This is a genomic window from Pseudochryseolinea flava (genome assembly GCF_003286915.1).
In the GTDB taxonomy this organism is placed as follows: domain Bacteria; phylum Bacteroidota; class Bacteroidia; order Cytophagales; family Cyclobacteriaceae; genus Ohtaekwangia; species Ohtaekwangia flava.
On sequence record NZ_QMFY01000002.1, the window covers coordinates 57672 to 115342 of the forward strand.

The 57671-nt window shown below is 42.7% G+C and carries 48 protein-coding genes and 1 pseudogene (1 of these 49 only partly in view); 26 read left to right on the top strand and 23 right to left on the bottom strand.

Annotation, left to right across the window (positions count from 1 at the left end):
* From DQQ10_RS05540 to DQQ10_RS05565, 5 genes are all read left to right on the top strand, one after another.
* A protein-coding gene (locus DQQ10_RS05540; protein WP_133259540.1) for a hypothetical protein crosses the window boundary here: on the top strand, window positions 1–507 show its 3' end. Its footprint begins 1299 nt before the window's first position; 507 of the gene's 1806 nt are visible here — the last part of the coding sequence; the start codon falls outside the window, past its left edge; it ends in the stop codon at window positions 505–507.
* A 151-nt stretch (window positions 508–658) separates the two neighbouring features.
* Entirely contained in the window at window positions 659–844 is a 186-nt protein-coding gene (locus DQQ10_RS05545; protein WP_112745846.1) for a general stress protein CsbD, read from the top strand.
* A gap of 108 nt (window positions 845–952) precedes the next feature.
* Window positions 953–1327, top strand: a complete 375-nt coding sequence (locus DQQ10_RS05550; protein ID WP_112745847.1) for a hypothetical protein — start codon at window positions 953–955, stop codon at window positions 1325–1327.
* Window positions 1328–2270: 943 nt separating this feature from the next.
* Entirely contained in the window at window positions 2271–2468 is a 198-nt protein-coding gene (locus DQQ10_RS05560; protein ID WP_112745849.1) for a hypothetical protein, read from the top strand.
* A gap of 240 nt (window positions 2469–2708) precedes the next feature.
* Window positions 2709–4928, top strand: a complete 2220-nt coding sequence (locus tag DQQ10_RS05565) for a glycosyltransferase family 4 protein (protein WP_112745850.1) — start codon at window positions 2709–2711, stop codon at window positions 4926–4928.
* 2 nt (window positions 4929–4930) lie between these two features.
* Here DQQ10_RS05565 and DQQ10_RS05570 read toward each other — a convergent pair whose 3' ends face one another.
* From DQQ10_RS05570 to DQQ10_RS05595, 5 genes are all read right to left on the bottom strand, one after another.
* The gene (locus tag DQQ10_RS05570) at window positions 4931–6391 is read right to left on the bottom strand and encodes a glycoside hydrolase family 130 protein (RefSeq protein WP_112745851.1); all 1461 of its coding nucleotides are present in this window, start codon (window positions 6389–6391) and stop codon (window positions 4931–4933) included.
* A gap of 4 nt (window positions 6392–6395) precedes the next feature.
* Entirely contained in the window at window positions 6396–7469 is a 1074-nt protein-coding gene (locus DQQ10_RS05575) for a glycoside hydrolase family 130 protein (RefSeq protein ID WP_112745852.1), read from the bottom strand.
* Between the two features lie 631 nt (window positions 7470–8100).
* The gene (locus tag DQQ10_RS05580; RefSeq protein WP_112745853.1) at window positions 8101–9729 is read right to left on the bottom strand and encodes a Na+/H+ antiporter; all 1629 of its coding nucleotides are present in this window, start codon (window positions 9727–9729) and stop codon (window positions 8101–8103) included.
* Window positions 9730–10126: 397 nt separating this feature from the next.
* Window positions 10127–11044 carry a sterol desaturase family protein gene (locus DQQ10_RS05590; RefSeq protein WP_112745855.1) on the bottom strand — a complete coding sequence of 306 codons (918 nt, stop codon included), beginning with the start codon at window positions 11042–11044 and terminating at the stop codon, window positions 10127–10129.
* 66 nt (window positions 11045–11110) lie between these two features.
* On the bottom strand, window positions 11111–11461 hold the full coding sequence (locus tag DQQ10_RS05595; protein WP_112745856.1) for a cupin domain-containing protein: 351 nt from the start codon (window positions 11459–11461) through the stop codon (window positions 11111–11113).
* Between the two features lie 796 nt (window positions 11462–12257).
* On the opposite strand from DQQ10_RS05595, the gene DQQ10_RS05600 reads away from it, so the two are divergent.
* Together DQQ10_RS05600 and DQQ10_RS05605 are read left to right on the top strand one after the other, a co-directional pair.
* Window positions 12258–12776: a helix-turn-helix domain-containing protein gene (locus DQQ10_RS05600; RefSeq protein WP_394341959.1), complete on the top strand. Its 519-nt coding sequence runs from the start codon at window positions 12258–12260 to the stop codon at window positions 12774–12776.
* Window positions 12777–13199: 423 nt separating this feature from the next.
* Window positions 13200–15368: a bifunctional SulP family inorganic anion transporter/carbonic anhydrase gene (locus DQQ10_RS05605; protein ID WP_221409673.1), complete on the top strand. Its 2169-nt coding sequence runs from the start codon at window positions 13200–13202 to the stop codon at window positions 15366–15368.
* Window positions 15369–16227: 859 nt separating this feature from the next.
* Here DQQ10_RS05605 and DQQ10_RS05610 read toward each other — a convergent pair.
* Both DQQ10_RS05610 and DQQ10_RS05615 read right to left on the bottom strand, forming a co-directional pair.
* Complete coding sequence (locus DQQ10_RS05610) at window positions 16228–19449, bottom strand: PAS domain-containing protein (RefSeq protein WP_112745857.1); 3222 nt, start codon at window positions 19447–19449, stop codon at window positions 16228–16230.
* Window positions 19450–19453: 4 nt separating this feature from the next.
* On the bottom strand, window positions 19454–19837 hold the full coding sequence (locus DQQ10_RS05615; RefSeq protein ID WP_112745858.1) for a response regulator: 384 nt from the start codon (window positions 19835–19837) through the stop codon (window positions 19454–19456).
* A 308-nt stretch (window positions 19838–20145) separates the two neighbouring features.
* Between DQQ10_RS05615 and chrA the strand changes: the two genes are divergently transcribed.
* Window positions 20146–21267, top strand: coding sequence for a chromate efflux transporter (gene chrA / locus DQQ10_RS05620; RefSeq protein ID WP_112745859.1), 1122 nt, complete (start codon window positions 20146–20148; stop codon window positions 21265–21267).
* A 56-nt stretch (window positions 21268–21323) separates the two neighbouring features.
* Here chrA and DQQ10_RS05625 read toward each other — a convergent pair whose 3' ends face one another.
* From DQQ10_RS05625 to DQQ10_RS05635, 3 genes are all read right to left on the bottom strand, one after another.
* Window positions 21324–21719 (bottom strand): DUF6223 family protein, encoded by a 396-nt coding sequence (locus DQQ10_RS05625; protein ID WP_133259541.1) that lies wholly within the window; start codon window positions 21717–21719, stop codon window positions 21324–21326.
* A 33-nt stretch (window positions 21720–21752) separates the two neighbouring features.
* On the bottom strand, window positions 21753–22115 hold the full coding sequence (locus tag DQQ10_RS05630) for a VOC family protein (protein ID WP_221409674.1): 363 nt from the start codon (window positions 22113–22115) through the stop codon (window positions 21753–21755).
* A 175-nt stretch (window positions 22116–22290) separates the two neighbouring features.
* The gene (locus DQQ10_RS05635) at window positions 22291–23115 is read right to left on the bottom strand and encodes a helix-turn-helix transcriptional regulator (protein ID WP_165823807.1); all 825 of its coding nucleotides are present in this window, start codon (window positions 23113–23115) and stop codon (window positions 22291–22293) included.
* Between the two features lie 422 nt (window positions 23116–23537).
* Between DQQ10_RS05635 and DQQ10_RS05645 the strand changes: the two genes are divergently transcribed.
* Window positions 23538–25478 (top strand): glycoside hydrolase family 97 protein, encoded by a 1941-nt coding sequence (locus tag DQQ10_RS05645; RefSeq protein WP_112745863.1) that lies wholly within the window; start codon window positions 23538–23540, stop codon window positions 25476–25478.
* Window positions 25479–25500: 22 nt separating this feature from the next.
* Complete coding sequence (locus DQQ10_RS05650) at window positions 25501–26337, top strand: alpha/beta hydrolase (RefSeq protein ID WP_112745864.1); 837 nt, start codon at window positions 25501–25503, stop codon at window positions 26335–26337.
* Between the two features lie 61 nt (window positions 26338–26398).
* Here the strand turns inward: DQQ10_RS05650 and DQQ10_RS05655 are convergent, their stop codons facing one another.
* The 5 genes from DQQ10_RS05655 to DQQ10_RS05675 all read right to left on the bottom strand — a co-directional run bounded on the left by DQQ10_RS05655 (window position 26399) and on the right by DQQ10_RS05675 (window position 32279).
* Window positions 26399–27958: a carboxylesterase/lipase family protein gene (locus DQQ10_RS05655; RefSeq protein ID WP_112745865.1), complete on the bottom strand. Its 1560-nt coding sequence runs from the start codon at window positions 27956–27958 to the stop codon at window positions 26399–26401.
* A gap of 47 nt (window positions 27959–28005) precedes the next feature.
* Window positions 28006–29151, bottom strand: coding sequence for a glycoside hydrolase family 43 protein (locus tag DQQ10_RS05660; RefSeq protein ID WP_112745866.1), 1146 nt, complete (start codon window positions 29149–29151; stop codon window positions 28006–28008).
* Window positions 29152–29198: 47 nt separating this feature from the next.
* Window positions 29199–30308, bottom strand: a complete 1110-nt coding sequence (locus DQQ10_RS05665; RefSeq protein ID WP_112745867.1) for an alpha/beta hydrolase — start codon at window positions 30306–30308, stop codon at window positions 29199–29201.
* A gap of 32 nt (window positions 30309–30340) precedes the next feature.
* On the bottom strand, window positions 30341–31468 hold the full coding sequence (locus DQQ10_RS05670) for an esterase (RefSeq protein WP_112746224.1): 1128 nt from the start codon (window positions 31466–31468) through the stop codon (window positions 30341–30343).
* Window positions 31469–31760: 292 nt separating this feature from the next.
* Entirely contained in the window at window positions 31761–32279 is a 519-nt protein-coding gene (locus DQQ10_RS05675; RefSeq protein WP_133259542.1) for a hypothetical protein, read from the bottom strand.
* A 434-nt stretch (window positions 32280–32713) separates the two neighbouring features.
* Here DQQ10_RS05675 and DQQ10_RS05685 point away from each other — a divergent pair, with 434 nt between their 5' ends.
* Window positions 32714–33157 (top strand): WYL domain-containing protein, encoded by a 444-nt coding sequence (locus DQQ10_RS05685; RefSeq protein ID WP_165823808.1) that lies wholly within the window; start codon window positions 32714–32716, stop codon window positions 33155–33157.
* 40 nt (window positions 33158–33197) lie between these two features.
* On the opposite strand, the gene DQQ10_RS05690 is transcribed toward DQQ10_RS05685, so the two are convergent.
* Window positions 33198–33695 carry an Lrp/AsnC family transcriptional regulator gene (locus DQQ10_RS05690; protein ID WP_112745871.1) on the bottom strand — a complete coding sequence of 166 codons (498 nt, stop codon included), beginning with the start codon at window positions 33693–33695 and terminating at the stop codon, window positions 33198–33200.
* Between the two features lie 167 nt (window positions 33696–33862).
* On the opposite strand from DQQ10_RS05690, the gene DQQ10_RS05695 reads away from it, so the two are divergent.
* Genes DQQ10_RS05695 through DQQ10_RS05710 form a run of 4 tightly spaced genes read left to right on the top strand, consistent with a single transcriptional unit; the run spans window position 33863 to window position 38128 of the window.
* Entirely contained in the window at window positions 33863–34867 is a 1005-nt protein-coding gene (locus tag DQQ10_RS05695; RefSeq protein ID WP_112745872.1) for a DUF1852 domain-containing protein, read from the top strand.
* A 26-nt stretch (window positions 34868–34893) separates the two neighbouring features.
* Window positions 34894–35985 carry a methionine synthase gene (locus DQQ10_RS05700; RefSeq protein ID WP_112745873.1) on the top strand — a complete coding sequence of 364 codons (1092 nt, stop codon included), beginning with the start codon at window positions 34894–34896 and terminating at the stop codon, window positions 35983–35985.
* Entirely contained in the window at window positions 35982–36974 is a 993-nt protein-coding gene (locus DQQ10_RS05705; protein ID WP_112745874.1) for a bile acid:sodium symporter family protein, read from the top strand. The genes DQQ10_RS05700 and DQQ10_RS05705 overlap by 4 nt, the downstream gene beginning before the upstream one ends.
* A gap of 56 nt (window positions 36975–37030) precedes the next feature.
* Window positions 37031–38128 carry an alkene reductase gene (locus DQQ10_RS05710; RefSeq protein ID WP_112745875.1) on the top strand — a complete coding sequence of 366 codons (1098 nt, stop codon included), beginning with the start codon at window positions 37031–37033 and terminating at the stop codon, window positions 38126–38128.
* 771 nt (window positions 38129–38899) lie between these two features.
* On the opposite strand, the gene DQQ10_RS05715 is transcribed toward DQQ10_RS05710, so the two are convergent.
* The 5 genes and pseudogenes from DQQ10_RS05715 to DQQ10_RS05735 all read right to left on the bottom strand — a co-directional run bounded on the left by DQQ10_RS05715 (window position 38900) and on the right by DQQ10_RS05735 (window position 41395).
* Window positions 38900–39994, bottom strand: coding sequence for a fatty acid desaturase family protein (locus DQQ10_RS05715; protein WP_112745876.1), 1095 nt, complete (start codon window positions 39992–39994; stop codon window positions 38900–38902).
* A gap of 188 nt (window positions 39995–40182) precedes the next feature.
* Window positions 40183–40374, bottom strand: a complete 192-nt coding sequence (locus DQQ10_RS05720; protein ID WP_112745877.1) for a cold-shock protein — start codon at window positions 40372–40374, stop codon at window positions 40183–40185.
* A gap of 121 nt (window positions 40375–40495) precedes the next feature.
* A pseudogene (locus tag DQQ10_RS28210) lies at window positions 40496–40694 on the bottom strand (RNA polymerase subunit sigma); the annotation flags it as partial.
* Window positions 40695–40741: 47 nt separating this feature from the next.
* Window positions 40742–41041, bottom strand: a complete 300-nt coding sequence (locus DQQ10_RS05730; protein WP_112745878.1) for a hypothetical protein — start codon at window positions 41039–41041, stop codon at window positions 40742–40744.
* 156 nt (window positions 41042–41197) lie between these two features.
* Window positions 41198–41395, bottom strand: coding sequence for a hypothetical protein (locus DQQ10_RS05735; RefSeq protein ID WP_112745879.1), 198 nt, complete (start codon window positions 41393–41395; stop codon window positions 41198–41200).
* Between the two features lie 335 nt (window positions 41396–41730).
* Between DQQ10_RS05735 and DQQ10_RS05740 the strand changes: the two genes are divergently transcribed.
* Window positions 41731–42126 (top strand): response regulator, encoded by a 396-nt coding sequence (locus DQQ10_RS05740; RefSeq protein WP_112745880.1) that lies wholly within the window; start codon window positions 41731–41733, stop codon window positions 42124–42126.
* Window positions 42127–42363: 237 nt separating this feature from the next.
* On the opposite strand, the gene DQQ10_RS05745 is transcribed toward DQQ10_RS05740, so the two are convergent.
* Window positions 42364–44616, bottom strand: coding sequence for an ATP-binding cassette domain-containing protein (locus tag DQQ10_RS05745; protein WP_112746225.1), 2253 nt, complete (start codon window positions 44614–44616; stop codon window positions 42364–42366).
* A 193-nt stretch (window positions 44617–44809) separates the two neighbouring features.
* The gene (locus DQQ10_RS05750) at window positions 44810–45583 is read right to left on the bottom strand and encodes a hypothetical protein (protein ID WP_112745881.1); all 774 of its coding nucleotides are present in this window, start codon (window positions 45581–45583) and stop codon (window positions 44810–44812) included.
* Between the two features lie 120 nt (window positions 45584–45703).
* Here DQQ10_RS05750 and DQQ10_RS05755 point away from each other — a divergent pair, with 120 nt between their 5' ends.
* The 10 genes from DQQ10_RS05755 (at window position 45704) to DQQ10_RS05800 (ending at window position 57415) form a co-directional block, all read left to right on the top strand.
* Window positions 45704–46645, top strand: coding sequence for a phosphatase PAP2 family protein (locus DQQ10_RS05755; protein ID WP_112745882.1), 942 nt, complete (start codon window positions 45704–45706; stop codon window positions 46643–46645).
* Window positions 46646–46972: 327 nt separating this feature from the next.
* The gene (locus DQQ10_RS05760) at window positions 46973–47506 is read left to right on the top strand and encodes a helix-turn-helix domain-containing protein (RefSeq protein WP_245970301.1); all 534 of its coding nucleotides are present in this window, start codon (window positions 46973–46975) and stop codon (window positions 47504–47506) included.
* Between the two features lie 307 nt (window positions 47507–47813).
* Window positions 47814–50066, top strand: a complete 2253-nt coding sequence (locus tag DQQ10_RS05765; RefSeq protein WP_112745884.1) for a heavy metal translocating P-type ATPase — start codon at window positions 47814–47816, stop codon at window positions 50064–50066.
* Between the two features lie 163 nt (window positions 50067–50229).
* A complete protein-coding gene (locus DQQ10_RS05770) occupies window positions 50230–50427 on the top strand; it encodes a heavy-metal-associated domain-containing protein (protein ID WP_133259543.1) in 198 nt (65 codons plus the stop codon).
* A gap of 20 nt (window positions 50428–50447) precedes the next feature.
* On the top strand, window positions 50448–50654 hold the full coding sequence (locus tag DQQ10_RS05775) for a heavy-metal-associated domain-containing protein (protein ID WP_112745886.1): 207 nt from the start codon (window positions 50448–50450) through the stop codon (window positions 50652–50654).
* Window positions 50655–50974: 320 nt separating this feature from the next.
* The gene (locus tag DQQ10_RS05780; protein WP_133259544.1) at window positions 50975–51382 is read left to right on the top strand and encodes an HYC_CC_PP family protein; all 408 of its coding nucleotides are present in this window, start codon (window positions 50975–50977) and stop codon (window positions 51380–51382) included.
* A 96-nt stretch (window positions 51383–51478) separates the two neighbouring features.
* A complete protein-coding gene (locus tag DQQ10_RS28290) occupies window positions 51479–52762 on the top strand; it encodes an efflux RND transporter permease subunit (protein WP_112745888.1) in 1284 nt (427 codons plus the stop codon).
* Window positions 52763–52772: 10 nt separating this feature from the next.
* Complete coding sequence (locus DQQ10_RS28295) at window positions 52773–54698, top strand: efflux RND transporter permease subunit (RefSeq protein ID WP_112745889.1); 1926 nt, start codon at window positions 52773–52775, stop codon at window positions 54696–54698.
* Window positions 54682–56064: a TolC family protein gene (locus DQQ10_RS05795; protein WP_221409676.1), complete on the top strand. Its 1383-nt coding sequence runs from the start codon at window positions 54682–54684 to the stop codon at window positions 56062–56064. The genes DQQ10_RS28295 and DQQ10_RS05795 overlap by 17 nt, the downstream gene beginning before the upstream one ends.
* Window positions 56042–57415 carry an efflux RND transporter periplasmic adaptor subunit gene (locus DQQ10_RS05800; protein WP_112745890.1) on the top strand — a complete coding sequence of 458 codons (1374 nt, stop codon included), beginning with the start codon at window positions 56042–56044 and terminating at the stop codon, window positions 57413–57415. Before DQQ10_RS05795 ends, DQQ10_RS05800 begins: the two co-directional genes overlap by 23 nt.
* Window positions 57416–57671: the final 256 nt, after the last annotated feature.

The window sequence follows — 57671 nt, forward strand, 5'->3', positions numbered from 1 at the left end:
GATGGTCTGTTTCAATTTAAACTCAGACGCTATAGTAAAGCAAGACAGAAGGGACGGATCGTTTTTAGGAATCAATTTGAAGCGGGGTACTCTATTCTCTTCAACCAAAATTTAAAGCGGGGAGTAAGCATTCGTGATGTCGATGGCATCATCGGATTCAGGCCCGATAGCCTTGTTGGTCGACAGCGCATTACATTAAGCCAAGAGACAACGGGCTACCTGCCGTGGAAAGTCATCGGATTCAGGGTCGCTCCTATTGCGAGGGTCGACATTGCTATAATCAGAATCAGTAAGGGGTTATTTCGATCCAGAAATTTCTTCTCAGGCCTGTCGGTGGGTCTGCGGGCAAGGAATGAGAATTTGATTTTTAATACAATCGAAGCACGTATGTTTTACTATCCGGTGGTTGTTGAACGGGTCAATCATTTTCATTTTACGTTGACTTCTAATTTCAGAATCAAGTATCCGAGTAGTTTTGTTAGCAAGCCGGCTACAATATTTCCCTGAAGCGGAACTCATTCAGCATGTCGCGACGTTCTACCACGGTATGGCTATTGACCATTAAAATATACTATAATCTCAACCCGACGAACGTGGAGTCAATAATCCCTAATTAGGAAAATGTAAAGTAAAACTAATAACAATTAAAATCACTTAAATGAACATCAAGAATCCTGAACAGCTTTGGAGTATGCAAAAAGCGAAACTCAAACTTATTTTTCCTCACCTTGTAGATTCGGACTTTCAATACGATTATGGTAAGAAGGATGTTATGCTTGAACTACTCCAGGCGAAGCTTGGAAAATCTCGCGAGGATATTAATCTTTTATTGTTTGGTCTTTGACCTGGCAGATGTGTATATATTATCAGATAAATTGAATGTAGGTGTAATGATATTCATTCTTATTTTGTTGTATAGTTGGTGATTGCTCTTATGTAGCACTAAAACACAATGAAGAAACAAAATTTGATTTTTGCCCTGCTGTTGTCCGTGTCTTGCCTGGTCTCAGCCCAAGTTGTTGCCCAGAGACCTTTAACCAAGAAAGAGAACAGTAGGATCGATAGTCTTAACGCATCGTACAATGTTGAAACTAACCGATTGAAAACTGTTGAAAACAGAGAAAATCTCTCGGATCTGAAGTCACAGAAAGCCGACACTAAAAAACAGGCTAAGGAAGCCCGACGAATTGAGCGAGATGCCAATGAAGCCGCGCGGGAATCCCGCATAGCTTACAGAAACGAAAAGCAGGCGCAGAAGGCCCGCAAACAAGCCGATAAACAAGCAAGGAAAGCTGCAAGGGCTAGAGACATTTCGAACGAAAATTGATCACGCATAGAGTTAATGTATCGGCAAGTAGTTCAATGAACACTCATGTAATTTTTCGTTAAATCTCATTGAGCATTTGCTTAGACTAGTTATTCAATTGAACGAACGCTTTTATAAGAGCTCCCATCAACCCGGATTGTTAACGTTATTAACAACGATTAACAGGAATTACCTTTAAACGTAGGATTATATGCGCTATCAGCAACATATACAAAGAAACTGGTTGGATGTTAAAGATCGACTTAGACATAGATACCCGACATTAACAGAGGCCGACCTCGATATCGATTCGAAGGATCGCGATTCGATCACCACGCTGGCCAGCAAAATCCAACTAACTAGTCAACAGCTGATTCGTGTGTTAAATGCGTTATAATAAATGACAGCGTTGATCTCCACTCATAGTGTGTAAAGACTAGTCTGGAAAAGGACTTCAAACAAGGCCGGGCGTTGAACCCGGCTTCTTTTGCTATTTCTTCGATTGCTTTGAGATTTTTGCTTTGACCTCCGTGTAGGCATCTGCTAACTGATTTGAATTTTATCATAACCAAACAAGCTAGAATAAAACCTCTAAAAATCGTGGTTACGCAGACTCCCACGGTTTACTCATCAGCATTACATTGAGAATTTAAAATGTTGCAAATATCTCACGTGGTATAATTATTCCCATTTGAACAGAGTATGGAAAAATTTTATCATGACATTTCCTCGTCAGATCTGGAGGTAATATCAGGTCCTTAAAGCTATATAGTTGATTGTGAATCATAACGTGGCTTGATGTTGCCTTTTCACCGTTCGATCGAAAAAATCCCACCCCAAAAGCCAAGTGAATTAATGTCAGTTTGTTGTCGTCAACTTTGAAAAAGAGTGGTATTAAAATCGTATCAAACTATACAAGCGAACTTATCAGTTCATCATTATCAACTTAAAAAAGCCAATCATTATGAAGCGTCTAGAGGTCGCTGAAACAATTCCTCCGCTTTATAGGCCGGGGACTGTAGTTTATGCAAAGGAAAATCATGCTATAGAGCTTGTAGTAATACATTACGCCAAAGGAATTTATTATTGTGCTGTAGTCGGCGACGCGCAATACAATAATCTCCCCTTCCTGGAATGCCAGCTTGTGCAAGGTATTAAGTAGATGGAGTTAATGAAGCGTTGCAGATACACAAGAGGACTTTACAGACTAAATTCATAATGTTACATGAATCACACTTGTCCTATGAACAGGGCACGGCAAACTACTAACTTGACAGTTCATATGCGTCACTGCCGCAAGCATGAAAAGATTTATCAGAAATAGGAGCTGTTACTTTCTTACGGCATGATGAGTTTTACTAATAGAACATTGTTAATTAATCGGTATACGTAAACCACAATAATGAAAATAGCTTATATAAGTACCTACGCTCCTCGTGAATGTGGCATTGGAACATTTACAGGGAATCTTATTCGTGCGATGATGAAATCGGATAACGATACAGTAGAGGGTTATGTTGTGGCGATGAATGACTACGAGCAGGTTTATCAGTACGCCGAAGAGGTTAAGCTCGTCATTCATCAAGAGCAGCAAGCTGATTACCTAGAAGCTGCAAACTTCATAAACCTAAGCGGTGCAGATCTTTGTTTTTTGCAACATGAGTTTGGGATCTATGGAGGGCAGAATGGAGTTTACATACTTCCGCTACTCCACCGTCTTGAGATTCCGATCGTCGTAACATTACACACGGTTCTTAACGCGCCCTCCTATAATGAGCGTGCTGTGTTGACAGAAATCTGCAAGATGGCAAATAGGGTTATCGTTATGAATCGTAAGGCCGTAGGTTTTTTAGTAGACATTTATGGCGTGCCGGAAGGCAAAATATCGTTTATCGAACATGGAGTGCCAGACATTCATTTTGATACAATCCAATCAAAAAAGGAATTCAAGATCGAAGACAATAAAGTGTTGCTTACGTTTGGATTCATTGGTCGCAACAAAGGAATTGAAACAGTAATAAGGGCACTTCCAAAGATTGTCGACAAATACCCGGATGTAATTTATATGGTGCTTGGCAAAACCCATCCGAATGTTTTGCGGCACTCTGGAGAAGAGTACAGAAATTTTCTTCAGCGTCTTGTTAAGACACTGCACCTGGAAGATCATGTAATTCTTTTAAACGAATTTTTTAGTCAAAAAGAATTATTCAAATACCTGGCCGCGTGCGACATCTATATCACTCCTTATGTAAACGAAGCTCAGATTACGAGTGGTACGCTATCTTACGCACTAGGGGCCGGGTGTGCTGTCGTTTCAACACCCTATTGGCATGCTACTGAATTACTCGCCGATCGACGGGGCAAGTTATTCAATTTCAATCAGCACGAGGAACTTGCTGTCATTCTTGACAAGTTGCTGGATAGCCCTTCGGAGTTAAAAAGTCTTCAAGCAAACGCTGCGGCGTACGGTAAAAACATCACGTGGCCAAAGATTGGGCAGAAATACTTTAAACTTGCCGCCGATCTTTTATCGACTCCCCAGGAAGAAGTATTAAAGAAAAGGACCATTGTAGATCCTTTGCTACTTCCTCCTTTTTCATTAGCGCACATCAAGCGCCTCACTGACGACACAGGAATTATACAACATGCAAAGTTTGGTATACCGAATCTGAAGGAAGGGTATTGCCTCGATGATAATGCAAGGGCCTTGCTCATGGTGTTAATTGTCCACCGCCAGCGTAAAGACCCGGTCGCACTTGAGCTCGCTCCGATCTACATGAGTTACATACACTACATGCAGAATGAGAACGGCTCTTTTAGGAATTTTTTGAGCTTCAACAGGAACTTCCTTGACAATGTAGGTTCAGAAGATTCTTTTGGAAGGACGATCTGGGCACTTGGCTACCTTCTTGCAAATGCTCCGAATGATGCGTATTACCAAATGAGCAAGCTCGTGTTTTTTGAAGCTGCTCCAAATTTCGAGAAGCTTCAATCCATACGCAGTATTGCAAATACGATGATTGGCATTTGTTATTATCTGCGAAGCAATCCGTCCGATGATGGGATGACAGAACGGCTTAGGCATTTCGCAACAGTGCTTATGAAGCATTTTGATGAGAATAGTGCCGCTGACTGGCAATGGTTTGAGCCCCTGCTCGCTTATGACAACGGAATTTTGCCACTGGCGCTGCTACACTCTGCGGAAATGTTGAATGACGACAAGGTAACGCAGACAGCATTAGCGAGCATGAAGTTTCTTACAACCGTTACACTCAACGGAGGATACCTGTCGATTATCGGAAATAAGGACTGGTACAAAAGAGATGGCGAGCGCTCCATGTTTGCACAGCAGCCAATCGATGCAATGGCGATGGTGCTGATGTATCATCAGGCATTTCACCTTACGAAAGATAAAGAATACCTAAACCTTCTTTATACCTCGTTCATGTGGTTCCTGGGAGAAAATGATCTTAGAATGAGTTTATATGATTTTGAAACCAAGGGCTGTTGTGACGGTTTCGAGAACAACGGCGTGAACAGAAATCAAGGCGCAGAAAGCTCTCTTGCCTATTTGATTTCGCATCTTACAGTTCTCAAGGCTTACGAAGAATTTTATTCGTAACTTCAGGATCGCAATGCTTCAAGGAGTTCTTTTAATTCGACTACACCATACGTTGATGAATGGTCGGATACCGCATAAGGTAGAATCAGGCTTTGATTATGGATGATTGATCCACACGAGTATACAACATTCGGGACATACCCTTCTCTTTCATTTTCACGTGGAGACAGCAAAGGTTCTTCTAATCGTCCGATCTCTTTAGTAGGATCATCGAGATCAAAAAGTGATGCTCCGATACAATATCTTCGCATTGGACCAACGCCATGAGAGATCACGAGCCAGCCTTCTTCAGTCCATAAGGGTGAACCACAGTTTCCGATTTGCGTAAATTCCCAAGGGAAGCGTGGCTCCTGTATTTGGATTGGCTTATTCCAGATCGTTGGCCTGTCGGAATACATGAGGTAATTGTTTACTCCGTCAATACGTGCAAGCATAGCGTACTTGCCTTTGATCTTCTTAGGGAACATGGCTAGGTTTTTATTCTGGGCCCCCACGCCATGAAGCGGCATAATACGGAATGTGTAAAAATCTTCAGTCGATACTAACTTAGGAAGAATCGTGTGGCCATTGTAGGCTGTGTATGTTGCATATATCTTTTCGCTTCCGTCATCATCCATAAACCTGACGAATCGGGCATCTTCGATACCGCGGCTTTCTGAGTCAGAGATCGGAAAGATCACGCGTTCAGAAATATCAGAGTCATGCTTAAATTGAACATCGTAAAAGGAATCGGCCAACCAGGTAACTTCTTCAAGTGCCAGTCTTCGTTCGATACTGATTACATCGTCGTTCAATACTTTATTCACAGCATTCTTCAGGATATAGTATTCGAACTTTTCAGGGAGGTCTTGCATGATACTCGTAGAATACTTTTCCGGTATCTTCATCTCTATAAGTTTTTTAACAAACCTATTTTTATTATACATCTTTTTATGCGTGATCTCTGGTTGATCAATATGGTCGCCAATTTTTGCAACGTGCATATCATTGTTTTTATCGATCGTGGCCCGTCGAAAAACGATCGATGAAATATGTCCTTCGCCCGTAGCCCGAAATGAAAGTATGATCCGTCTCTCCCCTTTTTCAAGATAGAGTTGATCGAAATCTTCAATCATCGAAGGGTTGAAAAATGCTGCCGATTCAATGGAGTATTCGCTGGTGAAATACGACCCAATCAGCATTTTTTGTTCATCTGACAACTTTGAATAGTCGATGTTCATTCCCTCAATTATGCGTTGATTCCTAAGGCAATGTTTAGAAAATATTCTAGAAATATTTCTATGTCGACTTGCGAATTCACGAAGGGTATGTTCGAGGGCGGAAGCGACTTGTTTATCATTCAAGGTCATCAATCTACCAATCATTTTCTCGGTACGGTCGTGCCCGTGTTCGAAATAGCGGGCCACTACCCTGCTTGAATCTGGAGAGAATACTAGACTTTTTCGAGTTACTGAAACGCGCATTTAACTACTTGTTTTCAAGATCCAGAGAGTCTAGTATTTCTTGTATCGATAGGTCTGCACCGCAGATCACCTCGTCGCTTGCGCCATAATACAAGTGAAGCTTATCTCCCACCACCAAATGACCATTCGTAAAAATCACGTTACCAAAGAATCCCTTTAGCTCGTACTCTTCTGTTGGTTCCATTAGTGGTGAACTACTTCGCCCGATAACGATCCAAGGCTCATGTATACTTAATAATATAGCGCCCAGGCAATAACGATTACTCGCGTCGGCGCCGTGATAAATGATAAGCCATCCTTTCGGCGTTTTAACTGGTGAACATCCGGCACCGATCCGTGCGCTATCCCACATATTCTCTCTCGTAGTGGCTATGCACTGGTGGTTGCCCCAGTGAACAGCATCGGGAGATTCTGCAAGCCAAATGTAGTTGCCTCCAAATTCGGTACTGCTAGGACGATGTAACGCATAATAGCGGTCTCGGAACTTCAGCTCAAAAATCGCACAGTCCTTATTATGCGGTGGCAGAATCATCCCTTTCCGTTCGAAACGTTTCCAATCTCTGGTCTTCATCAACCCTACGCCAACACCATACGCCGACACCATTGTATATGTCAAATAATAGATTTCATCGATTTCAGTAACACGACAGTCTTCAATGCCATAAGATTCCAGTTCACTTGATCCAAAAATTGGAACGTAATTTTCGGGTTCATAGAATTCTCTCCCCTCATCGCTGCACATGAGTTTTAGATACGAATGTGTGGTCAGATAATCTCGACCATCATAACGAATCTTTCGGGGGTCTGACAGATCGAGTTTGGGGTCAGAGTTTGGATACGTCAGCGTTTCAATTTCGCCATTGTCCATTGAAACAGGAAAGGTTATAAAGCCATGCTGTTGATGTGGGCGTTGTGCCACCCGGACAAGCAACCAAGTTTTTTTGTTAAATCTAAACACAGCAGGATTCATTAAACCAACCACCACCAGGTTTTTACTGGAAGGCTTTATGTCTGAAGGTGTGAGTAGTGGATTCTCCTCGAATCTCACGGCGATGTCGCGAGTAAATACATTTTTCATAATCTTACTGTACAAGTCCAAGTTTAATTTTACGAAGGAATTTCGCTAATTCGTACGGATGCGTCGACATGACTTCCTTCTTGTGAACAAAAGGTGCCGGTCAGGACAAGCATAAAAATAAATTCAACTGACGATCACCAGGGGAATAACGATTCGGAAGGATAACGTACAGAGGGAAGTGGAGCGTTTTAAGTGCTCAATGTTATGGTAATGTACGCAATTCCCCGATGCTAAGCGAAATAACTATTGGCTCTTTATTTTCAGTACGATCACAAATGCACTTCTTACAGTAGAAAATGTATGTGCTATCGTGCAACTGCTACGTGATTATTAGACAGTTATCTCATATAGTATGGTCGTCAACGCGCGAACTATTGATATCCATATGTCGTTTTTTTTTCGTCTTTGATGGTTTGAAAGCCCACAACCGAATTGCTGCGGCAATGCAAGCAACCAGAAGGAAAAGATGGAAGATGTTTGGTACATCGTATGCTAAATAACCGATTCCCCAGATTATAAATGAGACGGACGCTGTTGTATGTATAAAATTTTTCATTTCCTTCAGTGCAATTTTCCTCAGGTGATACTTATGTTGGTGTATTGCGTTGTTGATTTCATATTCGTTCAAATCTCATTTCATTTTGTTCAGGCTTTTCTTTTTTGTCCGGCTAAAAAGCAATTCTTCAAGGTCCAATTTTTGTTCATACTGTCTTAATGCTGTCTGTTCAAACGTTCCGGCTTGGTGAAATTCGATCAGAAGCTTTCTTTGGAACTTATTTATTTCGGACTGTGCTCTGGTGAGCTCATGTTCCGGCGACAGTTCGATGGTTATCGTCGCATCCGACTTAGCCATTCTCTCTCGCTCTTTTAAAGATTCGATCATATCAATGTATTGCTTTTTGACCTGCGTTCTGGTTACGTCAGAAATCTTACCAGTAAGTTCTACGTCGATAAAATTTAGTACGCTATGGGTGATCGATAACCGGAGCGCCCTTTCATCACCTTCAGTAGTGTCCTGTGGTTTAACTTTTAGAATCTTAAGTAGTAAAGGCAGCGATATTCCTTGAATAACAAGTGTAGCGAAGATGACCACAAATGCGATAAAAAGTATTAGTGATCTTTGCGGCAATGCAACGGCACCCACCGTTAATGGCAGTGCGAGCGCAGTGGCCAGTGAAACCACGCCTCGTGTACCTGTCCACGCTACGATCGCTACATTTTTCCAGGTGTCTTTGTCCCAACGATTGGCAGATTCTTTCCTGTTGTTACCAACAGCTGACGTCAGTACCCCTGCGCCGAGCACCCAGAATATTCTGATAAGAATCGTGATTCCACTTACGAGAGCACCGTACAACATCAACTCCATGACACTGTATTGTTTCAGATCGGCCAGGATAGAACGGAGCTGAAGCCCGATAAGAATGAACACGAAGCCGTTCAATAAAAAAATAAGTGTATCCCACACCGCCCGATGTCGGATGCGTGTTTGATATGAAAATACATCTGGTGCGCGACGCGAGATCACCAGTCCGGCACAAACGACTGAAAGTATCCCTGATACATGGAAATACTCCGCGGCTAAATAAGCAACGAACGGCGTTAGCAGACTCAGTGACGTGCTGATGATCGAGTTGTCAAGTATTTTTTTATGTACAATCACGAAAATGGAACCCACAACGGCCCCCATAAGCGTTCCTCCCGCAACGACCAGAAGAAAATCAATTCCGGCTTGCCAAACTATAAAGGAACCTGTACCGATAGCGGCGACGGAAAACCTGTAGGCAATCAATGCTGACGCATCGTTCAGAAGACTTTCACCTTCAAGGATGGTTACCACCTTCTTGTTAAGTCCAAGGCCCTTGGTGATTGTTGTGGCAGCTACCGCATCTGGTGGAGATACAATGGCTCCCAATACAAATGCAAGTGGCCATGTAAATCCAGGAATTAGAAAGTAGCTGGTGATTGCAACAGCACCGGTAGTAAATATCACTAATGCGATAGCCAGTGTAGCAATGGGCCTGAATTCCGATTTGAAATCGTGCCAATCTGTATTGGATGCAGCATCATACAAGATCGGTGGAAGAAAAATAAGGAAGACTACGGCCGGGTCTAGCGTGATGGCAGGCATAGACGGTACAAAACCAATCGCTAGTCCGGACAATACAAGGAGAATAGGTGTTGGCAATTTGTATTTATCCGCAACTGCCAAAAGGGCGACGAGTAGTGTTAGTACAACTATTATGGTAGCATAATTCTCCATTTGTTTCTGGATTTGTTGAAGGTTAGGGTGCTGCAATTACCGCTTATCTTGTTGGCAGTGCCTATCTGGATACATATCGATGTCCCCACCTTACAACCAAGATCAGGCATTGTCAGTTCTCAATGACTTCGTTGTCGGGAGGCATCAAGTTTTAGCTACTATAATGCTCACTAGTATGACACTGATAACCAGATATGGCATGAAAAGAAAAATAAAAACTAAGAATAAGAAACTCGCTGACTATACCGAGGTAAAAACTAAAGGAGAATTGCTCCAGGAAGATAGTGATCGGCGGCAACGCGAGGCGGTAATGCATTCTGAACACGTCGATCCCTGCCATTATTATCGATAAATAAACACCCCTTGTACAAGGAGCAATTGAGTTCATTTCAATTAATCATTTTTTTACTTCTCTCTGTGGGTCATTTCGATTCTTGTGATCTCCTACATCTTCAGGATCTCCAAATATATAGAAAAGCGCCTCCCTCAAAGATTTTGCGCGAACAACGTCTTTTATGATTGAGATATGCTCATGAAAATTGATGTGCAAAGGATTGGACTTATTCTGTATGTTATGCGTAATTCCATACGTTACATCAGCTTCCTCCTTCTGAAACGTTCCAAAGATTCTGTCCCAAAGGATAAAGGTTGCTGCAAAATTCTTGTTGATGTAGGGACGTTGTGACCCATGATGAACACGATGATTTGAAGGAGTGGCAAAAACATACTCAATTGCAGGATGAAGACATTTGATATACTCAGTATGAACCCAGAACTGAAATAGGACGGCAACCTGATTAGTAATAAAGATAATGACAGGATGAAAACCGATTAACGCGATTGGTAATACAAAAATGATTTTAATATACTGGACCCAGGAAAGCCGAAAAGACACGGAGAGATTGTATTGCTCGCCAGAATGATGCGGTACATGCGAGGCCCAGAAAAAACGAATGTGATGGGAGAATCTGTGTGTCCAGTAACTTAGGAAGTCAAATATGATATAACACGGAATGAACGTCCACCAGTTGAACGACATTCTCCAAGGTACTAGATTATATACTAATGCGAAAAGAAAAAACAACAGTGTTTTAATGAGTAAGCCGATCCCAACATTGCCTAAACCGACCAATATGGAACCTAGTGTTTCTTCTTTTTTATAGAGTAAACGGTTTTGATACAGGGAAACCAAATACTCCAGAAGAACGAAAAAGAACATGACTGGCGCTGCGTATACAATGATGTTTGGGGAATTTCGCATGAATAGCTCAACCTCGTGAAACGATAATGCTTTAGCACCAAATAGTTCATCCATTTAATAAATATTGAAAACCTGAGATAAGATCGCAGGCCGTACATCCTCATCGTTAAATCTTCATGCCTATAATGGGACGTCTTCGTAACCACTTTTGATCACGGTCGAAATCATTTTAAAACGTACATTCGCTTTAATGCAATTCCGGGAGTTTGCTGGAATAATGATCGCCTGACCGACTTCCAGATTTGTCGAAACATTGTCAATAACAATTTCCGCATTACCGTCAATAATCTGAATGAACGTGTCAAAGGGTGACGTTCTTTCCGTCAACACTTCTCCAGTGTCAATTGAAACGACACTTACGTTCCCAGTAGTTTTTTTAATAATGGTCTTGATCACAACAGCATTCGGGATATATTCAATGATCTCAACGATAATAAAAGATTTTCCTTTCTCATGTTCAATGTTTTCCACGCATGTTGATGTTTAATTGTAAGAAAAGACACGTTCGTCCATTTTCATGTAAAGGTCGGTACTGGAAAGGCGAGCTTGTTACATTCGTAAGAAGAATTCTTACATCCATCACTTAAAATCATCGAACAGCTAACCAGAAGGTGTGGGTTGTCTGGTTGATTAGATAATTCACTGACCCCTATTAGATTATTACTATAGATCGCGCATAAGATTAAGACATAAAGTTGATTCAGCGGCCAGTCGAACTTACTGAACATGCTTGTCGCTAGATAGGCGACGTTTGTAATGTGAGATATCTATAAGTGTTCTATAATTTCTTAGAACAATGCAACGATGCGTGTATACTACCTTTGTAATACTGGATTAAATCGCATGAATTTTATCAATTTTAACATCATCCTATGATTCGCAGTCCTATTACATTTTTCTAAAGAAAACCTTGATTTTACGTCCACACTTAATGAAAGAGTAAATGACTATTTCAAAGTTGGATCAATTGGCTGGTTAATTATAAGCGGAGTCTGAAGCACGGTCATTCTATCTGGTATCAGGTGAATTATTGGTCGAGTCATTCCCTCATAGACGGGACTATGAGTTAACAAGGATTAGGTGTACCTTTTTTGAGTATTTGCCAGCATTGATTCTTCACGGTTCGAAATTCACGAGTGACAAATTCCTCGCGGTAGTTTTATGTCAAGTTATTTACAGTCTGTTTACTTATCGAGATGCATGTGAATCGATTTTCGCGCATATTATGAGGATTTACGTTAAGTACATGGTTAGTTTGAGGTGCAAAATGATCGTCAAGGAAGAATTGGAAAAGCTAGGACTGACGGTCTCCTCAGTAGAATTGGGGGTTGTCGAGACACCTAATAACGTGTCCGAACAACAGCTGATAGATTTGAAAGACAATCTCTTCAAAAGTGGTCTGATCGTACTCGACGATAAGAAAAGCATTCTGATTGAGAAGATAAAAGCGGTGATCATTGAAATGATCCACTACGAAGACGACTTACCGAAGGTAAATTACTCAAATTACATCAGCGACAAGCTAGCCTATGACTACACCTACTTGTCAAACATCTTTTCTGAGGTTAAAGGTATTACCATCCAACAATACATCATTCAACACAAGATTGAAAAAGTCAAAGAACTCCTTTTGTACGCTGAGTTAAACCTCACACAGATCGCGTATAAGATGCATTACAGTAGTGTCGGACATTTATCGGCGCAGTTCAAAAAAATTACTGGATTAACCCCCTCCTTCTATAAAAAACTTAGGGAGAAACGGAATAATAATCTTGAAGATCTGTAGCGTAGCTTAAACTCAGCTAATGATATTAGCTTACAGATTATAGTTCGTAGAATGTCGATGAGCCTTCATGAACGAACGTATTATAGTTATCCGGTCACAGCGGCATTAGCGCTCGGGCGAGTTGGAGAAGGCCATCATAGCAATTTATTAACGTAGCAATTCGCTCGAATCGACGACTTATTTTTCTTTCTGAGTGTCTGTCTTGGCATGAGTTACAAATCGTAACTAAAAACACCCTAAATGGGTAGTAGGGTGAATACTAACGGGAAATTGCACAGAGAAGTGGGATCTTGTACAATCAATCATGTACATGCGAATCATACGAAATACCCGACGGCTATGTAAGAATGACTGAACTTAATGTTTGCTTTCAGGCTTTTAGTGCAGCAACTAACCTACCTTGCTCATTAATCAACCGAAAGCATGAGTATAACAGCCGCATTAAAAAAAGATCTCCCTGCAGGACTTGTTGTATTTCTCGTTGCTTTACCGCTCTGCCTTGGTGTAGCGCTAGCCTCTGGGGCACCGCTAATGTCGGGAGTGATTTCGGGAATTATCGGCGGTATCGTTGTTGGCTTCATCAGCAAATCACAGACAAGCGTCAGTGGTCCTGCCGCTGGATTGACAGCAATCGTGCTGAGTTCAATCACTCAGTTAGGTAGCTTTGAGTTGTTTCTTTCTGCGCTCGTAATTGCGGGGTTTCTTCAGTTGGCGATGGGTTTTGGAAAAATCGGCTTCATTGCCAACTATGTTCCGTCCAATGTGATTAAGGGACTACTTGCTGCAATCGGAATCATTCTAATTCTTAAGCAGACCCCGCACGCACTAGGATATGATGCTGATCCGGAGGGCGATTACTCTTTCTTTCAACCAAATGGAGAGAATACGATTTCGGAGCTTGTTAACATGCTAAACTATATACATCCTGGCGTTACCATCATCGGAGTTCTATCGGTGTCTACGTTAATCCTTTGGGACAAGATACCTGTGAAAGCTTTTAGGTTTGTGCCTGGCTCTCTGTTCGTGGTTGTGATGGGTGTACTTCTTAATCTTCTTTTCGTAAGCACATTCCCAGCGTTGATCATCGAACAATCTCACTTGGTAACACTGCCTGAATTTGACTCGTCTAGCTTTTTTCATTTGCCTGCATTAGCTGACTTCAAAAATTATCAGGTCTTCACGGTGGCGGTAACTATAGCATTGGTCGCATCTCTCGAAACGCTTCTTAACATCGAGGCAGTAGACAAACTTGACCCCCACAAGAGAGAATCTCCGCCTAATCGTGAGCTAGTTGCACAAGGCATTGGAAATGTATTCGCGGGATTTTTAGGCGGTCTTCCGGTAACATCAGTAATCGTAAGGAGCTCAGTAAACATTGGAGCTGGAAACGAGACGAAGTTATCTACCATCTCCCACGGGATGTTAATGCTCGTTAGTATTATTGCTTTGAGTCCGATCTTAAATCTCATTCCTCTATCTTCTCTGGCTGCTATCTTGCTGGTCACTGGTTATAAGCTTGCGAAAGTTTCAATTTTTAAAGAGATGTTTGCAAAGGGATGGAACCAGTTTATTCCATTCATCGTGACGATTGTTGCAATTGTTTTCACCGACCTCCTGATCGGCATCGTCATCGGGTTAGGGGTTAGTGTTTTTTACTTGTTAAAAAATAATTTTCGAAATCCTTTCACCTTGCACACGGAAACTCTTTCTGTTGGCGAGGTCATAAAAGTTGACTTATCGGAAGAAGTTTCATTTCTAAATAAGGCTTCAATCCGGGAAACACTCTGGCAGATCCCCAATCACTCAAAGGTAATAATTGATGCAAGTAAGTCCAGCTTCATTGATGAAGACGTCCTGGAGCTGATCCGAGATTTTAAAACTACGGTAGCTCCCGAGCGTGATATTCAATTGAACGTCTTAGGACTGCGGGAGAAATACAAGATGTCTGGCCATGTCCAATTCATTACAGTCCTTAGCAGAGAGGCTCAGCAGGCGTTAACTCCACCCGCAATTATCGATCTGCTAAAGGCAGGGAATTTACGATTCACTGAAGGCTATGTAAGTGAAAAGTTTTACGAACGTCAGGTCAACGCCACGTCTCTGGGGCAAAACCCAATCGCGATAATCGTTAGCTGTATAGACTCACGCACATCACCTGAAATTGTTTTCGATGCGGGAATCGGAGACTTGCTGATCGTCAGGGTAGCCGGCAATGTTAGTGGAAAAGCAGTGATAGGAAGTATTGAACTTGCCGTTAGAAAGATTGGGGTCAAATTGGTAGTGGTAATGGGGCATTCGAATTGTGGCGCGATTAAGGCTGCAATTGGTCAGATTACAGACGGACATATCGGATTCATTACTGAAAAGATTAACGCTGCCGTAGTTCATGCAGGTCTTAACCCATTGGCTGTTGATACCAGCGACAACGCGCTGATGGAAAAAGTGACTTGCCTCAATGCCGAAAATTCAATTCGTGACATATTGAGTGAAAGCGCTTACCTGAAGCAACGTGTTGGGCAAAAGGAGATAGGGATCGTCTCTGCATACTACGATACAACGTCCGGGAAGGTCAGCTTTAACTCGCTTCAATAGACCGAGCATTGGCATTTAGCCTTCATGACGCTGCGTTCCATCCGGGTTTTCCCGGAGACAGCGGTACATGAGAACGTTCCCTTAGAGAAAACTTGAATTTATCGTTAAGGTGGTTATGTCAGCGAGTTGTGGACGTGCTAATAACTATTTTTAAAACAGAACTGGCCGGTAAGAATGTACACGAACTACTTCATGGCCTTATGACGATGTAACAGACATCGGTGACGCACTGATTTACCGCCCCTCATCGGAATATTTGGTGTGGCTGAAATTTCGAAAGAATAAGTTCTTTCTCCTCCTTTTTCAATGGAATTAAACGATTGAAGTATTCTAGGAGTGATTGAATTGTTGTTGCGTCTTGCATGCGAGCTGTGCTAAAACACAAAGTTACCTAATTCAAGTTAGACTTCACTTCCGTCAACACTTCACGAGATTTGTCATAGCCGATTGCCTATGTGCGTCACTCCACTTACCTTTGCTTCCGAGTAACAAACCTCAAAAATTCATTTATGTTTCTTTAGAGTTGTTGAGTGATGGTCAGGCATTTTTCGTTACCATTTTGTTACTCGAGCCAGTTAACTCGCTGGCTAATAATGAAGTTCACATTTTGTATCGGCAAATAGCTGCTTCTAATCATTTGACGCTAAGAATCACATCTCACTCGGCCAGCACACGCATGCGACACTTCTATTTCCACACGGTGTTGCCATTATAACGATTTCAAAACTGTTGGTTCACAAACGGGTAAATTGTCTGAAGATATACTCATGTAAGTGACTCACTTAAACGAGATGCAAGTAGCTTGAAACTACAAACGTCTTTTTGCGACCACAAAACGTATGAACTATGCTTCACTTACTCACACTGGAAGAAGCACATTAAATAATGCGCCACCATTTTCTCCCACTGCTGCAGAGATGTGTCCCCCATGAGTGTTAACAATCTTACGACAGATTGCGAGTCCTATACCGGTTCCTTCATATTCAGTTTTCCCGTGCAGACGTTGAAAGATTCTGAAGATCTTATCAAGATGCTTCTCGCTGAGTCCAATTCCGTTATCACTGAATTCGATATGATAATACTCTTTACCTGAATCGACCCCTAAGGTCTTCTTCACCTTTTCTTTTTTTGCAATAGAGCACAATATCTTTATCTCCGGTTTTGCATCGGACCTTCTATACTTCAACGCATTAGACATCAGATTACTGAAAAGTTGCGTCATCTGGCTCGGGATGGCCCTGATTGTCGGGAGGCTAGCAATTTCAATTGATGCCTGAGTCTTCTCTATCGATAACTCAAAATCAAGCTTAACAGCGTCAAAAATTGTATTGAGATCAACAGATTCAAATTCATTCGTTTCATCTCCGATACGCGAATAAGCAAGGACATCACGAACAAGCTTCGACATGCGATCTGTCGAACTATAGATTTTCGAGATATAATCTTTTGATTTTTCGTTGACCTCGCCCAAGCTGTGTTCCAGCATCTGCGTGAAATTGCTGATCTTCCTGATCGGTTCCTGCAAGTCGTGAGAGGCGATGTACGCAAATTGCTCAAGCTCTTCATTAGACCGCCTTAGCTGCAAATTGGTTTCACCGAGCTCTTTGGTTCGTGCGACAACCGCGTCCTCAATTTGTTTTCTTATTTCAACCTGGTGACTCACTTCAACAACCATCAGAATAACCTTGGTAACCTTGTTCGTTTCGTCAAACACGGGTATGTACTCAAATGTTGCATAGATTTTTTCAGGCGCTCCTCTGCGCATGAGTACCATTTCATGTTCTTCACTCGTGTATTTGACTCCTGTTTTAAAAACGTTTTCCACGATAGGCTCAAACATTTCTGCCACTTCTTTCATGACTATCCAGTAGGGAGCGTGTTCAAACTCCTCGCGTTTCTTCCCTGCGATCAAAAGAAAACGCTCGTTGACCTCTTCAACCCATACTGGATTGCCACTAAGCACACAAATTCCAATCGGTGACGCGGCAATGAGATCACGCAATTCCTTTTCACTTTGCTCAATTTTTCCCAATGCAAGCATGTGTTCAGTGATATCCAAAGCATGAACGATAACGCCAATCACTTTCCCATCCGAAGTCTTATGAGGCGTGTATACAATATTCCACCATTTTTCGCCTCCCACTCGCTTAGGTGCATGCATATGGTATTCAACGCGTTCACCTGCATAAGCACGGGCCAGCAATGGTCCGGCTTTCTCGTATGCTGCTTCACCTATGAACTCACGCGATGTTTTACCTAAGGCTTCAGTAGCATTCACATTAAACCACTGCATGAAGACTCCATTGTAGGACCGATAGCGTTGCTCCTCGTCCATATAGAAAACCATAGCCGGTATTGCATCACGCATCAATTGGAGATGAGCTTCGCTTTCCTCAACTTTCTTCCGAGACAAGACTTGCTCTGTAACATCAATCGCAACCTGAATCATCCCTATAATCTTCCCCTCCTCTTTAAGCGGTCGATAGGCGAGGTTGTAATAGAATTCCTCTATTATTCCGTTACGCATATGAGGGACATACACTTCTGATTGATCAAAGGGCTTACCTTCCCAATATACCTTCTTCACCTGTTCCCATACATATTGTCCTTCCAGTTCCGGCATGGAGGTGATTAACGGAACACCAACTACTTCGATTCCACGCCCGAGCAATTGAAGCATGGCATCATTAACTTGTTCAACAACCAAATCATCGCCCATTAATACCAATGTAGGCGCCGGTGTCTGTTCAATCATTGTTTTTAAACTCGAACTAATTTCTTCGAGTCGCTGTCCTGCAAGCACTTGTTCGGTTACGTCAACAGCCATATTGATGATACCATAGACTGCACCATTATCATCAAACAAAGGTTTGTAGGTGAAGTTAAAATAGTAAGTGCCGAGCACGCCGCCTACTTCGAGCTCAGCCCGAGCAGCGCTTGACGAGTAAGGTTTGCCGCTTGTAAAAACATCGTCCAAAATTTGAAAAAATGGCTGGCCCTCCAATTCAGGGAGTGCATCTTTCAGCAGCATACCGATAGCAGCAGTGCTTTTCCCCCAAACTGAAAGCATGAGTTGGTTGGCGAAAGTAATTCTCTGTTCGCGACCGGTATAAAGAGCTGTTGCAACAGGTGCTTCTTCAATAAGGGAACGGAACCGTGCTTCGCTTTTTTCTATTTGTTTTCGCGAGCGGACTTGCAGCGTTACATCTGTTGCCACCACCAATATTCCGATTACTTCTCCTATCGTATTGCGTTGAGGCTGATAGGTGAGATTAACGTATATTGTTTCCAATTCGCCTTTGCGTTTGAGATCAACGGCAACTTCTTCAGCGATAAAAGGTTTCCCCGTCGAGATTACTTCTGTTAACAACTGATCAAAGCCCTGACCTTTTAATTCTGGCAATGCTTCTAGTAAAGGCTTATCAATTATTTGTTCCGGTTTCCTTCCTACAAGCTCACCATAGAACGGATTTACCAACCTGAATGTCAGGTTTTCTTTACTAATAGTGGCTATCGCTACCGGTGACTGTTCAAAATAGCTAAGCAGTTCTTCCTGACTTTTTTCAATTTTATTCTTCGCTGTCTGAAGCTCGTTCAAAGCAGTTACTTTGGAAGTAGTTTCAGTACACGTTACAAAGACGCCCTGTATCGAGCTGTCGTCTCCATAGGCAGGACTGTAGCTGAATGTCCAGTAAACATCCTCCATTTTTCCATTGCGATAGATGGGTAAGAATTGATCTTCAAACCAGACCGCCTCACCGGTTGTCATCACTTTTTCAATGAGAGGGCCAATGAAGTGCCATATCTCCGGCCATGCTTCTTTACCTTTTTTAGCAATTAATGGATGCTTGCCGTTGTTTCCAAGGCTTGGTCGATAAGCATCATTGTAAAAGCAAAGAAGATCTCTTCCCCAAAACAGGAACATGGGAAAGGCAGAGTGCAGAATTAATCCAACTGTTGTCTTGAGACTATGAGGCCAGGTTTCGGGGTTGCCAATTGATGTATGATTCCAATCGTAATTGCGGATCAACTCACCCATCTCTCCACCACCTTGAAGAAACGCTGGCGCACTATTTCTCATTTATTCATTCGGTTATAATGGGTTTCAATATTTCCACAAGCTTGTCGAACCTATCTGGTTTTGTTATGAAATCCATTGCCCCCATTTCTTTCATCAACTTAACCGTGGCGGCATGAGATGATGTGGAAATTATTATTACGGGAATATGTTGGGTCTCTGATCTCATTTTAACCTCTCTCAAAAAATCCTGCCCGCTCATAATCGGCATATTCAAGTCCAGGAAAATCACATCGGGATTAAGCTGCTTACTAATTAACATGGCAAGGGCTTCGCGGGCATTGGTTGACGTCTTGCATTCGGCTGTTTTTGAAACCAGGTCTAATGCCGTCTTAAAGATTTCATGATCTTCAGTGTCATCGTCTATGAGCAGTATTCTTCGAAAAGGCATCTGGATAGGTCTATAGCATTCGCAGCTAAATATCTGGTTAATCCGCCAAATTTCTAGGTTTCTAGACTACTTTGACTGTTGAATATTCAAGAAATAAGACCGAGACCTCTCCGATCCTAAATTTTCAGCTTAAGTATGTAAATGTATTTCATTGCAAAGCGCGTTCTTCACGATAATCAGAATGGAGCGATGCATTTATTTATCAGGCAATAATGTGAATCGGCTGACGGTAAACTATTAGGTAGAGAGTAATAAGAAATTCGTTTATTTAGCGTGATTACAAAACGATCGCACTAACATTTCGGACAATGTCGAAAAGTCAATCCTCCAATCTCTCCGAAGTTGCAAAAGTTTTCTTTCGTCTCGGATGGATTGCCTTCGGTGGACCCGCTGCTCATATTGCAATGATGCAAAAAGAAGTCGTTGAGAAAAGGAAGTGGCTCACTAATGAACATTTCCTTGACCTCGTGGGCGCAACAAACTTGATCCCTGGCCCAAACTCAACGGAGATGACGATGCATTGCGGTCATGAAAGGGCTGGACATAAAGGGCTGATCGTTGCTGGCCTATGCTTTATCATTCCAGCTGTACTTATCACAGGCACGTTGGCATGGGCATATGAACAATATGGGATGCTGCCCGAAGTCACGCCTTTCATTTACGGAATTAAACCAGCAATCATTGCAGTCATCATTACTACGATGATCACGCTTGGTAAGACCGCATTAAAATCTACAATGCTCGCAGTCATTGGCGTGATTGCGGCTACGTTGACGTTGTTGGGTGTCAATGAAATCTATGTTCTCTTCGGATCAGGTTTTGTTGGAATCGTCTTATACTATTTAAGAAATAGAAACCAGTTCAATACTGTTAACCCGGTTCTTGTTGCTTTGCCGTTGATGAACGAGGCTTCCAATTGGCGGGTATTTTTCATTTTTCTAAAAGTTGGTTCAATACTTTATGGAAGCGGTTACGTCTTATTCGCTTTCCTTGACGCTGAACTCGTGGAACAAGGAATCATCTCCCGGCAAGAACTAATTGACGCGATAGCAGTAGGACAGTTTACGCCGGGCCCTGTTTTTTCTTCGGCAACTTTTATCGGCTGGCAAATCGGAGGATTTCGGGGTGCACTGGCTGCAACTGTTGGAATATTTCTTCCTGCATTTCTATTTGTTGCATTTCTGAATCCTATCATACCTAAACTCAGGAAATCGACAATGATGGCTTCGTTCCTCGATACCGTTAACATCGCATCGATCGCGATAATCCTGGCCGTTGTAATAGACATGGGAAGAGATACATTGAACGATTGGCGGACAATTACTATCGCAATCACTGCCTTGGTGATAACCTATGTTTTCAAAAGTATCAACTCAGCTTTCATTGTGTTAGGCGGAGCCTTGGCAGGATATATTCTTAGCATCATCTGATTCGTTGATGCGTATTAATTCAATTTAAACCGAAAGCTAGTAAAGCCAAACGCGGACTACGATTTTTGAGTTTGAAATGCTCTAACACTTAGCGCGCATCCTACTATGCCCAGAACGGCTCCAACAATTGCCCCCGCTTTTCCGCCTCCAGTACCAAATCCTCCTGTCAAGTTTACTAAATGAATAATACTGAGGATGAGGGCTGCTGCGCCCAGCACGAAACCTGTAACGTACCATGAGCGCTTGCGAGGCTTTAGTTTCCAACCAATCACCACACTCACCAATCCAAGTGCGCCACCGATCAATGACTTTGCGCGTCCTGACGTTATACCTGTAACATAAGCGTTTCCATCAGCGCCTGATACTTGATCTGTTTGAGAAAATACCTCGATTGATAATGCAGGGAACACAAGCACCATGCAGACTATTACAGAAATGATTACTATTCTCATATGTTTTGTGTTGCGTGTTGATAGAATGAAATATCAATCCTTCGGCTCAAATAACTCAATGAGGTTTCCCGCCGGATCAAGCAGTAAGACTTGATTTCCTGCTTTAGCTGAGACCAGCTCATTTCGAAAGTTTGCTCCCTTACCCTTGAGGCGTGTGATCACCGCTTCAAGGTTATTCGTTTGAAGTTGAAGTCTGTTCCACCCTCCTGGCGTTGGTGCAACACCATCGGGCATTGATTGACCAGCACCTCCTGCTCCGGGTTCATTGAGAAAAAGACGCAAGTTCCCTTTTGACAACATGGCAAAGCCATTCGGCGGATTCATTATGATATCGAACCCGAGCAATTCTGTATAAAACTTAACACATGCCGTAACATCATTTACAATATATCTCACGGGCACAGTTTCTATTTTGAGAAATAGCTCATCCATCATTTTCGTTGTTTGGTTTCATCATTAGTTTTTAAAAGACAAGTTGGTGTGCAGAGCGCCTACAATCATGACCAGCGCTGTTATCTTTAAGCAAAGTAAAAAATGATGGAAATCTTTTTCTTGGAAAATTGCGACATTGTCACTTGAAGTCAACAGTCGCTCGCGTATCAGCAGCCTTGAATTGATTGATGGCGAACTCGCGTGGGCTGTAGCCTGTCAACTTTTTAAACTCGTTTGTAAAATGAGATTGATCAAAATAACCCACATTCACGGCGACCTGCGCGAGCGATTTACCATGACCTATCTCTTTCAATACATTTTTGAAACGTACGATACTGAAAAAATCTTTTGGACTAAAACCAGAAAAGTCCTTGAACTTTCGTTCGAACTGTCTTCGCGATAGATTGCAACGATCTGCAAATGTTTCAATTGAAAGTACCCTGTTGTTATCTACAACGGATTTAAAGTTTTCAATAAACCCATTCTCATGATTTTTTGTGATTGAGATTCTCTTGAAAAGAAAATCTGAAACGAGTTGTACGCGCTTCAAGTCGGTTTCCGCCGTGATCACCCGTTCTTCAAGCACTCGCCCGTTATCGCCCCAAAGTGTTTCACTATCAACTTTCAGATTTAATAACTCTGATGCAGGGAGATTAAAAAGAAGCATAAATGCATGCGGATATAAATACGCACCAAAAAGTCGAAAATTCTGATTTGTTTTAAATTGCCTAAATTTCTTGGCCTGCCCGAAGACACCGGAATGAAAAGTACTCCCCTCCATACCGTCGCTTGAACTGATCGACAGTTTTCCTCTACAATAAAATATCAACTCAATACAGTTGTCCGGAAGAGCCCGATGAACAAATGGTCCATTCATACGTTCCACCTCGACCTCAAGGCTCCAAAAGTAACGCACATATTCCGCGAGACAGCCATCTGGTTGATATGTTTTATAATTTATCATGTTACATACGCTCTTCATCAGCGCTAACGTAAAGCCTGTCTTGAAGTTTAGCCACCACGCCGGTTAGAAACATCGGCACGCGATAACCAGTGCGCCATATTTGTGGTGCGTGCGATTCTCATCACATTTTAGTTGCTGCAAATTTACGTACCCCAGAATATTTCCGGATGAGTTTCCGACATGCACGCGCAAATGGACGCTCATCATTACATATTTTAATTTGAGCAAAGATCTTTGTCATGCAATTATTTTCGATGGCAATGTCAACACCTTTGTCAGCGACATGAACGGCCATACCCCTTTGATTTTTTCCGTAGGATTTCTTGATGATAGTTTGGTTCACATTGCACAATCTAAAAATAAATGTAATTTAAACATTTATTTATCGAGACTACTAAACAGGAATCAATTCTATATTACTTATGAAGGTGCTTATACTCAATTTGATTTTATGTCTTTCTCACGCATTACAAACCTTTTCGCAAAATCCCGCAGTGGTTACTGGTCCAGATGGAAATCTAAAAGTAAGCATCGCTGTCAAAAGTGGGGTTCCTGTATACTCAGTTACTTACAACCAGCGGATAATTCTTGAAGATTCTCCATTGGGATTGATTACCAATGAAGGAGACTTTAGCAAGAACATGACGTTGATAGAATCAACTGTTGGACGAGTGAGTAAAGCGTACGTCCAGGATAAGATAAAGCGTTCTTATGTGAAGTATAGCGCCAATACGTTGAAGTGCCAATTCAACAATGAACAAGGCAAGCAAGTTTCCGTTTTGTTCCAGGTAAGTGCTAATGATATTGCGTTCAGATATGAATTACCTGTATGGAAAGATCGAATGGCTTGTGTCATTGAGGCGGAAACTACTGGCTACAAATTTCCATCAGCAACAACATCCTTTCTTTCGCCGATGATGATTCCCATGAGCGGGTTTGCCCGCACAACGCCCAGTTATGAAAGTGGCTATGAAACCGATGCACCGTTAGACAAAGCGACGTCTTCTGATGGATATGTATTTCCAGGACTTTTTCGCATAGGCAATAATAGTTGGGTCTTGCTTTCCGAAACTGGTGTGAGAAGCACTTACTGTGCATCGCACCTAAGCAAATACAAGGATGGATTATTTCATGTAGACTTTCCGAACGCAAAACAAAACAATGGGTTCGGCAGTATAGGCGCACAGTTGGCGCTGCCTGGCGTTACACCTTGGCGAACCATTACGGTTGGCGAATCACTCAAGCCAATCGTCGAAACAACAATTCCGTTTGATGTGGTTGATCCACTTTATGAAAGTTCGCAGTCGTACAAGTATGGCCGGGGTACATGGAGCTGGATCGTTTGGCAGGATGAAAGCATGAACTTTGACGATCAAGTGAAATATATTGACCTCGCTGCTGCCATGAATTACGAATACATTTTGATCGACGCATGGTGGGACGCAAGAGTGGGTTACGACAAGATGGAGCAGTTGGTTCGTTATGCCGCGTCCAAAAATGTTGATGTATTCTTATGGTACAATTCGAATGGCGGCGTAAACGATGCCTTCATGACCCCGCTTAATAAAATGAATACATCAATTGCGCGAAAGAAAGAAATGAAGTGGCTTCATGAAATCGGTGTAAAAGGTTTGAAAGTAGATTTCTTCGGTGGCGACAAACAGGAAACACTACGACTATACGAGGATATCTTTTCCGATGCAAATGATTACGGTCTTATGGTTATCTGTCATGGCGCAACATTACCGCGCGGATGGGAACGAATGTATCCGAACTTTGTGGGAAGTGAAGCTGTACTCGCCTCGGAAATGTTAATCTTTTCTCAAGATGTTCGCGAAAAAGAAGCGCTTTACGCGACGCTACATCCTTTTATCAGAAACACTGTGGCAAGTATGGAGTTTGGTGGCGTGCTGCTCAACGACTTCTTGAATAAAGGGAATAAAATTGGCCAGGAACGTTTAACCACTGATGCTTTCCAGTTGGCGACAAGTGTACTTTTTCAAAACCCAGTACAGATGTTTGCTTTAACACCAAACAACTTGACGGATGTACCCGCATTCGAAATTGACTTCATGCGGAATATTCCGACCACATGGGATGAAACGATTTTCGTCGATGGTTACCCAGGCCGTTATTGCGTCCTCGCACGCCGTCATAAGGAGAAATGGTATGTTGCTGGTGTAAATGCAACCAAATCTCCGATTCAAATTAAAACCAATTTGAGTATGTTCGCAGGAAAGGAAGTGTTACTATATAACGACAACAAAAGTCGTGAAACATTCATGGCTTCTTTGAGCGTTCCTAATGACGGCGCAACATCAATAACCATTCAACCCAACGGTGGAGTCGTGATAACGAAGTAGCTGTAAATGTTTACGATTTTATATGAAGTACGTCATCATATTTTTCATACTTCTTTCCTATCACGCAAACGCCCAAACACCGGCGCGATATAATCACGTCACGAACGATGTGCAGTTAATACATTCACAGATACTCAACCAAGACCGCTATGTATACATCCACGTTCCAAAAATCGATTCTAACCAAGTAAACAAACCATTGGATGTCTTGTATCTATTGGATGGCGAAAATCATTTTCACATAGTTTCCGCATACGTAGAATACTTAAGGCATTGGGGGGTTATTCCGCCTGTCATTGTAGTAGGTATTCTTAGCGCTGACCGCGTAAAAGACCTTACACCAACCAATAGCTTAATTGACTTTGACGGCAACGTAGATTCTAGGTATAAGACATCCGGCGGCAATGAGCAGTTTTTAAACTTTGTAAAACAGGAATTAATGACTTATGTCGAGGGTCGTTACAAAACCAGTAGATTCAAAATATTTGCTGGCCATTCTTTCGGCGGACTTACAGTGATCAATTGCATGCTAAACCATCCCGAAATGTTTGATGCTTACGTAGCCGTAAGCCCTTCCCTATGGTTCGACAACAAATATGTTTTACGCTTAGCAGAGCAAAAACTTGCTGCTGCAGCGATTACAGGTAAGAAACTATTTTATAGTGTTGGAAATGAAGATGGCACTTTTCGCAACGACGTGTTGGAATTCAATAAACTATTTAGACATCGTAGCTTACGAGATTTTGAACACATGTATAAAGATTATCCATTTGAATCTCACATGACGGAACCAATTCCTGCTTACTACGATGCGCTGCGATTTGTTTACAAAACTTGGGCTCCTGAAACCACCAAGTAATGTGACGAGATATAATCGACAATCTACATCATCATTGGTGACGTGAGTAGCATGCTTCACCCTACTCCAGCGGCTTGATGAACTTCATCAACGCGCGGTCATGATGGTGGCGAATGACACACGCACGATCAAAAATCATCGTTGATCCATTTGCCACTGTATATGGCTCCCACGCAGGAAGTTTACCTACAACGCTAGGGCTACCAGTCTTTGCAAAGTTTATCCATGCCGAACTCATCTTATCCGCCATATCGTATGATTCTTTCGTTGTCCCTGTCCAATCCGACCTGATGTCTACATTATCGAAAGCCAAAGCAACATCCAGGCCGTGAAAAGAACCACGGGAGCTGCTATCCATGGGACTTTTCCAGGAGAGAAAGTAGCTGTACACAGGTGCACTGGATTGCGCCGACCACGCATCGGCTGTGCGAATGGTAAATGGTCTGAATATTGTGTCAACTGAAAGCAAATCCTGCGGCGTGAAATCGGGATAAGCCTCCGAATATAACTTTACAAAGTCATCCGTTCTATGGTTGTATATTTTGTTAAGTCTCTCTTTTGCGTGCGCGAGCGTGAGATCTTTTTCACTGTAGGCCGTGCGAATCAATTCGTTCAATGTTGTTCCTATCACCAAAGGTATCTTGTTCGAAATGCTGGCAAAACCGGGCGTGAAGGGCTGCTGCAGCAATACCTCTCCATCAGCGGAAGGCGCAAAACCAAACATCGTCGGAGATCCTGGTATTCTTTTGCCATTGATTGATTCAATCGCATCGTTCCCGGCCTTTAACAAAGTATGATAAGATAGCGTATCAAGTTTGTGGAGGTCATTGGTTGCAATTCCAAGCGTCTTCAGCACAGCCAGTCCCAAGCCCTGGGATTTTTCTTTTGTCATCACATTAATGAGTGTTCCGCTCTGAATAATTGCTTTGTGAAACAATCCTTTCGCCGAAGGCATGCACATGAGTGTTCCCACTTTTCCGCCACCACCCGATTCACCAAAAATTGTGACATTAGAAGGATCGCCACCGAAATTTTTAATATTATCTCTGGTCCATTCAAGAGCCTTTACAACATCTAACATCCCCACATTCGCCGATTGCGCATATTTAGGGTCGGCGCCAGAGAGATCCAGGAAGCCCAGAATATTAAGACGATGGTTTACAGACACCACCACAACATCTCCTTTTTTCGCAAGTGCTTTTCCATCAGTCATTGGATCGCTGCTACTGCCTACATGAAAGCCACCGCCGTGTAACCAAAACATTACAGGGCGTTTTTTTCCGTCAGACAATCCGCGCGTCCATACGTTGACGCTGAACAACTCTTTTTCGTTCATCAAAGAGTCGTTAATCCATGGCACCACTTGTTTCGCCACTGGTCCGAAGGCAACGCATTCGCGTATACCTTCCCAGCGATCAGGATCCTGCGGCACCATGAATCGCTCAGCCTTCGCATAGGGTATCCCTTTGAAAATAAAAACACTGTCTTCATGCAAACCAGAAACCTTTCCAAAGCTTGTATTCACGGATAATGCATCATCCTCGTTAACCGGACTACACGCATGGAAAAATAATGAGATAACGATGATGTAGTTGATACTTGAACCGAATAAGGCTTTCATGGAAAGAGATTACGTTTAAGATTGCAGACGAATTGAAGTGCGGAGTTTTACATTACAGGCTTCCCATATGCACTGATAGTTTTGATACTTCCATCGGCCTCATGTGTGAGCGGTGTTACTTTGATATTCCGCAAATGCGTCTTTCCTGAAAGTTCGACATCATGATAGAACAAGTACCATTTTCCATTCACTTCCGCAATTGAATGATGGTTTGTCCAGCCGAGGACTGGATTTAAAATTACACCCTTGTATGTGAATGGCCCATAAGGCGTATCGCCGATCGCGTAAGCGATAAAATGCGTGTCACCTGTTGAATAGGAGAAATAGTATTTTCCATTGTACTTGTGTAGCCATGAGGCTTCGAAAAATCTTCTGTCGTGATCGCTACCGGCAATAGGTTTTCCATGCTCGTCAACGATATCAATTTCTTTAACAGGCTCGGCAAATGAAAGCATATTATCGGAAAGACGCGCAACGCGTGGTTTGATGGCCGGACCACCATCATCGCGATCAGTCTTCGATCCATTGGCATCGTACTTTCCATTATCCCAACGTTGCAACTGACCGCCCCAGATTCCACCAAAGTACATATAGTATTTTCCGTCAGAATCCTTAAAGACAGTCGGATCAATACTATAGCTTCCCTCAATAGGTTTAGCTTCAGGCTTGAACGGTCCTTCAGGTGAATCCCCGACGGCGACGCCGATTTTAAACACATCTTCTTTATCCTTTACAGGAAAATATAAGTAGTACTTGCCACCTTTCTCAGCCGCATCGGGCGCCCATAATTGCCGACCTGCCCATGTAATGTCTTTTATATCCAGCGCCACACCATGATCAGTGACTTTCCCGCCTACGCTATCCATAGACAACACATGATAATCTTTCATATCAAAGTGTGATCCAAGGTCGTCTTGAGGAACTCCCGCTTCGATATCGTGTGATGGATAAATATAAATCCGGCCGTTGAATACGTGCGCCGATGGGTCCGCTGTATAAATGTGACTCACCAATGGATCTGAAATTGCCTGAAGTGTGTCCGTAGGCTCAGTGGTAGTTTCCGCCGTTGTTTCAGTGTTTTCTGAAGAACGGGAACCACAGGAGAAAATTAACGTGCTCGTGATGCCAAGTGTAATTACACCCAGTGCGCTGGAGGCAAATGCTTTCTTTAATTTAAGGTTGATGGTTGTCATGTATCGAAATATTGATTGCGTAAAATAACTGAATGGAATGCTACATGTTACTTGAAGAGAAGCGGCGCAAGCTGATATAAACTTCTTCTCCAAGTCTGGAATTCGTGAGCCGTGCCTTCCGAAATGTATGATACCGCATTCATCCCAGCTTTCTGCAAAGCTGCCGCAGCACTTTTTACACCGTCTGGTCTCTCCTTGCTGCCACAACTGAGGAAGACCAATTTAACTTTTGATTTGTCAACAATATCTTCTGGCTTATAAGTACCACCACTTAACAGCGCGTAATGAGAGAATACATCCGGTTTGTTTAACGTAATCAGTTTAGTTTCCATACCGCCCATGGAAAGACCTGCCATGGCACGATTACGCTGGTCGGAAATTGTGCGGAAATGGCTATCCACATAGGGAATCAACTCGTCAACCAGTACAGTTTGAAAATGCTTGATGTCGAATTCATGGATGCGACCCCACTTTACTTCATTAGTCATTCCATAAGTCATGACAATAATGAACGGCTTGATCTTTCCTTCCGCGGTAAGGTTGTCCATGATGAGGTTAGCTCTGCCCTGGCTCGTCCATGCAGTTTCATCTTCTCCCCATCCATGCTGAAGATACAATACAGGATATCGCGTTGACTTATTTTTGTCATAGCCCGGAGGCGTGTACACAAATGCCCTTCGCGAAGTACCCGTACTTTTAGATGGGAACAGGATCTGCTGAACATGGCCATGCTGTACATCCCGCAATTCATAGAAGGCCTGATCATGTGCGGGAATTTCTATTCCGCTTTCCCATCGCACCGACCCGTAAAAGTTGAGCGCACCCGGATCATTGAATTTTCCACCGTCAATGTTTATGTTGTAGTAATGAAAACCTTCGTCCATAGGGCCTGCCGTTGTTCCAGTCCAAAAGCCATCGTTACCTTTGGTCAGTTTAGTCCCACCTTTGCCGCCGAGGCCGAGACTAACCCTCACGCTATCGGCTGCTGGAGCCAGAATTTTAAAACGCGCGTACCCCTGTGAGTTGACTTGCGGATACTCCTGCCCTGGTTGATTCAGGCTTGATGGTTTAAAATCTTCTTTGACGTTTTGATCCGACTGAGCAAACAACACGGATGAAAAAAATAAAGAAAACACGATAAGAGGGTAGCGTATCATTTCTTATAAAGGTTGATGGTTTAAAATTTCCTTTAAGGTTTAAATAGTTTTTGTGCGATCGTCGTGAGGTAGAGTTTACAATTCATCCAGGTGTGGCCTCCATCCGAAATAAAGGTTTCGTGCTTGATTTCTTTTTGCTTCAGCAATTCGATGTAGTCCTGGATCACGCCAAATAAGAAGTCGTCCTTTCCAACACCGATCCAGAAAAGTTTAAGTCGTTTATTTGTCTGAGCCGGATCCGCGAAAGCTACGGCATTGTTACGCTCAAATTCTTCCTTCAACATTCCGGGAGCAAATCCGCAAATCCATGAAGCTAAATCCGGATGATTAAGTCCCAGATACAACGTCTCGCCTCCGCCGCCAGAGAACCCTGCGATCGCACGATTGTCCTTGTCAGCCTTCACACGATAGTTTTGTTCGACGAAAGGAATCAAATCATTCAAAAAGTCTTTTTTGAATTCCTGCAGGTTCTCCCAATTGCGTAAACTCCCTGACGACTTGCTAACGATAGGAAAAGCACGGCCATAAGGCATGACGATGATCATGGGCTTCGCTTTACCCTGCGCAATGAGATTGTCGAGGATGATGTTGGCTCTCCCTACTTTAGTCCATGTCTCTTCCGTGTCCGTTGTACCATGAAGCAGATAGAGAACGGGAAATTTTGCCTTCGTATCCTGTTCATAACCTGGAGGCGTATAAACAACCACAGGTCTTGTACCGAGTTCCGGCGACCTATAATAACGATAAGCGACAGTGCCGTGGGGAACATCCTGTAGTGTGTGCAACAGCGGTGAAGAACCTGTGATTTCTACAAGACTACTTTGAAACCCTTCGTTAGGAAAGGTCGCGGAATTTCTTGGATCGGCGACCGACGTACCATCGACTATAAAATGATAAGGGTATATATCTGGCTTAGCGGGGCCCAACACTACTGACCAAACTCCGAGGGAGTCTTTAGTCATCGCCATGGGAGATTTTTCAATTTGTGTACTCAGCTTTACCTCGCGGGCAGACTTTGAAAAAAATCTGAATATTACGGTATTGTCTGAACGCACCTCAGGAGAGGTGAATACAGGCGGCACCGACTGTGCATAAAGAGGACAACTTACACTAAGTGTTAAACAGATAAACGTTATCGTGCGGGGCAAGTTGGCAATCATTTGATGTGGTTTTTCATCCAGGTCCATTCATCTATTCCACATGCTAAAGATACAGCCATCTAAAAAGTATGACTTTCAGAAATCGTTCATTTACTTGTAGTTTTAAAACATCAAAAAAATTAACAGGCAGTGCTTGAGCTGGTTAGCGCAGGTGTTATAGAAACTGAGAAATTGCTATGACACAAACATCTCCGACGCCGTTGGTGGTTGCGTGAGCCTGCGCCGGGTGTCACCAACAAATGTATGCGCCATTTAGAGTGGACAGTATTACAGGGTAGTCTTTCCTCTGTTCTTAACGTTTCAAAGTATTCGACACCATCACAGGGCGATCAAAATTGAAGGAGTTTAATATTCTACCGGCTTCACCCATGAATTTCACTGAAACTACTTTTTTCGAGATCGAAATATAGCAATCTATGTAAAAAGGCACTTTCTTTTGAGTATTCGTTTTGATAAACGCCGGTTCCCATGCGGTATCAAGAATTATAAAAAGATCTTTTTCAAGCCTATCAACATTAAAAACCGTTTTAATGGAAGGTTTAAACACTAGTCGAAGCTTTCCTTGTTGATTTAAAGAGTAAGTAAAGATTACATAGTCACTGTCTTTCACTTTTATATCATCAGTATCACTAAGCGCGGTCCTCAACGCTGAAGAAACCTCTGAATATTTTTTGATAACAGGTTGCGCAACAGTGTCATAAATAGATGGAATATTCTCCTTGAATTCAAAACATGAAGGTCCGATCGAATCTTGTGCGACGATAGGTGATACCATTAACCAGAGAAATAAAAAGAAAAATAGAGTTTTCATTTTTGGTATAAATTTCAATGGAACACCACCAACGGTATTTTAAGATTCACGTTCCCCCAACCTTGTTTATGTATTCAGTCTTTGCAAAGCTAACATATTTGAGCTGCGTAGATAAACGTGCTCCTTGTTCTCCTTGTCCTAAATGACAGGCCTTTAAAATGAAATTTCCACCATCCTTACGCCTTTGTTGGTGTTTGCCTGAGCATGCGCCGGGTGTCACCAACAAATGTATGGCCATTGAATCGATTATCAACCATCGACATGACACAGGAAATCCCAAGAACAGTCGGCGTGTAGATAAAATCCGGCGCTTGAGTATTTATAGTCTTCGGGATTAGTACACGGTGACGAATTCGGCATGATGCCGAGCATAATCCATTTGATTTTTCGTACACAACGGGGTGACATCGATATTAATCAAAATTCCAAGAACCTTGAATAACCAACGCAGATTTTCAATTACGAAAGAATTTGCCGTAATCTTGTTGGTGCCGCAGCCCACTTGCCGCGTCGAACACCAACAAGGGATACGGGAGAACACAAAAATAAAACCAGCGGATTTCTTCGATCACACGATCGGCATAACCTATACCCGAGGCCCCGTGCAAGACATTGTTCTTTGGTTTACCCCTGCTACTGCACCTTACATTAAGACACAACATCTACACCACAGCCAGCAGATTATTGAAGACACTGCGAAAGGGCTAACGGTGAAACTGAAGCTTCGGGTAAACTACGAGCTTACAGCTTTGTTGTTGATATTCGTTCCCAACATTGTCATCCTTGAGCCGTTGTCATTGCGTAAATCCTTTTATGATATACTGCACAAGGGAGTCGACGGACACAGAGAACATGATTCTCTGCGACCCTCTCTGTAAAATATCAACCTACTTGGTTTTAGTAGGCGACCATTAAAATTCACCGGATCTTAATATTAAAAGAGTGCTTAATCTGGCTCATCACAAAAGTGCTTTGCGTGCTTCCAATGCTGCTTACTGATCCTAGTTTGTTGAATACAAAATCCTGGAAGTGTTTCATATCACGCGCATACACCTTGAGTAGAAAATCATGTTCGCCGGATATGTTATAACACTCTACAACTTCATCCAGCTTCTGAATATCTTTTACAAAATTGTGTCCGATACTTTTGTCGTGTTGCTTGAGCTTTATACTGACGAAGACGATCAGTCCGTAGCTGAGTTTCTCTGCATCGAGCAGTGCAATGTATTTTCTGATGTATCCCTTTTCCTCCAGTCGTCTGACGCGCTCAAATACGGGAGAAGGAGAAAGATTTACTTTCGTGGCCAGATCCTTCGTTTTGATAGAAGAATCGTTTCCGAGTATTTTAAGAATCTGGATGTCTGTTTCGTCTAACTCATCGACAGAAAATTTTCCTTTAAGCGGATCTGATTTCATCACTATACAGGTTTAAAATCTTTAAAGTTAACATATCACAACTGATTTTACTGAATTATCATCAAATTAAAGCATTCTAAGCGTTACTATAGATTTTTGACGGACTTTTGTGTCGTAAAGGCGTGTCGATCACATCAGAAAATCCGAAAGTAAACGAATAGAAATGCATGGAAAATAATCAGCATACCACCAAGAATGATTTTGTATTCACGCTCAAGAGCACTCGTTTAGATGAGAACTATCACCCCTCAAGTAAAACGCGTCTGACGACCAATTTTGCAAACCTGGCCAGAGGAGCTAATCGCCAACAAAACTTACGCAATGCCTTAACTATGATTAACAATCGATTCAATGCATTGGCGCATGTGGATAACCCTAAAGGTGATCGTTACCGTATCGAACTTGAAATCATGACGGTAACGATGAGTATTGACAATAACAATGGTATTGACAATCTGCCGTTGATTGAAGTTTTAAAAACGAATATTTTTGACCGTCAGACTGGCCAGCATATCGATGGTGTTGCCGGAAATAATTTTTCTTCTTACGTACGAGATTATGATTTCAGTATTTTATTGACCGAGTACAATAAAAACAAATCCAGTTTTTCTGTCCCTGAAAATTTTGGCGATTTGCACGGCAAACTTTATCAGTGCTTTGTGAGTTCAGCCACATATAAAGAGCACTTTAAGATGTCGCCGATCATTTGTCTAAGTGTATCGAGCAACAAAACGTATACGCGCACGGAGTATCAGCATCCGGTTCTGGGTTTTGAGTATCAGCAGGATCAGTATTCTCTTACGGATGAATATTTCTCAAAGATGGGTCTAAAGGTTCGTTTTTTCATGCCTCCGAACAGCGTGGCACCGATGGCTTTTTATCATTCCGGAGATTTGCTTACGGACTATACTGATCTTGGACTGATTAGCTCAATCGCCACGATGGAGACTTTCCAAAAGATTTATCGCCCTGAAATTTACAATGCAAATTCAGTGGCTGGGCAAATCTATCAGCCTAGTCTAAAACACGAAGACTATTCACTGACTCGCGTGGAGTATGACCGCGTGGAGCGCAGCCGACTTGCTGTTGAACAGGGTAAATATGCTGAAGAGCATTTCATCAAGCCTCACAAGAATGTCTTAGAGCAGTGGGCTGCCAATTTTGCGCTTTAATCAATACAACACTTTAGAATTATTTCATGACTAAGAAATTATTATTACCAACCTCCATTGTTGGAAGTTTACCCAAACCTGCCTGGCTCGCACCACCCGAGAAACTATGGTCGCCTTGGAAACTCGAAGGAGAACAGTTGCTTGAAGGAAAACAAGATGCTTTGCGCATTTCTCTACAAGAGCAACAATTGGCTGGGTTAGATATTGTTTGTGATGGTGAGCAAACACGCCAACATTTCGTAACCACTTTTATCGAGCACTTAAGTGGTGTAGATTTTGAAAATCGCAAAACGGTGAGAATTCGTAACCGTTATGATGCGAGTGTTCCCATGGTTGTCGGTGATGTTGCACGTCAAAAAGCAGTGTTTGTTGAAGACGCTAAATTTTTACGCAAGCAGACCAATAAGCCTATCAAGTGGGCACTACCGGGACCACTTACCATGGTCGATACCTTGTATGATGATCATTACAAAAGCCGGGAAAAATTAGCATGGGAATTTGCGAAAGCACTCAATGAAGAAGCCAGAGAATTGCAAGATGCAGGAGTAGATATTATCCAGTTTGATGAACCTGCATTCAATGTGTTCTTTGATGAAGTAAACCATTGGGGAATGGCCGCATTAGAAAGAGCCGTAGAAGGATTAAACTGCGAAACTGCGGTACATATTTGCTACGGCTACGGGATACAAGCAAATACCGATTGGAAAAAGACATTGGGTTCAGAATGGCGTCAGTACGAAGAAATTTTTCCTAAAATTCAAAAATCTAAAATTGATGTGGTGTCATTAGAATGCCACAACTCAAAAGTGCCTTTAGATTTAATGGAACTTGTTCGGGGTAAAAAAATAATGGTGGGTGCAATTGATGTGGCCACCAACACGATTGAAACACCGGAAGAAGTAGCGGATACGCTTCGTAAAGCGCTTGCGTTTGTAGATATTGAAAATCTTTACCCTTCCACCAACTGCGGGATGGCTCCGTTATCACGAAGCGTGGCAAGAGGTAAATTGAATGCATTAAGTGCAGGAGCTGAAATCATACGCAAAGAATTTGCGATTCGTTCCAATGTAGTAATTGATAATTTGGCTCAAGGAAAAAATATAGTAAGCGCACATTGAAGAAGTTATTAGAAGTATTAAAGAAAGCAGGTTTCGATGGGTTCCTGTTAATGATAGGCACCATGATCCTGCTCGCCTATTTCTTACCACAGCCTGGCATGATCAGGGAACCTGTTTCGCTGGAGGAGATTGCCAATGCAGGCGTGTCGTTTATTTTCTTTTTTTATGGCCTGCGACTTAGCATAGCGAAACTAAAAGCCGGACTTGCCAACTGGAAAATGCATATTGTCGTCCAGCTCACAACCTTTTTGTTTTTTCCACTCATCGTTTTGGCATCTCGCCCTTTGTTCATGGACACAAACTTCGAGTTGCTTTGGTTGGGTGTATTTTTTCTCGCCGCGCTACCATCAACCGTTTCTTCTTCGGTGGTCATGGTTTCCATCGCGAAGGGCAACATTCCTGCAGCCATTTTCAATGCGAGCATTTCCAGTTTGATCGGCGTAGTGGTTACGCCGCTATGGGTTGGGCTGTTCATCGCTTCTGCAACAGGTCATTTTGATGTTACGGATATCGTCATCAAGTTGGTTTTACAAGTATTATTACCTGTTATCATCGGCATAAGCCTCAACGCCCGCTTTGGCGCCATCGCAGAAAAATACAAGAAGCAACTGAAGTATTTCGATCAGGCAATTATCCTCACCATTATTTATACTTCGTTTTGCAAGTCCTTCTCCGAACATCTTTTTGAAGGGTTCTCTGCGCTGGAGCTTGCCGGACTCGCTGCAGGGATGATGGCTTTGTTTTTTGTTGTATTCTTTTGCGTTGGATTACTCAGTCGATGGTTTGGCTTTTCAGATGAAGATCGTATTACGGTTTTATTTTGTGGATCTAAAAAATCATTGGTACACGGAACCGTCATGTCAAAAGTGCTCTTTCAACATAGCACCATCACCGGTATTGTATTGTTGCCGCTCATGCTTTACCATGCCTTGCAATTGATTGCCGCCAGCATCATCGCTCAGGCGATGGCCAGACGAAAAGAAGTATAATTTTTACGACACGATATTGACAGTCTTGATCAGGAATAAAAGCCAGAAGAATATTAATGAAACTTTTAGAACAAGCACAACTGGGCGGTGTCAACCTGAAAAATAGAATGGCCATGGCAGCGATGACCAGAGGCCGTACAGATATGAATGGCGTAGTGGGTGACATGACAGTAGAATACTACACTCAAAGGGCTGGCGCAGGTTTGATGTTAACCGAATCCATCAGGATCAGTGAAGAAGCTACAGGTAGTCCGTTCACGCCAGGTATTTTCACGGCTGAACAAATAGAAGCATGGAAGAAAGTTACAAGAGCCGTACACGATAAAGGTGGTGTTATTATAGCGCAGCTCTGGCACACCGGTCGTGTGGGACATTCTGTAGACAGGAACGGCAAGCTCCCGCTTGCACCATCACCGCTGGCTATCCGCGGAATGCAGCATTTTACATCGCGAGGCAGAAAGGATTACGAGATACCGCAGGAGATGACAATCCCAGAAATCAGGCAGACTATTAAAGACTTTGGCCAGGCTGCAAAAAATGCCATCGCCGCAGGATTTGACGGCGTGCAACTTCACGCTGCCAATGGTTATCTGCCCAACCAATTCTTAGCTGAAAGCGCCAATCAAAGGACGGATGATTACGGTGGCAGCATTCCTAACAAAGCCCGCTTTGTGCTGGAGGTGATGCAGGAATTAATCAGTGTAGCTGGAAGTGAAAAGGTGGGTATTAAAATATCTCCTTTCCATACCTATGGCGATATCTTACTGGATGACCCTGCCGCGACTTATACCTACCTGATTGAAGAACTGAATAAATTAGACTTTGCTTATGTAGAACTCATGAGGCGCAGCACCTACTTCCCTGCTCCTGAACATTACGGTCGCAATAGCGATCGGGATGACAACGAGATTGAGTTGTTTGGCAGAAAGATTCGCCACACCGTTATTGCCAATGCAGGATATGACAAAGCTTCTGCCGAAGCGGAACTCGAGAAAGGCATTGCCAAGCTTATTTCTTTTGGAAAGCTATACATCGCAAACCCCGACCTGCCAGAACGGTTTAAAAAAAATGCTGCGCTTAGTGAGCCAGACAGGGCAACAATGTATGGAGGCGGTAAACAAGGCTACATTGATTATCCGGTTTGGCAGGGATGAAACTTCACACAAAATTAAAAGATCGTTGGGTACGAGTACGCAAAAAGCGATCGTAGCCAGCTTACCCCTAGCCCCTGAAGGGGGAATTGGTGTACTATAAGCTTTAAAGTCGCGATGGCGCCCTTCAGGGAATTAAAGGGTAGGACTCCCTTCAGGGAATTAAAGGGTGTGTAGTGGTCAGGAATTATGAGTGTACAAGCCTCTTAATTGGCCGTCAAAGCACCTATTGGAATTTGATAGCTCAGTGCTTACATTCAGTTAACGTTAACTGAAATTATTTATGGAAAAGAAAATGTTTTACAATGCAACACCGAATACATTTCAAAATGCGAAATGGCTTCGCAATAACTCAACAAGCATGAGCAAATACTTTGGGAGTGCCTACAGAAAAATAAATTCTTGGGGTCAGGATTTAAACCAAGTTTGAGGTAGTCCATACCAAGTTCTGTTAACAGGTCAAACTTTCTAACAAAGTCGTGTCCGTCAAAAAATTCCCGCGCCTCATTAGTAGAGAGATTTAATACATCAACGATTGTTTTTCCATTGTAGGTATACGTTAGCTCCTCCACGCCTTTGTTGGCGTTTGCGTGAGCATGCACCGGCTGTCACCAACAAATGTATACGGCATTGAATTGGCTATCAGCCATCGATACGACACAGCAAATCCCAGGAACAGTCGGCGTGCTGATAAAATCCAGCGCTTGGATATTTATAGTCTTCGGGACTCACGCCTTTTTTGGTGTTTGCGTGAGCATGCGCCGGGTATTTCTATTAAGGAACCAACTCTGGTCTCGCTCCCAACTGCTTGAGTAACCTCGCATGACCAACCAACGCGCCAAAGAAAGTTCTCGAGCTTTTGTATGGCAATCCAAACTCTTGTGCTGTCGACTTCACAATCGTTGCAATCTTACTATAATGAACATGGCAAATGTTGGGGAAAAGGTGATGCTCGATCTGGAAGTTGAGCCCACCAACATACCAAGAGAACCATTTACTTTTATTTCCAAAATTGGTAGTCGTCATTAACTGATGCACCGCCCAATTGTTTTCAAGCGTTCTTGTTTCATCGGGTAATGGAAACTCGGTGCCTTCAATAACATGAGCGGGCTGAAAAATAATAGCTAAGATGAAACCTGCTATATAGTGCATTAAGAGAATACCAATTGCTATTTGCCACCACAACAGTGGTGTGAACACTAAAGGCAATACAAAGATATAAGCGATGTAAAACAGTTTTGTCCCAAGCAGTATAGCCCATTCTTTGCCAGGACTCGCATTCTGCGCTTTTACCATACCGTTTCGCTGATATTTAAAAAGCCTGGAAAAGTCTTTGTAGAATAGCCATACAATAGTCATCAAACCATATAAAAACCATGCGTACACAAACTGGTATTTGTGCATCTTCTTCCAATCAGAATGTGGTGTCAGCCGTAATGCTCCGCGCGGACTGATATCTTCATCTTCTTCATGAACATTTGTATACGTGTGATGCAACACGTTATGTTGCACCTTCCAGTTAAACGCGTTAGCTCCAACTAAATTCAAAGAATATCCAATGAAATTATTAATCCGCCTACTTTTAGTATACGCTCCATGATTGGCATCATGCATAACGGACAACCCAATACCGGCCAAGCCAAGTGCCATTAGCACAACCGTAGAAACTAAACCGAAAACACTTGATACAGTACTAGTAAGGATAAGTGTATAGGGAAGAAAATACAGCGCGAACATCACAATGGTCTTAATCACCATTTGAATATTCCCATGCCGTGCAATCTTATTGTTATTGAAGTACTCAGTTACACGCTTGTTCAGGGTTGAAACAAAGTCTCTCTGGGTGGGGGCAAATTTAATTTTAGTCATTATCAATACAACCAAAAAACAAGTAAGTACGTTCAGCGGCAGTCAATGTTTTAAGACTCCGTCCAGATGACACCGTGCCGCAAAGGTCACTATTTGAGAAAAACAATTTTTTAACGGGGTAGAGCCCGCGATAAAAAAAAACAGACAGCCATTGCTAGCTGTCTACTCGAATATGTTTGTAGTAAACCCTAGTTCAGTACGGTAACATTAACGGCATTCATGCCCTTTTTGCCTTTCTCCTCGTCATACTCAACCTGATCATTAGCGCGGATCTGATCCACAAGACCTGAAGAGTGGACAAATATGTCGACACTTGAATTTACTGGAGTAATGAACCCAAATCCCTTGGTCTCATTAAAAAATTTAACTGTTCCTTGCATGCTATTATATTAAAAATTAGAAAAAACTAGTCTGTGGTAAGTAAGATCACCTTGTGCAGTAAAGATCAAAACACCGTGGGCGTTAAAGAAGATTATTTAATTACGGAAGGTCGGTTCAATCTTGATTCTGGTATTGTTTTGCAACCGATACAACAAAACGCAGATTCGCTTTAGTTAATTTTCCCAGAGCTTTCTCTCTTATATGCTTGGCAAGCCCCACTTCCGCGCTACCCAAATCCACCTTTCAATCTCCGTTAATATTTGTGTGAAGATTGGCTTTCCCGAGCCGTTATCTGTTTACGGGTTTTAAGTTGAAGCATTGTACAAGTTTGATTTAATAACTATTAAAAACATTCTTGTAAAATTTCTAGACAAGCGAGGTCAAAATGCATCGCTCGAAATCGTTTATGAATATGCGATTAGTCTTGCAGCCCTTGAAAAGTTCTTCGATGTGCTCTGTACGAAGGAACCGCGATGTTATCAGCTTAATAACATCATCATTTTCTTTAAACCACTCCGCTCTGATACCTTTTAAAAACGAGATCACTATTTCTGCTTTATGATCACCCATCATTTGTTTCAAATGATTCGAAATAATAATTAACTCACGCTGAACTTCAGGATAAAACTGAAGTTCAAATTTCTGATTCTCTGTAACTTCGTACATAACAACTATTTAGCGTAAGTATATAACGAGTAAACTTCATACCGGACCGATCTGTGAAGACATCAAACTTTTCAAAGAGCAACGGTTTCAAGATGTAGTTCAGTGCAAAAAGAAGTATTCGACCTTTGCGGCTGATGGTCTGTAGGAATATTAAATTCATTCTCTAACCTCCGTTGGCGTTACAAGCTCTCGCTCGAAATACACTTTTTGCTTTGCCGTGTCGTTGCCTACGATCGAGCAATAGTAAACACGTCGATAATATTTGGTGATCTTTAACTCAACCGCCGGAGCCTCCTTCGCAGTAATACAAGTACCCACCGCGTAGACATTGTCTTCGTTTGTTTGATAGCTCATTGTTGTGCACACGTTTTTCGAGACTATGTGCTTTACGTAAAATGTGATTTAAATATTGCGCAGCAAGTGCACATCTTGATCATTTCGAAGGCCGACCCACTTGAAGGGCTTGGAATTGAGGAAGTGTTTAAAGATACAACAATCTTCGCCCGAATCAGTTCATTCCTCCATATTTAGTTTTGCTGTCACCCATCAGCAACAAGGATGCATGCTTTGCTCTGTTGATGAGAAACAAAATGATCCGGAACTTCACACTTTCGTTTCGAAACAACTTCATCGCACCATTTTGATATCTCTTACATATAAATGCGCTACCTTTTGGACAGGAATAAAGCATGACCATACTATTAATCGACCACGATCGGAACCAGCACGAACGCTTTCGCGAGCTCATCAGGCGCATAGACGCCTCACATCAATGTTTGAAGGCATTCAGCACAGAAACCGCACTGTTCTACTTAGAGGATGCAGACAACTTGTTACCTGATTTAATTTTCCTCGACCTCGAGTTCAGGGCTGGGGGAAGCAAACAATTATTGCGTGAATTGAAAAATTTCTCAACATTGAAGAAGATTCCAGTATGTATTTACGCAGAAATTCGTCACGATCACGACCGCGAAGAAATGCAAACACTTGGTGCGATTGGCTTTGTAGAAAAAGAAGTAAACTTTACGAACATGCTTACATCAGTTCGGTCGGTCATTGAAAGCATCAATGAATCGACAAATTAATTCGAGCGTATCATTTACCTCGCCTATCCTGGTGTGTGCGCCGGCTGTTTGAGTAGATGGCGGCATCAACAATTTTGTGCATCTGATAGACTACTTCAAGTAAATCAGTATTAGCAACATCATATTTAACGCAAATTTCATTCACGGAAAACGAGTGCTCCTTATTTGAAGTTAAATCCAAGATACATTGACTCGCAGACTTTCTTCAACCCTGTTGGTTTGTCTAGTTTAGAATAATTAACGATGCAAGTGCTTGCGCAAGTAAATTGCAGTTTCAGATGTTTCGTCTTGAAGAAGACCTTCGACTGTACCTTCATACATCAATTGTCCGCCATACTTTCCTGCCCCCGGACCGATGTCAATAATCCAATCAGCCTGACTAATAATATCCAGATTATGCTCAATGACAATAAGCGTATTCTTTTTTTCCACAAGGTGCTGCAGCACGTTCATCAACTTATCGGTATCTGATGGGTGTAAACCTGTGCTTGGTTCATCAAGTACCAGGATCTCGTGCGTTGTTGAAAGTTCTCGCGTCAACTTCAAACGCTGACGTTCACCACCAGAGAACGTGTTAAGCCTTTGGCCAAGTTTGAGGTAGTCCATACCAAGCTCTGTTAACAGATCGAACTTTCTAACAAAGTCGTGTCCGTCAAAAAATTCCCGCGCCTCATTCGTAGAGAGATTTAATACATCGACGATTGTTTTTCCATTGTAGGTATACGTCAGCACCTCTGGATTAAAACCACTGCCCATACACACCTCGCATGGCTGTTCAATGTCTTCCATAAATGCAAGATCTATCTTCTCAGTACCCTGGCCGTTACAATTTGAACATGCTCCTTCACTATTATTGCTGAACAAACGATTCGATACTTTATTTGCGCGGGCAAACATATTCCGAATTTGGTCTGAGATATCCAGGTAGGTTAATAGATTAGAACGAATGCTCCCTCCCACAGCGGATTGATCAATAATTCTGACTTCGGGATATTGCTTCGGAAAGACTTTGCTGATCAATGTGCTTTTACCGGAACCTGCAACGCCGGTGACCACTGTAAGCACGTTCTTAGGAATAGCTATTGAAATATTTTGCAGATTATGAAGCTTGGCATTTTTTATTCTTACGAATTCCTGCGCGCGCCGAGGATTTGTGTTGATCATTCTTTTGCGAGAAAAGTATTCTCCTGTTTTTCCACTTGAGCTACGCAGCCCGTCGAATTCACCTTCATAAATTATTTGACCTCCACCGCTTCCGGAAAGTGGCCCCATGTCAACAATGTGATCCGCCATACGAATCAGGTCGGGATCGTGCTCAACTATTAAAACCGTATTGCCTTTGTTGGCAATATCCCGAATGATTCGTGAAATGTTATCAAGATCCTTCGGGTGTAATCCAACACTAGGCTCGTCAAAAATGTACAACAGGTTTTCCAAACTATTTCCCAAATGCCGCACCATTTTAATGCGTTGAGACTCCCCGCCAGACAACGTGTTTGTCGTCCTATCTAATGTCAGATACTGGAGTCCGTTTGTCACCATGTTTTGCAATTTCTTTTCAAGCTCGTGCAGAACAGTTTCAAGCGAAGATGATTTCAGCGACTTAACAAAAGAAAGCAATTCATCAATTGGTAAGGCTGAACAATCCGCGATGCTCTTACCGTTAATCTTATTACTAAGAATCTTTTTATTTAATCTGCTACCTTTACACTCTGGACAAACGTTGGTAATCAGAATTTTTTCCAACTCCTTTTTACGTTTCACATGTTCTGTCGAGTCTTTTCGAAGAATATCATTTTGTATGCGTGGTATAATCCCCTGATACATCATCGTCTTTCCCCATTCGCGCGACGGCTTTGCAGGCTTATGCTCTTCTGAATGAAGTAGTAGCTCCCACTCCTTCTTTGTGTAATCCTTTAACTTTTTATCATTGTTGAAATAGCCTGAGTTTGTATAGCGCAACCAGCGAAAACCTCCCGGCTGAAATGTTGGAAATAAAATCGCTCCATCATTAAGTGATTTAGTTTTATCGATCAATGCTTCCACGTTAATATCACTAACATATCCAAGTCCCTGACATCTCGGGCACATACCTTGAGGATGATTGAATGAGAACACAAATGAATATCCCACAAACGGTTTTCCCATCCGGGAGAAAAGCAATCGTAACGACGCATAGATGTCCGTTGCTGTACCTACCGTGGATCGCGCATTCCCGCCTAATCTTTTTTGATTGACGATTACGGGAACATTTAAGTGTTCGATCTTATCGACATCCGGTACGCCTAATTGTGCAAGTCGATTTCTCACAAAACTGCTTTGCGTTTCATTGATTTGTCGTTGCGCTTCCGCACCAATCGTCTCAAATACAAGGGAGGACTTCCCCGATCCAGAAACGCCGGTAAAGACCGTGATCTTATTCTTCGGTATCTCCAGCGAAATATTCTTAAGGTTATTTTGTCGTGCCCTTACAACTTTAATTGAATTCATGCAGCTCATCTACAGTAATACTGTACCAAGGTGATCCATCCAAAAAGACAGTAACATCGTCTTTGCAATTCGTGTGATTGATCCCCTATTTGGGTAATGAAGGCAACATCGCGAAGGGCTGCATGTTTGATTAAATATTCGAACACAACGCATTTTTTTCCAGCGCAGCTTGGGTCATAAGATCAGACTTATGCTAACGTTCTATGTCGCGAAATTTCTTTTCAAGATACGAACGAGTAACGGGCAAAAAACCGTTTTGACCGAGCGCCTCATATTTTGTTACAAATCCCAGAAGAGTCGAAAGCACCTTCTCGACAACATGTTTGTTGTTATTGAGAATATTTTTTTGATACCTGTCAAGAACATCGCAAGCATTGTCATAGTACTCCTCAAGCAGCTTATCGATGACCACGAATTCGCCTAAAGACAGGAAGAAATCTTGAAGTCGTGTCCATTCTTCGAGCTGTACCCATTCATCTACGCGATAGACAAGTTTTTGATATCCTTTACCGGAATTGAATTGGAGCAATGGCAAAAAATTGAACTCGTTAAGAATGTTGTTTTTATAGATCAAAAAAAATTGCGTGATACTCGAATTCCGAAAAGAATCATAATCACTTATGAAGTAATTTGACAGACCGTGTTTTCTCGCGTGGTGTTCTAATGTATCGAACATTGAAAGCTGAGAAGAAAGATATCCATGAATTTCCGTTAACGCTGCCATGAGCATAGAATTCAGTTTTAACTGACCTTCGTCGTCGTGGGTAGCCTGTTCATTTAAGGTGGCGAGACTCTTGATTACGCGTTGGTATTGATTAAAATGAATTTCAATGGCACGGTCTACCGGGAAGACAAGGCTGCTGTAGGCTTTATAGTCGTCACTTGAAATGTAGCGCTTGACTTCATGTTGAATAAGATTTAACCGTGAATTTGAAAGGTGGTCAAGCTTATCATTGAACGAAAACATAGATCAAAATACATTTCACGACAAGTTAATAAACCGGCTGCATAATCCTATTTACAGTACACAATAGGGGTATCTGTCAATTGAGTTGTCTTCTATAAAAATGCATTTATCCGTATCCCCATGTACCTAGTTCCTAACTCGCTTGTCTCAGCTCTGGCGTTCACGATGTTTTCCACAATTTACCTAAGAGCGCAGTCAATCATCCAAACTGACAGAAGAAACATTGTTGACCACACCATGGCAATTGAACCTGCAATGACAAAAGATTCAAGTCTGGACTCAACTCGAAACAAGTTTCCAGTAGCCCGGGCGTTGAATTACAAGTTCACGTCAGCGCACCATTCGCGAACCCGTTATTTCGACAGTGACGTCCCGATGTTCCAAACAGAACCGTCTTTTAGAGACATCTCGATAAAGTCAGCCGCGCTCCGACGTACGTTTATAGCGCCAGTATTGTTTATGGCCGCAGGGCTATCAACATTAGGCGACGATAATGATGATAACTATGAGATTCGAGAAGAAAGAAACAGACATCTACCCAACTTCCGCTATCGTGCGGATGACTACTTACAGCATTCGCCTATTATCGTAGTTTACGGACTAAATTGGCTTGGTGTAAAAGGTAAAAATGACTTCGCTAATCGTACAGCACTTTTGATCAAGTCTGAGATGCTTGTCGGAATGTTAACATTTTCTTTAAAGCGAATAACCGAAGTACCCAGACCAGATACGAAAGAATTAACATCCTTCCCTTCCGGACACACAGCTCAGGCATTTGCCGCGGCAACATTTATGGCCAAGGAATATGGACATAAAAGCATATGGTATAGCATTGGCGCGTATACAGTGGCCACCGGCGTCGGTGCGATGCGCGTCATGAATAACAGACATTGGGTTTCTGATGTTCTTATGGGAGCTGGTATTGGAATCCTGTCTACAAACCTTGTTTACCTCACGCACCAGTACCGCTGGGGGAATAAGATGAAAGGTAGTAAAACGAGTGTCATGCCATCTTACGACGGCCAAACCGGAATGGTTAACATTATACATCGCATTCGTTAGCCTGTACGTCGCATTGGTCGGCAAATGTCGACTTCAGGAGCAATGAATTTTGTAGTCGATAGTGATTCGATATTACGGCTACGCAGCGCCGGCTGCTGAACTACCGAAGAAGCGTGCAAAAAATCTCAGCACAAACAGGACTGGCTCACGAATACCATGTAGATGCTTTAACTTAAACTACTTTAAATCTGAATATTTGAATCATTATTCAAGAAATTATGTAATCCCCACCGAGAATTGTATAACGTAGCCGACAGCAAAAACGCTACCTTTACGCATCCTATGACTACTCTTTTTATAAAAAACATGGTATGCAACCGCTGCATAATGGTTGTGAAGCAGGAACTGGAACGCCAGGGTTTGCATCCTGAGAAAGTTACGTTGGGAGAGGTTACCATTAGGGAAGAAAGTCTAACACCGGCGCAGGAAGACACGCTTAATAATGCACTGGTAAACCTTGGGTTTGAACGCATCGATGACAGAAAGGCCAGGTTGATTGATGCTATCAAAAGCAAGATCATTCAAATGATTCATCACACTGACAAAGTTGATCTGAAAGTAAATTGGTCAAGCCTACTTTCGGAGGAGATGCATTATGAATACAACTACTTAAGCAATTTGTTTTCAAGTTTCGAAGGTGTAACGCTCGAGCAATACATCATCAAACAGAAAATTGAAAAAGTAAAAGAGTTACTTTTTTATGATGAATTAAGTCTCAGTGAGATCGCAAATAAACTTGGATACAGCAGCGTTGCACACCTCTCCAATCAATTTAAAAAGATAACAGGATTCACGCCTTCGGACATGAAAAAGTCGAGGAACATTGACCAGAATCGAAAACCCCTCGATTCAATCTCTTAAAATTTGGAAGTCTTGCAGGGAATTTTGTAACGCACGTCTTCCTAGTTGCGCGCACGTTGATACATAATTTCAAAACAATGGCATCCGCAAGGAACTTATCGGACGCTCGCCATCTTGTTTCAAAGATGTGCGAGCTTCCACGCAAAGGCTGGCTAATCAAGCACGGTAGAAACTTCTGATTAAGAATAACGAACTAAGAAATATTTCGAAGTCGAGGAATCATATAAATCAAAGGCGCTAAAGTATAAAACCAAAAGTCTACTCACCCTGTATAATTGTTGTATAGAAAAGCATAAAGGAAGAGACAATGTCTGCAGCAAATCAAATACAAAATAAAAAGATCAACGGGCAGTATAAGCGCGAAACATTTCCTGTTTTGGAAATGAGTTGTGCAGCTTGTGCTGTAAGTGTTGAGTCCATGTTAAAATCAACAGTGGGCGTGAAAGACGCAGGCGTCAACTTTGCAAATCAAACTGCATGGGTTGAATACGATTCAAAACTCGCCAAACCAGCGGATCTACAGAACTCGGTAAGATCGATCGGCTATGATCTAGTCGTTGATGTAGAAGATCCACAGGCCGTGCAAGAAGAAGCCCAACGTAAACATTACGAAGCGGTGAAGCATCGCACAATCTGGTCGAGCATTCTTTCTATGCCAGTGGTGATTATCGGCATGTTCTTCATGGACATGCCATACGGTTCCTACATTTCAATGGTACTCACAGCGCCCGTCGTTTTCTATTTTGGTCGCAACTTCTTTGTCAATGCATGGAAGCAGGCTCGACACGGCAAAGCCAACATGGATACACTCGTAGCGCTGTCAACTGGAATTGCGTTTGTATTCAGTGTTTTTAATACTTTCTTTCCGGACTTCTGGCATTCAAGGGGAATGCATGCTCATGTCTACTTTGAAGCTGCTGCTGTTGTGATTGCTTTTATTTCACTGGGAAAACTTCTCGAAGAAAAAGCTAAGTCAAATACTTCTTCTGCCATGAAAAAACTGATGGGCCTGCAGCCTAAGACCGTTCGCGCAATTATAGACGGCACTGAACATGAGATTCCAATCGCATCCGTAAAGGTAGGATACACGATTCAAGTGCGGCCAGGTGAGAAAATCCCGGTGGATGGTGTCGTTATCAACGGGTCTTCATTCGTGGACGAAAGTATGATCTCAGGCGAACCAGTGGCGGTTGAAAAGAAAAATGGTGAAAAGGTTTTTGCGGGAACGATCAACCAAAAAGGAAGCTTTCTATTTAACGCAGAGAAAGTCGGAGGCGACACCATTCTTGCGCAGATCATCAAAATGGTGCAGCAGGCTCAAGGCAGCAAAGCACCGGTACAAAAACTGGTCGACAAAATCGCTGGCGTTTTTGTGCCCGTTGTTATCGTCATTGCAATTCTAACTTTTATAACCTGGATGATCGTTGGTGGAGATAACGCATTCACTTACGCTTTGCTCAATTCAGTTACGGTGCTTGTGATTGCATGTCCCTGCGCGCTTGGCCTCGCTACACCAACCGCGATTATGGTTGGCGTTGGCAAGGGAGCTGAAAATAATATTCTTATTAAGGACGCTGAAAGTTTAGAGTTAGCGCACAAAGTAAATGTCGTTATCCTTGACAAAACCGGCACAATCACTGAAGGGAAACCTGTCGTCACTGATTTAGTTTGGACCAATGGTGAAGCAAGTGTAAGAGAAAAACAAATCTTATATACGCTTGAGTCACAGTCCGAGCATCCACTAGCAGAAGCGGTTTTGAACAATCTCAAGTCGGAGTCTATTTCGGCAATCATGCTCGACTCATTTGAGAGTGTTACTGCGCGAGGTGTTAAAGGGACTATTGATGATAAAAACTATTTTGTTGGAAACCGAAAACTGATCGCTGAGAACAAAGTGAACATCTCCATTGAAATCAGCACACTGACTACCAAACTGCAATCTGAAGCGAAAACGGTGGTATATTTTTCAGACAATCATAGCGTCCTTGCGGTCGTCGCTATCGCGGACAAAATTAAGGCGACGTCAAAAGCAGCAATTGAATCACTGCACAACAAAGGCATCGAGGTATACATGCTCACTGGAGACAATGAGCAAACGGCAAAAGCTGTAGCGAACGAGGTCGGGTTAAAACACTTCAAAGCCGAAGTATTGCCGTCTGACAAAGCTCAGTTTGTGAAAGCGCTTCAAGCAGAAGGAAAAGTCGTTGCCATGGTTGGCGATGGAATCAATGACTCCCACGCATTGGCCGAAGCTGACGTGAGCATTGCAATGGGAAAAGGATCAGATATCGCGATGGATGTCGCGAAGATGACATTGATAACATCAGATCTTCAGTCTATTCCAAAGGCGTTAAATCTTTCAACGAAGACTGTTATCGGAATAAAACAGAATCTTTTCTGGGCATTTATCTATAATGTTATCGGAATTCCGTTGGCCGCAGGAGTATTGTATCCCGTGAACGGTTTCTTACTTGATCCGATGATTGCCGGTGCCGCGATGGCGTTGAGCTCGGTAAGCGTGGTAGGCAACAGTTTAAGACTACGCGCAGCGAAGATATAAACATGCTTGAAGTCGTATAAATCAAACGGATAAAGAGTCAGCGATTCCCGATGTATGAAGGGATCAAAATCAAGACGCGTGCGTAATTATATAAATCGTTCCAGCTATAATGTAAAGCTTTCAGCACGTCGATTGCGTTAATTTACATATAACAATGAACATCATGGAAACGATACAACTCACCATTCCGAATATGAAAAGCTCTCATTGCCAAATGACTGTAACTAATTCAGTTAAGGCCATTGGCGGCACCGTGAAGTCAGTGTCACCAACAAATGCGGAGATTGAATTGAACAATGGACTTACCAAGGATGCGGTGGTACAGGCGATTCAAAAAGCCGGGTATAACGTTGTGAATTGAATACTTAACTTTGAATAAAAATGGAAACAACTAAATTCAAAACAAACATAAAGTGCTCGGGATGCGTTGCGACAGTAACTCCTTTCCTGAACGAAGCTTTAGGCGAAGACAAATGGGAAGTTGATTACAACAACCCATCAAAAGTTCTAACGGTAGTCGGAGAAAAGGATAATGCAAAGGTAATCCAGGCGGTTGAGAAGGCGGGGTATAAGGCAGAGGTGCTTTAGTAAAACGCCTTTACAACTTAGGGTCGTGGGCACTTAGCTTACGGCGAATATTGACCCGGGGGAAAAACTTTGTCACTAGCGATCAAGAGTGTAATTCAAAGTTTAAAGTTGCAGGCTACAAGCCTTCGGGCTACGGGCTGTGGCTGTGACTTTCGTCATACAGGCTATCGTAGAAACTAGATTTCCTCCGGACACTACCAATAGCTTACGGCTTTTTTTTGTAGTTGGCCGCATTTCCTGGCCTTTTCACGGAATTCTATAACGCGATAATCGTAAAGTATAAATCCAAAATCCGATAATTACGTTACATTTGGGTATCAATGAAGGCATTGCGCTCCATATCAGCTGTTTTACTAGCCATCCTGGTGCTGGTTTCATCAACCAGTTTCGTTGTCGGTATGCATATCTGCATGGGCGAAGTTCAGAACGTTGCTTTGTTTGGTAAAGCGGATGGCTGCCTAAAAGAAAAGGCCCTTCCGAAGTGCCATAAGCACATGAAACCAGCATGCTGCGAAGACGAAGTTGTGTATCACGAAGGAACGGACTTCAAAGCATCAATCGACCATATCCATATCGCGGCACCTGTACCGATGGACCTTGCGTTGCCTGTGATTCTTATAGCTGAAGTTATACCGGCATCTCCTGTTGCCCGCACATATTTTTACAATTACGATCCGCCTTTGCGATCTTGTGACCTTACGGTCGAGCATCAACTGTTTCTAATCTGATTTCCGCTTCGCTCTGAAGAGTATTAAGCTCTTCATGTAATCGCTATTTTCTAACGCGATCACAGTAATTCTCTTTTACAATCTTCATTTTAAGTCATGATTGAAAGCTTAATATCTTTCTCTCTTCGAAATAGATTCCTCGTGCTTATGGTAGCCACGGGTTTATTCGCCTGGGGAGTCTATTCTGTGAAAGTAAATAAAATCGACGCGATACCAGATCTCTCAGAGAATCAAGTCATCGTGTTCACAGAATGGATGGGGCGAAGTCCGCAGATAATAGAAGACCAAGTAACCTACCCTCTCGTAACCAATCTTCAGGGACTTCCGCAAGTTAAGTATGTACGTGGCGCCTCCATGTTCGGGATGAGCTTCGTGTATGTCATCTTCAACGATGATGCTGAAGTATACTGGGCTCGCGAACGCGTACTTGAGCGTCTTAACTATGCTGCACGTCTACTCCCGGAAGGTGTCACGCCTACTTTAGGTCCGGACGGAACTGGTGTCGGCCATATCTTATGGTACACGCTTGACGCACCCGGAATGAATCTTGGTGAACAACGCGCCATACAGGACTGGTATGTTAAGTTCGCGCTTCAGAATGTACAAGGTGTGAGCGAGCTTGCATCGTTCGGCGGTTTTCAAAAACAATATCAAATCACTGTTGATCCAAACAAACTCGCCTACTATAATTTGTCAGCTCAGGAAGTCATTCAATCTATCAGGGCAAACAATAACGAAGCTGGTGGTCGCAAGTTTGAACAAAGTGACATCGGATACATTATCAAGACGACAGGCTATCTCAAATCAATAAGTGAAATTGAAAACATTCCTGTCAAGACCGTGAACACAGTTCCTGTAAAGGTCAAGGACATCGCTGCCGTACAGATGACTGGCGAAACACGTCTTGGAATATTCGACAAAGATGGTGAAGGCGAAGTAGTCGGCGGAATTGTTGTAATGCGCTATGGCGAGAATGCTGATGAGGTAATTAAAGCCGTGAAGAAAAAAATGGAGGAAGTCGCGAAAGGTTTTCCTCAGGGAATGAAATTCAATATCGTTTACGACCGAAGTCACCTCATTGAAGAATCTGTATCATCCATCAAAACCACACTGATCGAAGAAATGATCGTGGTGTCATTGGTGGTGATCATCTTCTTATTTCACTGGAGAAGTGCCGCTAGTATTATCATCCAGATACCCATCACGATTGCAACTAGTTTTATTCTGCTCAACGCTTTCGGTATCACTTCAAACATTATGTCCCTTACGGGGATTGCGCTCGCCATCGGGGTGATTGTTGATAATGGTATTATCATGGCGGAGAATTCCTACAAGAACCTGTCCCATCGCTACTCAGAACTTAACCCCGAGGACAAGTAAACATTTGGTTATGAAACTTTTCTCAAGAAAACCATACAACAAAATAGACGACACAGAAAGACTGGCGATCATCGAGAAATCCTCGAAGCAAGTCTCGCGTGGTGTGTTCTATTCGACAATCATCATCATCACTTCATTCTTGCCGGTATTTTTGCTCACAGGCCAGGAAGGAAAACTATTTCATCCCCTGGCGTACACAAAAACATTCATTATGCTGGTGGATGCCATACTGGTGGTGACACTAGCACCTGTCATCATTTCCTTTTTTATGAAAGGAAGATTCAAAGATGAAAAGCACAACCTAATCAACCGATTTCTTGAACGAATCTATGAGCCAATCGTTCGTACTTGCATGAAATGGCGCAAGACAACCATCGGCGTCAACATCCTTGCTCTTGTTATTAGTATTCCTTTGATGATTAGTTTGGGAAGCGAATTCATGCCACCGCTCGATGAACAATCTATTTTATTCATGCCCGTAACACTTCCGGATGTTTCGAACGAAGAAGCGAAAAGAATTTTGCAGGTACAAGATAAAATCATCAAGTCAGTTCCTGAAGTGGACAAAGTTTTAGGAAAAGCCGGACGTGCCAGCACCGCGACCGACAACTCTCCCATCAGTATGATTGAAACAATCATCATGCTCAAGCCAAAAGCAGCATGGAGAGAAGGCATCACCAAGAATGATATAATCAATGAACTCGATGCTAAAATGCAAATCCCCGGTGTTGTGAATGGATGGACCCAACCGATTATTAATAGAATCAATATGCTCGCGACTGGCATCAGAACTGATGTCGGCATCAAAGTCTACGGACAAAACCTAGACAGCATCGCGTTGGTATCAGAGAAAGTGAAGGCTGCCCTTGCAGGCGTTCCGGGTGTGAAGGATTTGTATGTAGATCCAATCACAGGTGGGAAATATTTGACAATCGATATCAACAGAGATGCGCTTGGCCGATATGGACTAAGTGTAAACGATGTGAACATAGTCGTTGAATCAGCCATTGGAGGAAGTCCCATTGGTCAAACGATTGAAGGACGTCAACGCTTTACGATCAGTGTGAGGCTTTCACAGGATTACAGAAATAGCATCGAGCAACTTAAACGTATTCCAATCAAGACACCGGCACTTGGAACGGTTCCGCTCTCGTCGGTTGCAGAGATAAAGTTTGAGAATGGTCCTCCAATGATCGTTTCCGAAAATGCTTTGCTTCGCGGTGCTGTACTTTTTAACGTGAGAGACCGTGATCTTGGAAGCACCGTTGAGGAAGCGATCGAAACATTAAATAAAAACCTTGGCGTTCTTCCTAACGGATACTATCTCGAATGGAGTGGCCAATACGAAAACCTGATTCGCGGCAAGCAAAAACTGATGATGATTCTCCCGGTTGTTCTGCTGATCATCTTTGTATCACTGTACCTAGCATTCCGTTCTATCCGCGAAGCATTCTTTAGTTTGATCACGGTACCCTTTGCTTTGATCGGTGGAGCGTACATGGTGTACTTCTACGGCGTGAATTTATCGGTTGCTGTAGCAGTAGGTTTCATTGCCCTATTTGGTATCGCCGTAGAGACAGGTGTCGTGATGGTCATTTATCTCAATGACGCGATGCAGCAGCTCATCAAGCTACGAGGCAATTCAAGCGAAACAATTACGCGCGAAGAACTCAGAGAATTTGTGATCGCCGGTGCCGCAAAACGTCTTCGTCCAAAACTGATGACGGTATGCGTAGCCTTGTTCGGTCTCATTCCGGTGTTGTGGGCCACCGGCGTTGGCAGTGATGTAATGAAACCAATTGTCCTTCCGATGATCGGTGGTGTATTAACATCTTCAACACACATTCTACTCGTGACACCCCTCATCTTCCTGATGACCAAAGAATATGAATTAAGAAAATTCGGAAAACTCGAAGTATATGAAGTCAAGCATTAGGCTGAAAGCTGAAAGCTCAAAGCAGAAAGGTTTGGGCGGCTCCCTCGTTCCTCGGGCCGGGCTGTCCGTTGCAAGTCCTCGCGCCAGCGCGCAAACGCCCACGCAGCTGCGGGCTTTTCACTTCTATCCCTGCCGCAGTGTTGTGATGATGATATGTCTGTTGCTATCCATTGAAGCACAATCACAGGTCATCACGCTCGACAGTGTCCTTACGATCATCGACAAGCAGAATCCTATGTTACAGGAATACGACAACAAAGTAAAGGCATTGAACACCTATGCGGAAGGTGCAAAAAGTTGGATGGCTCCGATGGTAGGCGCTGGAACTTTCATGACACCGTATCCCAATCAGATGCTGATGGACGAAAGGGATAAGGGTGCATGGATGTTCTCGGTGGAACAAGATATTCCCAATCCATCAAAGCTTAACGCGAACAAAAATTACCTCGCGTCCAAAGCATCAGTGGAGATTCAAAACCGATCCACACAATTCAATCAATTACGAAGTGAAGCAAAAGCAATGTATTACCAATGGTTAGTTGCCGAACAGAAGCTGATCATTTTAAGAGAGAACGAGCAGATCATGGAACTCATGCTTAAGCTGGCCCGGATTCGATATCCTTATAATCAGGGAAGTCTTGGAAACATCTATAAGGCCGAAGGAAGACTCAGCGAAGTTCAAAACATGATCCTGATGACTGATGGCGACATCGAAGAAAGTTCGTTCCGACTGAAGAGCCTAATGAACGTTCCGGTTCAAACAAAAATCATGATTGACACGACAACACAAATTAAATTCGAGCCGAATCAGATTATATATGACACAGCCGCACTCACTGCACAACGCAGTGACATCAAACAGATCGACAAAACTATTGAAGTGATGAGGCTCAATCAGCAATTGCAACGCTACCAGGCGCGACCTGACTTCAAGATACGATTCGATCACATGCAGCCAATCGGAAAAATGCCGACACAATTTACAGCCATGGCAATGGTCTCGATTCCGATCGCGCCCTGGTCATCCAAGATGTACAAAACGGAAGTGAAAGGAATGCAATATGATATCGAGGCGATGAAAAAAGGCCGGCAAGCCATTCTCATCGAAACAAGAGGAATGCTGGCAGGAATGGCGTCTCAGCTAGCAAGAATGAAACAACAGCTTGAGAACTACGACACAAAAATAATCCCTGCATTAAAAAAGAACTATCAAACACTCATGCTGGCATACGAAGAAAATCGCGAGCAACTACCAATCGTGATTGATTCGTGGGAAGCGTTGAATATGGCACAGATGGAATACATCGAAAAGAATCAGGATTACTTAAATATGATCGTCAGCTATGAAAAGGAATTGGAGAGATAAGAGAAAAGTTGCAAGCCACAAGCTACAAGCTGCAATCCTTGCTGTCAAATCACAAATTTCAATTTTAAAATTTAAAGTCATCGTGGCGTTGCTCGTTGTGCTGATTGCATGCACGAAAGACAACAACGCACATGAACACGACACGTACACCTGCCCTATGCACCCCACAGTCATTTCTGACAGACCGGCGTCATGTCCAGTCTGTGGAATGGATCTCGTAAGAAAAGCACGCGCCGGTGAAGAGGTTGAAATTACGGAAGACCTATCGAAGTTGCTGAAGTCACCGAATGAAACAGTGGTGGCATCCATAAAAACTATTAAAGGCGAATACAAATCGATGCACATTTCGTCCGAGGCGCAAGGAATCGTGACGTATGACACCAGAAGCATTTACACCATCCCAACACGCATCGCGGGCAGACTTGAAAAAGTATTTCTTAAATATCCTTTTCAACAAATAAGAAAAGGCCAAAAGGTGGCGGAAATCTATAGCCCGGAATTACTGACCGCACAACGAGAGCTGTTGTTTCTCTTGGAAAACGATTCAGAGAATCAATCGCTCATCCAAAGCGCGAAAGAGCGGTTGAGACTTCTCGGTGCAACTGACACGCAGATCAACGAACTCATTAAAGGTAAAGAACCAAAAAATACGTTTACAATCTATAGCCCATACGATGGGTATGTGATCGCTGACACACAACAAAATCCGGTCGCCCCGATGACAGCCCAAGTAGGTTCCGCATCTTCCGGTGGCATGAGTGACGGCATGGCGGGAAGTTCAAGCACATCGCCCCCTTCTGCTTCGGGGACAAATTCGGCAATCAGTTCTGGCGATCAACTAATTCGCGAGGGTAGTTATGCTAACGCTGGACAAACCTTATTTAAGATCGTGAATCCATCTGCGCTCCGAGTGGAATTAAACATCGCTTCATCGCTCGCAGGAGCTGTTACAAAAGGTAGCAGGGTGTCGCTCGACTTCGGTAATGAACATGCAGAAGAAGGTACAGTCGACTTCGTCCAACCTTTCTTCAATGATGGTCAGGAATTTCTCACGGTGAGGGTGTATACAAAAAATACTGACCGTCTGCACATCGGCCACTTGGTAAAATCTGTGATTGAAAACAAGGCAGTGGAAGCGTTATGGGTACCCAAGGAAGCAGTACTTCATTTGGGCGTTGATGATATCGTGTTCGTGAAAGAGAAGAATGTTTTCAAACCAAAGAAAGTGGTTACGGGAATCCGAACCGATAATCACGTTGAAATCAAGCAAGGCCTCTCATCCGCTGATGACATTGCCAGCAACGGTCAATATCTGGTGGATAGTGAGAGCTTCATCAAAATTAACAAGTAGAAGATGTTAACTTCCATAACAATCGCGAGCAATGTCACCCCTTCGGGGTTCTGTTTCCATTATCGCTTTTGGCAAAAATCATGTCATCCCTTCGGGATTGAGTACAGCATAGCGCTGAAACCTAACCAACCCCGAAGGGGTGAAATGATTCTAACAAGTAAGCATAACTTAAACCAACCCCGAAGGGGTGATATGATTCTAACAAGTAACCATAACCTAACCAACCCCCAAGGGGTGATATGATTCTAACATGTAA

Coding starts and splice junctions, on each gene's coding strand:
- DQQ10_RS05545 (WP_112745846.1), top strand. CDS start 659: ATGAACATCAAGAATCCTGAACAGCTTTGGAGTATGCAAAAAGCGAAA.
- DQQ10_RS05550 (WP_112745847.1), top strand. CDS start 953: ATGAAGAAACAAAATTTGATTTTTGCCCTGCTGTTGTCCGTGTCTTGC.
- DQQ10_RS05560 (WP_112745849.1), top strand. CDS start 2,271: ATGAAGCGTCTAGAGGTCGCTGAAACAATTCCTCCGCTTTATAGGCCG.
- DQQ10_RS05565 (WP_112745850.1), top strand. CDS start 2,709: ATGAAAATAGCTTATATAAGTACCTACGCTCCTCGTGAATGTGGCATT.
- DQQ10_RS05570 (WP_112745851.1), bottom strand. CDS start 6,391: ATGCGCGTTTCAGTAACTCGAAAAAGTCTAGTATTCTCTCCAGATTCA.
- DQQ10_RS05575 (WP_112745852.1), bottom strand. CDS start 7,469: ATGAAAAATGTATTTACTCGCGACATCGCCGTGAGATTCGAGGAGAAT.
- DQQ10_RS05580 (WP_112745853.1), bottom strand. CDS start 9,729: ATGGAGAATTATGCTACCATAATAGTTGTACTAACACTACTCGTCGCC.
- DQQ10_RS05590 (WP_112745855.1), bottom strand. CDS start 11,044: ATGGATGAACTATTTGGTGCTAAAGCATTATCGTTTCACGAGGTTGAG.
- DQQ10_RS05600 (WP_394341959.1), top strand. CDS start 12,258: ATGATCGTCAAGGAAGAATTGGAAAAGCTAGGACTGACGGTCTCCTCA.
- DQQ10_RS05605 (WP_221409673.1), top strand. CDS start 13,200: ATGAGTATAACAGCCGCATTAAAAAAAGATCTCCCTGCAGGACTTGTT.
- DQQ10_RS05610 (WP_112745857.1), bottom strand. CDS start 19,449: ATGAGAAATAGTGCGCCAGCGTTTCTTCAAGGTGGTGGAGAGATGGGT.
- DQQ10_RS05615 (WP_112745858.1), bottom strand. CDS start 19,837: ATGCCTTTTCGAAGAATACTGCTCATAGACGATGACACTGAAGATCAT.
- chrA (WP_112745859.1), top strand. CDS start 20,146: ATGTCGAAAAGTCAATCCTCCAATCTCTCCGAAGTTGCAAAAGTTTTC.
- DQQ10_RS05625 (WP_133259541.1), bottom strand. CDS start 21,719: ATGAGAATAGTAATCATTTCTGTAATAGTCTGCATGGTGCTTGTGTTC.
- DQQ10_RS05635 (WP_165823807.1), bottom strand. CDS start 23,115: ATGATAAATTATAAAACATATCAACCAGATGGCTGTCTCGCGGAATAT.
- DQQ10_RS05645 (WP_112745863.1), top strand. CDS start 23,538: ATGAAGGTGCTTATACTCAATTTGATTTTATGTCTTTCTCACGCATTA.
- DQQ10_RS05650 (WP_112745864.1), top strand. CDS start 25,501: ATGAAGTACGTCATCATATTTTTCATACTTCTTTCCTATCACGCAAAC.
- DQQ10_RS05655 (WP_112745865.1), bottom strand. CDS start 27,958: ATGAAAGCCTTATTCGGTTCAAGTATCAACTACATCATCGTTATCTCA.
- DQQ10_RS05660 (WP_112745866.1), bottom strand. CDS start 29,151: ATGACAACCATCAACCTTAAATTAAAGAAAGCATTTGCCTCCAGCGCA.
- DQQ10_RS05665 (WP_112745867.1), bottom strand. CDS start 30,308: ATGATACGCTACCCTCTTATCGTGTTTTCTTTATTTTTTTCATCCGTG.
- DQQ10_RS05670 (WP_112746224.1), bottom strand. CDS start 31,468: ATGATTGCCAACTTGCCCCGCACGATAACGTTTATCTGTTTAACACTT.
- DQQ10_RS05675 (WP_133259542.1), bottom strand. CDS start 32,279: ATGAAAACTCTATTTTTCTTTTTATTTCTCTGGTTAATGGTATCACCT.
- DQQ10_RS05690 (WP_112745871.1), bottom strand. CDS start 33,695: ATGAAATCAGATCCGCTTAAAGGAAAATTTTCTGTCGATGAGTTAGAC.
- DQQ10_RS05695 (WP_112745872.1), top strand. CDS start 33,863: ATGGAAAATAATCAGCATACCACCAAGAATGATTTTGTATTCACGCTC.
- DQQ10_RS05700 (WP_112745873.1), top strand. CDS start 34,894: ATGACTAAGAAATTATTATTACCAACCTCCATTGTTGGAAGTTTACCC.
- DQQ10_RS05710 (WP_112745875.1), top strand. CDS start 37,031: ATGAAACTTTTAGAACAAGCACAACTGGGCGGTGTCAACCTGAAAAAT.
- DQQ10_RS05715 (WP_112745876.1), bottom strand. CDS start 39,994: ATGACTAAAATTAAATTTGCCCCCACCCAGAGAGACTTTGTTTCAACC.
- DQQ10_RS05720 (WP_112745877.1), bottom strand. CDS start 40,374: ATGCAAGGAACAGTTAAATTTTTTAATGAGACCAAGGGATTTGGGTTC.
- DQQ10_RS05730 (WP_112745878.1), bottom strand. CDS start 41,041: ATGTACGAAGTTACAGAGAATCAGAAATTTGAACTTCAGTTTTATCCT.
- DQQ10_RS05735 (WP_112745879.1), bottom strand. CDS start 41,395: ATGAGCTATCAAACAAACGAAGACAATGTCTACGCGGTGGGTACTTGT.
- DQQ10_RS05740 (WP_112745880.1), top strand. CDS start 41,731: ATGACCATACTATTAATCGACCACGATCGGAACCAGCACGAACGCTTT.
- DQQ10_RS05745 (WP_112746225.1), bottom strand. CDS start 44,616: ATGAATTCAATTAAAGTTGTAAGGGCACGACAAAATAACCTTAAGAAT.
- DQQ10_RS05750 (WP_112745881.1), bottom strand. CDS start 45,583: ATGTTTTCGTTCAATGATAAGCTTGACCACCTTTCAAATTCACGGTTA.
- DQQ10_RS05755 (WP_112745882.1), top strand. CDS start 45,704: ATGTACCTAGTTCCTAACTCGCTTGTCTCAGCTCTGGCGTTCACGATG.
- DQQ10_RS05760 (WP_245970301.1), top strand. CDS start 46,973: ATGGTTGTGAAGCAGGAACTGGAACGCCAGGGTTTGCATCCTGAGAAA.
- DQQ10_RS05765 (WP_112745884.1), top strand. CDS start 47,814: ATGTCTGCAGCAAATCAAATACAAAATAAAAAGATCAACGGGCAGTAT.
- DQQ10_RS05770 (WP_133259543.1), top strand. CDS start 50,230: ATGGAAACGATACAACTCACCATTCCGAATATGAAAAGCTCTCATTGC.
- DQQ10_RS05775 (WP_112745886.1), top strand. CDS start 50,448: ATGGAAACAACTAAATTCAAAACAAACATAAAGTGCTCGGGATGCGTT.
- DQQ10_RS05780 (WP_133259544.1), top strand. CDS start 50,975: ATGAAGGCATTGCGCTCCATATCAGCTGTTTTACTAGCCATCCTGGTG.
- DQQ10_RS28290 (WP_112745888.1), top strand. CDS start 51,479: ATGATTGAAAGCTTAATATCTTTCTCTCTTCGAAATAGATTCCTCGTG.
- DQQ10_RS28295 (WP_112745889.1), top strand. CDS start 52,773: ATGAAACTTTTCTCAAGAAAACCATACAACAAAATAGACGACACAGAA.
- DQQ10_RS05795 (WP_221409676.1), top strand. CDS start 54,682: ATGAAGTCAAGCATTAGGCTGAAAGCTGAAAGCTCAAAGCAGAAAGGT.
- DQQ10_RS05800 (WP_112745890.1), top strand. CDS start 56,042: ATGAAAAGGAATTGGAGAGATAAGAGAAAAGTTGCAAGCCACAAGCTA.